Annotated in this window: 48 protein-coding genes, 2 other RNA genes, 1 pseudogene and 3 riboswitches (2 of these 54 only partly in view); of the genes and pseudogenes, 37 read left to right on the top strand and 14 right to left on the bottom strand. The window is 35.7% G+C overall.

From position 1 onward, the window contains the following. Both ypwA and A6J74_RS08970 read left to right on the top strand, forming a co-directional pair. Positions 1–1,194 carry the 3' portion of a carboxypeptidase gene (ypwA, locus tag A6J74_RS08975; protein WP_000215061.1) on the top strand. Its footprint begins 324 nt before the window's first position, so only the last 1,194 of its 1,518 coding nucleotides appear in the window; its start codon lies beyond the left edge, outside the window; the stop codon is at positions 1,192–1,194. Positions 1,195–1,240: 46 nt separating this feature from the next. Beyond that, positions 1,241–1,714 (top strand): GNAT family N-acetyltransferase, encoded by a 474-nt coding sequence (locus A6J74_RS08970; RefSeq protein WP_000386699.1) that lies wholly within the window; start codon positions 1,241–1,243, stop codon positions 1,712–1,714. Between the two features lie 54 nt (positions 1,715–1,768). Here A6J74_RS08970 and mphL read toward each other — a convergent pair whose 3' ends face one another. Further along, the gene (mphL, locus tag A6J74_RS08965) at positions 1,769–2,665 is read right to left on the bottom strand and encodes a macrolide 2'-phosphotransferase MphL (protein WP_001094127.1); all 897 of its coding nucleotides are present in this window, start codon (positions 2,663–2,665) and stop codon (positions 1,769–1,771) included. Between the two features lie 597 nt (positions 2,666–3,262). On the opposite strand from mphL, the gene A6J74_RS08960 reads away from it, so the two are divergent. From A6J74_RS08960 to pbuX, 3 genes are all read left to right on the top strand, one after another. Next, the gene (locus tag A6J74_RS08960) at positions 3,263–4,009 is read left to right on the top strand and encodes a type I methionyl aminopeptidase (RefSeq protein ID WP_000628451.1); all 747 of its coding nucleotides are present in this window, start codon (positions 3,263–3,265) and stop codon (positions 4,007–4,009) included. A gap of 116 nt (positions 4,010–4,125) precedes the next feature. Next, a riboswitch (purine riboswitch) is annotated at positions 4,126–4,227 on the top strand. Between the two features lie 107 nt (positions 4,228–4,334). After that, the gene (locus tag A6J74_RS08955) at positions 4,335–4,928 is read left to right on the top strand and encodes a xanthine phosphoribosyltransferase (RefSeq protein WP_000866477.1); all 594 of its coding nucleotides are present in this window, start codon (positions 4,335–4,337) and stop codon (positions 4,926–4,928) included. A 3-nt stretch (positions 4,929–4,931) separates the two neighbouring features. Further along, on the top strand, positions 4,932–6,254 hold the full coding sequence (gene pbuX, locus A6J74_RS08950) for a xanthine permease PbuX (RefSeq protein WP_000809217.1): 1,323 nt from the start codon (positions 4,932–4,934) through the stop codon (positions 6,252–6,254). Between the two features lie 15 nt (positions 6,255–6,269). On the opposite strand, the gene A6J74_RS08945 is transcribed toward pbuX, so the two are convergent. After that, the gene (locus A6J74_RS08945; protein WP_000193176.1) at positions 6,270–7,433 is read right to left on the bottom strand and encodes a DUF418 domain-containing protein; all 1,164 of its coding nucleotides are present in this window, start codon (positions 7,431–7,433) and stop codon (positions 6,270–6,272) included. A 553-nt stretch (positions 7,434–7,986) separates the two neighbouring features. On the opposite strand from A6J74_RS08945, the gene A6J74_RS08935 reads away from it, so the two are divergent. Then, positions 7,987–11,646 carry a dynamin family protein gene (locus A6J74_RS08935; RefSeq protein WP_000182115.1) on the top strand — a complete coding sequence of 1,220 codons (3,660 nt, stop codon included), beginning with the start codon at positions 7,987–7,989 and terminating at the stop codon, positions 11,644–11,646. Between the two features lie 3 nt (positions 11,647–11,649). On the opposite strand, the gene A6J74_RS08930 is transcribed toward A6J74_RS08935, so the two are convergent. After that, on the bottom strand, positions 11,650–11,904 hold the full coding sequence (locus A6J74_RS08930; RefSeq protein WP_000369740.1) for a DUF3931 domain-containing protein: 255 nt from the start codon (positions 11,902–11,904) through the stop codon (positions 11,650–11,652). Between the two features lie 72 nt (positions 11,905–11,976). Here A6J74_RS08930 and A6J74_RS08925 point away from each other — a divergent pair, with 72 nt between their 5' ends. From A6J74_RS08925 to ssrS (A6J74_RS08905), 5 genes are all read left to right on the top strand, one after another. Beyond that, positions 11,977–12,435, top strand: coding sequence for a GNAT family N-acetyltransferase (locus A6J74_RS08925; RefSeq protein WP_000011413.1), 459 nt, complete (start codon positions 11,977–11,979; stop codon positions 12,433–12,435). Between the two features lie 30 nt (positions 12,436–12,465). Beyond that, entirely contained in the window at positions 12,466–12,738 is a 273-nt protein-coding gene (locus tag A6J74_RS08920; protein WP_000451820.1) for a YpbS family protein, read from the top strand. Positions 12,739–12,740: 2 nt separating this feature from the next. Beyond that, entirely contained in the window at positions 12,741–13,574 is an 834-nt protein-coding gene (locus A6J74_RS08915) for a sulfurtransferase (protein WP_000637578.1), read from the top strand. A gap of 116 nt (positions 13,575–13,690) precedes the next feature. After that, a non-coding RNA gene (gene ssrS / locus A6J74_RS08910) (6S RNA) lies at positions 13,691–13,874 on the top strand. Positions 13,875–13,895: 21 nt separating this feature from the next. Continuing rightward, a non-coding RNA gene (ssrS, locus tag A6J74_RS08905) (6S RNA) lies at positions 13,896–14,079 on the top strand. 54 nt (positions 14,080–14,133) lie between these two features. Here the strand turns inward: ssrS (A6J74_RS08905) and A6J74_RS08900 are convergent. Beyond that, positions 14,134–14,583, bottom strand: coding sequence for a hypothetical protein (locus A6J74_RS08900; protein WP_001235522.1), 450 nt, complete (start codon positions 14,581–14,583; stop codon positions 14,134–14,136). Positions 14,584–14,731: 148 nt separating this feature from the next. Beyond that, positions 14,732–15,861, bottom strand: a pseudogene (locus tag A6J74_RS30390) (RNA-guided endonuclease InsQ/TnpB family protein). A gap of 753 nt (positions 15,862–16,614) precedes the next feature. Here A6J74_RS30390 and A6J74_RS08885 point away from each other — a divergent pair. The 6 genes from A6J74_RS08885 (at position 16,615) to A6J74_RS08860 (ending at position 21,414) form a co-directional block, all read left to right on the top strand. Beyond that, on the top strand, positions 16,615–16,926 hold the full coding sequence (locus A6J74_RS08885) for a hypothetical protein (RefSeq protein WP_000169030.1): 312 nt from the start codon (positions 16,615–16,617) through the stop codon (positions 16,924–16,926). A 3-nt stretch (positions 16,927–16,929) separates the two neighbouring features. Continuing rightward, entirely contained in the window at positions 16,930–18,165 is a 1,236-nt protein-coding gene (locus A6J74_RS08880; RefSeq protein WP_000084942.1) for a glutathionylspermidine synthase family protein, read from the top strand. Continuing rightward, on the top strand, positions 18,162–18,548 hold the full coding sequence (locus A6J74_RS08875) for a DUF350 domain-containing protein (RefSeq protein WP_000606849.1): 387 nt from the start codon (positions 18,162–18,164) through the stop codon (positions 18,546–18,548). The genes A6J74_RS08880 and A6J74_RS08875 overlap by 4 nt, the downstream gene beginning before the upstream one ends. Before the next feature lie 161 nt (positions 18,549–18,709). Then, positions 18,710–18,875: riboswitch (M-box (ykoK) riboswitch) on the top strand. Between the two features lie 344 nt (positions 18,876–19,219). Beyond that, positions 19,220–19,945, top strand: coding sequence for a P-type ATPase actuator domain-containing protein (locus A6J74_RS08870; RefSeq protein ID WP_000967618.1), 726 nt, complete (start codon positions 19,220–19,222; stop codon positions 19,943–19,945). Positions 19,946–20,077: 132 nt separating this feature from the next. Beyond that, positions 20,078–20,944 (top strand): 5'-3' exonuclease, encoded by an 867-nt coding sequence (locus tag A6J74_RS08865; protein ID WP_000757080.1) that lies wholly within the window; start codon positions 20,078–20,080, stop codon positions 20,942–20,944. 329 nt (positions 20,945–21,273) lie between these two features. Beyond that, a complete protein-coding gene (locus A6J74_RS08860) occupies positions 21,274–21,414 on the top strand; it encodes an FbpB family small basic protein (protein ID WP_001228051.1) in 141 nt (46 codons plus the stop codon). A gap of 67 nt (positions 21,415–21,481) precedes the next feature. On the opposite strand, the gene A6J74_RS08855 is transcribed toward A6J74_RS08860, so the two are convergent. Continuing rightward, positions 21,482–36,514 (bottom strand): DUF7507 domain-containing protein, encoded by a 15,033-nt coding sequence (locus A6J74_RS08855; RefSeq protein WP_080609474.1) that lies wholly within the window; start codon positions 36,512–36,514, stop codon positions 21,482–21,484. Between the two features lie 122 nt (positions 36,515–36,636). On the opposite strand from A6J74_RS08855, the gene A6J74_RS08850 reads away from it, so the two are divergent. Next, entirely contained in the window at positions 36,637–37,497 is an 861-nt protein-coding gene (locus A6J74_RS08850; RefSeq protein ID WP_000571006.1) for a GNAT family N-acetyltransferase, read from the top strand. A 35-nt stretch (positions 37,498–37,532) separates the two neighbouring features. On the opposite strand, the gene A6J74_RS08845 is transcribed toward A6J74_RS08850, so the two are convergent. Next, positions 37,533–38,093: a cysteine hydrolase family protein gene (locus tag A6J74_RS08845; RefSeq protein ID WP_000806314.1), complete on the bottom strand. Its 561-nt coding sequence runs from the start codon at positions 38,091–38,093 to the stop codon at positions 37,533–37,535. A 182-nt stretch (positions 38,094–38,275) separates the two neighbouring features. On the opposite strand from A6J74_RS08845, the gene A6J74_RS08840 reads away from it, so the two are divergent. After that, positions 38,276–38,536, top strand: coding sequence for a DUF6123 family protein (locus tag A6J74_RS08840; protein ID WP_001195212.1), 261 nt, complete (start codon positions 38,276–38,278; stop codon positions 38,534–38,536). A gap of 2 nt (positions 38,537–38,538) precedes the next feature. Here A6J74_RS08840 and A6J74_RS08835 read toward each other — a convergent pair whose 3' ends face one another. The 3 genes from A6J74_RS08835 to A6J74_RS08825 all read right to left on the bottom strand — a co-directional run bounded on the left by A6J74_RS08835 (position 38,539) and on the right by A6J74_RS08825 (position 40,936). Beyond that, positions 38,539–39,444, bottom strand: coding sequence for a DMT family transporter (locus tag A6J74_RS08835; RefSeq protein WP_000712625.1), 906 nt, complete (start codon positions 39,442–39,444; stop codon positions 38,539–38,541). A 13-nt stretch (positions 39,445–39,457) separates the two neighbouring features. Next, positions 39,458–39,844 (bottom strand): reverse transcriptase-like protein, encoded by a 387-nt coding sequence (locus A6J74_RS08830; RefSeq protein WP_000573867.1) that lies wholly within the window; start codon positions 39,842–39,844, stop codon positions 39,458–39,460. A 219-nt stretch (positions 39,845–40,063) separates the two neighbouring features. Continuing rightward, entirely contained in the window at positions 40,064–40,936 is an 873-nt protein-coding gene (locus A6J74_RS08825) for an aldose 1-epimerase family protein (RefSeq protein ID WP_000127406.1), read from the bottom strand. Positions 40,937–41,068: 132 nt separating this feature from the next. Next, a riboswitch (PreQ1 riboswitch) is annotated at positions 41,069–41,113 on the top strand. Between the two features lie 6 nt (positions 41,114–41,119). On the opposite strand from A6J74_RS08825, the gene A6J74_RS08820 reads away from it, so the two are divergent. The 3 genes from A6J74_RS08820 to A6J74_RS08810 all read left to right on the top strand — a co-directional run bounded on the left by A6J74_RS08820 (position 41,120) and on the right by A6J74_RS08810 (position 42,579). Then, positions 41,120–41,605, top strand: a complete 486-nt coding sequence (locus A6J74_RS08820) for a QueT transporter family protein (RefSeq protein WP_001026462.1) — start codon at positions 41,120–41,122, stop codon at positions 41,603–41,605. 125 nt (positions 41,606–41,730) lie between these two features. Beyond that, entirely contained in the window at positions 41,731–42,390 is a 660-nt protein-coding gene (locus A6J74_RS08815; protein ID WP_000875536.1) for a ribonuclease H family protein, read from the top strand. 12 nt (positions 42,391–42,402) lie between these two features. Continuing rightward, complete coding sequence (locus A6J74_RS08810) at positions 42,403–42,579, top strand: zinc-finger domain-containing protein (protein WP_000358801.1); 177 nt, start codon at positions 42,403–42,405, stop codon at positions 42,577–42,579. A 33-nt stretch (positions 42,580–42,612) separates the two neighbouring features. Here the strand turns inward: A6J74_RS08810 and A6J74_RS08805 are convergent, their stop codons facing one another. Together A6J74_RS08805 and cspB are read right to left on the bottom strand one after the other, a co-directional pair. Next, positions 42,613–42,861, bottom strand: a complete 249-nt coding sequence (locus tag A6J74_RS08805) for a DUF2564 family protein (RefSeq protein WP_000534393.1) — start codon at positions 42,859–42,861, stop codon at positions 42,613–42,615. Positions 42,862–42,980: 119 nt separating this feature from the next. Further along, positions 42,981–43,178 carry a cold shock-like protein CspB gene (gene cspB, locus A6J74_RS08800; protein WP_001161728.1) on the bottom strand — a complete coding sequence of 66 codons (198 nt, stop codon included), beginning with the start codon at positions 43,176–43,178 and terminating at the stop codon, positions 42,981–42,983. A 262-nt stretch (positions 43,179–43,440) separates the two neighbouring features. Here cspB and A6J74_RS08795 point away from each other — a divergent pair, with 262 nt between their 5' ends. The 8 genes from A6J74_RS08795 (at position 43,441) to A6J74_RS08760 (ending at position 50,119) form a co-directional block, all read left to right on the top strand. Then, positions 43,441–44,169, top strand: a complete 729-nt coding sequence (locus A6J74_RS08795) for a YqcI/YcgG family protein (RefSeq protein ID WP_001005936.1) — start codon at positions 43,441–43,443, stop codon at positions 44,167–44,169. A gap of 125 nt (positions 44,170–44,294) precedes the next feature. After that, a complete protein-coding gene (locus A6J74_RS08790) occupies positions 44,295–44,927 on the top strand; it encodes a LysE family transporter (protein WP_000466560.1) in 633 nt (210 codons plus the stop codon). Positions 44,928–44,946: 19 nt separating this feature from the next. Next, positions 44,947–45,240, top strand: coding sequence for a hypothetical protein (locus tag A6J74_RS08785; protein ID WP_000286358.1), 294 nt, complete (start codon positions 44,947–44,949; stop codon positions 45,238–45,240). Between the two features lie 67 nt (positions 45,241–45,307). Beyond that, complete coding sequence (locus A6J74_RS08780; protein WP_000832137.1) at positions 45,308–45,982, top strand: sterol desaturase family protein; 675 nt, start codon at positions 45,308–45,310, stop codon at positions 45,980–45,982. 186 nt (positions 45,983–46,168) lie between these two features. Beyond that, positions 46,169–46,510: a DUF485 domain-containing protein gene (locus A6J74_RS08775; protein WP_000817371.1), complete on the top strand. Its 342-nt coding sequence runs from the start codon at positions 46,169–46,171 to the stop codon at positions 46,508–46,510. 2 nt (positions 46,511–46,512) lie between these two features. Continuing rightward, positions 46,513–48,063 (top strand): solute symporter family protein, encoded by a 1,551-nt coding sequence (locus A6J74_RS08770; protein ID WP_001098228.1) that lies wholly within the window; start codon positions 46,513–46,515, stop codon positions 48,061–48,063. Positions 48,064–48,399: 336 nt separating this feature from the next. Then, positions 48,400–49,749 (top strand): aspartate aminotransferase family protein, encoded by a 1,350-nt coding sequence (locus A6J74_RS08765; RefSeq protein WP_000850994.1) that lies wholly within the window; start codon positions 48,400–48,402, stop codon positions 49,747–49,749. A 91-nt stretch (positions 49,750–49,840) separates the two neighbouring features. Then, positions 49,841–50,119, top strand: coding sequence for a DUF3986 family protein (locus A6J74_RS08760; RefSeq protein ID WP_000417075.1), 279 nt, complete (start codon positions 49,841–49,843; stop codon positions 50,117–50,119). Between the two features lie 63 nt (positions 50,120–50,182). Here A6J74_RS08760 and A6J74_RS08755 read toward each other — a convergent pair whose 3' ends face one another. Continuing rightward, entirely contained in the window at positions 50,183–51,346 is a 1,164-nt protein-coding gene (locus tag A6J74_RS08755; protein WP_000393881.1) for a cation:proton antiporter, read from the bottom strand. A 269-nt stretch (positions 51,347–51,615) separates the two neighbouring features. On the opposite strand from A6J74_RS08755, the gene A6J74_RS08750 reads away from it, so the two are divergent. Together A6J74_RS08750 and A6J74_RS08745 are read left to right on the top strand one after the other, a co-directional pair. Beyond that, on the top strand, positions 51,616–52,449 hold the full coding sequence (locus A6J74_RS08750; RefSeq protein WP_000906738.1) for a MerR family transcriptional regulator: 834 nt from the start codon (positions 51,616–51,618) through the stop codon (positions 52,447–52,449). A 142-nt stretch (positions 52,450–52,591) separates the two neighbouring features. Further along, entirely contained in the window at positions 52,592–53,947 is a 1,356-nt protein-coding gene (locus A6J74_RS08745; protein WP_000388385.1) for an MATE family efflux transporter, read from the top strand. Positions 53,948–53,982: 35 nt separating this feature from the next. On the opposite strand, the gene A6J74_RS08740 is transcribed toward A6J74_RS08745, so the two are convergent. Further along, positions 53,983–54,648 (bottom strand): DUF421 domain-containing protein, encoded by a 666-nt coding sequence (locus A6J74_RS08740; RefSeq protein ID WP_000923919.1) that lies wholly within the window; start codon positions 54,646–54,648, stop codon positions 53,983–53,985. 160 nt (positions 54,649–54,808) lie between these two features. On the opposite strand from A6J74_RS08740, the gene A6J74_RS08735 reads away from it, so the two are divergent. From A6J74_RS08735 to A6J74_RS08715, 5 genes are all read left to right on the top strand, one after another. After that, complete coding sequence (locus A6J74_RS08735; protein WP_001227661.1) at positions 54,809–55,387, top strand: YdcF family protein; 579 nt, start codon at positions 54,809–54,811, stop codon at positions 55,385–55,387. Positions 55,388–55,535: 148 nt separating this feature from the next. Next, a complete protein-coding gene (locus A6J74_RS08730) occupies positions 55,536–55,853 on the top strand; it encodes a magnetosome magnetite crystal formation protein family (RefSeq protein ID WP_000678050.1) in 318 nt (105 codons plus the stop codon). Positions 55,854–56,126: 273 nt separating this feature from the next. After that, positions 56,127–56,861 carry an oxygen-insensitive NADPH nitroreductase gene (gene nfsA / locus A6J74_RS08725; RefSeq protein WP_001002404.1) on the top strand — a complete coding sequence of 245 codons (735 nt, stop codon included), beginning with the start codon at positions 56,127–56,129 and terminating at the stop codon, positions 56,859–56,861. Between the two features lie 316 nt (positions 56,862–57,177). Beyond that, the gene (locus A6J74_RS08720) at positions 57,178–57,621 is read left to right on the top strand and encodes a sigma-70 family RNA polymerase sigma factor (RefSeq protein ID WP_232306334.1); all 444 of its coding nucleotides are present in this window, start codon (positions 57,178–57,180) and stop codon (positions 57,619–57,621) included. A 1-nt stretch (position 57,622) separates the two neighbouring features. Next, positions 57,623–57,671, top strand: partial view of a PH domain-containing protein gene (locus A6J74_RS08715; RefSeq protein WP_000361358.1) — the beginning only. 563 nt of this gene lie beyond the right edge of the window; the window shows 49 of its 612 coding nt (coding positions 1–49); it begins with the start codon at positions 57,623–57,625; its stop codon lies beyond the right edge, outside the window.

Below are 57,671 nucleotides of genomic sequence, written 5' to 3'. Positions count from 1 at the left end.
GCGTATGTGAAATTAGAAGCGAAAGCGGAAAGTGTGTGGGAAGAAGCACGGGAAAAATCTGATTTCGAAATGTTCCGTCCGTACTTAGAAAAAATTGTTGAATTCAAAAAGAAATTTATTACATATTGGGGTTACGAAACATATAAATATAATACATTATTAGACATGTATGAGCCTGGTATTACAGTAGAAGTGTTAGATCACGTATTTGGTCAACTTCGTGAGCGTATCGTGCCGCTTGTAAAAGAAATCTCAGAGTCTAAAAAGGGATTAAAAACAAGTGCTTTATCGGAACACTTTTCGAAAGAAAAACAAAAGAACTTTACATTAGAGTTATTAAAGCAATTGAATTATGACTTTGAAGCAGGGCGTCTTGATGAAACGGTACATCCTTTCGAAATTACATTAAATAGAGGGGATGTTCGTATTACAACACGCTATGATGAGAAAGATTTCCGTATGGCTGTGTTTGGAACAATTCATGAATGTGGTCATGCTGTATATGAACAAAATATTGCAGAAAAGTTTGAGGGTACACCGCTATGTAGTGGAACATCTATGGGTATTCATGAATCGCAATCATTATTCTTTGAAAACTTTATCGGTCGTAATAAATCATTCTGGAAGAAAAATTATGATTTATTAAAAGAGTATAGTGACGGTCAATTTAACGATATATCAGTCGATGAGTTTTATGATGCGATTAACGAATCGAAGCCTTCATTCATTCGTATAGAAGCAGATGAGCTTACATATCCGCTTCATGTTATGGTTCGTTATGAGCTTGAGAAAGAATTATTTGATGGTACACTACAAGTGAAGGACTTACCAGCGGCTTGGAATGATAAGATGGAAGCATATTTAGGAATTCGTCCAGAAAATGATGCACAAGGTGTATTACAAGATGTTCACTGGGCTGGTGGCTCATTTGGATACTTCCCATCTTATGCGCTTGGTTACATGTATGCAGCGCAATTTCAGCAAAGAATGCTAAAAGATATTCCAAACTTTGATGCATTATTAGAAGAAGGTAACGTGACGCCAATTCGTGAGTGGTTAACAGAAAACATTCATCAATATGGCAAAACGAAAAAGCCACTTGAAATTTTAGAAGATGTAACAGGTGAAGGGCTAAATGCAAACTACTTAGCTGATTATTTAGAAGCGAAGTATAGAGAGATTTACGAGTTATAAAAAAGAGCTGCTTAATTGCAGCTCTTTTTTTAAAGGGGATGGGAGAATGGATTATACATTTACAGTAATGAACCAAAAGGAAGCAGAGGAAATTGCATACAACTGGCATTATGAAGGGAAATATTCCTTTTATGATATAGAGGCAGATCAAGAAGATTTAGCAGAGTTTTTAAGTACTGAAATGAGAGGAGACGATACGTTTGCTGTGAAGGAAAATGGTACTCTCATTGGTTACTTGAGTTTTTCTAAAATGAATAATCAAACGGTTGATATAGGACTTGGAATGAGACCTGATATAGCTGGCAATGGATTAGGGTTAAAGTTCGTGAAGGCTGGACTAGATTTTAGTGAAGAAAAATACGGCTGCAACTATATAACACTATCAGTAGCGACATTTAATGAGAGAGCGATTAAAGTATATAAAAGGGCAGGATTTGAAGCAGTTGGAACGTTTATCCAGGAGACGAACGGTAGTTGTTTTGAGTTTTTGAAAATGAATTATATATGTAAAAATGACTAAAAAACAGAAGAGAGTTCTTCTGTTTTTTAGTTTAAAGTTTTTTTTGTAACTACATTAACTTTCAGTTGCTAGCATGTGTACAGCTGCTTCATGCATCTCTTTCAAACCTGACACTTGAGCATATTCAGCAACAGTGATACTACTTGTTGTTAGAAGTTCGATAATATGTTCATCCATTCTTGGCCAAGTTTTACCACCAGCATTGTCATAAGAGCTGATTAACTTTGTTAGTCCATCTTTCCCAAAGAGCAGATAATGTGATGTGAAATCTATAGAAACATCAGCTATCCCTACTTCTGTCCAATCGATTAAGCCAGTTACATTATTTTTCTTATCAATCAGGATATGACCTGGATGTATATCCCCATGCGTTACTCCTACATGAGATGGCCAAAAAGAATCTTCAGTTAGCCATGCTTGCCAACGATCCCATAATTTTTGATTGACATAGTATTGTTCCTTCACTCGATTCATCCTTTGTTCCATAGAAGCTCTTAATTCATTAGCAGTAAGAATTTCAATACCGATATTATTAAATCCTTGTTGAGGTAATGAGTGTAAATTCGCTAGAACTTTTCCTAATGAAATATGGTATTCAGATGGTGCGTTTTTTTCATTAAAGCTCCATATATATCCTTGTTGTTCTATATCAATAGTGGCGGCAGGAACGCCACTTAGTTGCTTATAGGCAATTAAGTCTTCAGTGAATATAGACCAATCAGGAACTTGGAATCCTGCATGGTTTTTTATGATTTCCAATGCCTTTTTTTCTTGTAGGACATGTCTCATAGATTCTGGTCTACGAGGAATTCTTAGTATCCATTTATCTCCGTTTTGTTCTTTAGCGTGTGCTACTTGAAAGTCAACACCAGATTCATTGATTTTTATTGAATCTTCTAAGATATTTAGGCCTTCCTTAGTTGCTAATTGTTTAATTTTAAGTGTGTTCATTTTTATTTCCTCCAAATGCTTATTTTAATCTTAATGCTTGAGTACGTTTTCTGTTACCATTTTCCCCTAACTACACCAATAGGATCAAATTAGTGAGATATAAGAAGATGTAATCATAAAAAAACCACAGACGGGCTTCTGTCTGTGGTTAAGAGTAAACGAGGATATAAGAAATAGAGGTCTCTCTTTGTATGAAAAAACATACGACAAAAAGACAGATGTATATCTGCCTTTCTCCATGTAGAAAGTGTACTTTTCCGTTGAAGATTATTAAAAATGTGCAGACTAATCCCGTTTACTCTGCTTTATGAAAACAGAGCCTTTGAACATATTAAGTTACTTAGTGTTCAAAGTTTGCTGACGTAGTCTTCCTGCATGTATCATTTTTAAAAACCCTCCTTTTAATAGTATAGTAACACTATACGTTGTTTATAAGTGAATATCAATAAAAAACACTAAATGAACATCCGAAAAAATGCATATTAAAAAATAAAAATAAAAATAAATGATGTTTGCTTTTGTAATTGGAATTTTTGCTAGAGGGTGTGTATGATTGAACTTTAGTAGCAAATAGCAAGCTTAGCAAGGAGAGGTAGAATGATTACAATTAAAACGAAAAGTGAAATAGATTTGATGCATGAATCTGGGAAATTACTTGCTTCATGTCATAGAGAAATTGGAAAAATGATAAAACCGGGAATAACAACACAAGAAATTGAGACGTTTGTTGAAGTGTATTTAGAAAAGCATGGCGCAACATCTGAGCAGAAAGGTTATAACGGGTATCCATATGCGATATGTGCGTCTGTAAACGATGAAATGTGTCATGGGTTTCCGGCCGATGTTCCTTTAAATGAGGGAGATGTTGTCACAATTGATATGGTAGTAAACTTAAATGGTGCGCTATCAGATTCTGCATGGACATATATAGTAGGGGATGTTTCTGACGAAACAAAAAGGTTATTGCTAGTGGCTGAGAGTGCTTTATATAAAGGAATTGATCAGGCGATAATCGGTAATCATGTAGGGGATATTGGTTTTGCAATTGAAAGTTATGCAAATGCTGAAGGTTTTTCTGTTGCAAGAGATTTTACGGGGCATGGGATTGGTAAAGAGATTCATGAAGAACCAGCAATTTTTCATTTTGGTAAACAGGGACAAGGACCTAAGCTGCAAGAAGGCATGGTAATTACAATTGAGCCGATTGTAAATGTAGGTATGCGCTATTCTAAAGTTGATTTAAATGGATGGACTGCAAGAACGATGGATGGGAAATTATCTGCTCAATACGAGCATACAATTGCGATTACAAAAGATGGGCCAGTCATTTTAACGAAGTTGTAATAGTGAATGTAAGAGTTTGCAAAAATCGAACGAAAATAGTGTTTTTATAAAATTTGTACGTGTTTTATTAATAAATACTTTTCAAAGTATAAAAATTGCGTTATAATCCTTCTATAAAATAAATAGTTAGCTACACTCATATAATCGCGGGGATATGGCCTGCAAGTTTCTACCGAAGTACCGTAAATACTTTGACTATGAGTGAGGACGAATATATTTGCTTGTTAAGCATTCTTTTTTGCGAAACTCCAAAAGCACGTCTCTCACTTGTAACGAGTGGTGGCGGCTTTTGGAGTTTTTTTATTGCATAAGAGGAGGAACAAACATGAAAGTATTACAAGAAAAGATTCTGAACGAAGGAAAGGTTTTATCTGGTGACGTATTAAAGGTAGATGCATTTTTAAATCACCAAATTGATCCGGTACTTATGCAAGAGATTGGAAAAGAATTTGCTAAATGTTTTAAAGAAGAGAACATTACAAAAATCGTGACGATTGAATCTTCTGGCATTGCACCAGCGGTTATGGCTGCATTAGAGCTTGGTGTAAAAGTAATTTTTGCAAGAAAACGTAAATCGTTAACGTTACAAGATAATATGTATGTTGCAAACGTATATTCATTTACAAAACAAGAAACAAATGAAATTTCACTATCTCGCACTCATATTGATGAAAATGATCGTGTATTGATCATTGATGACTTTTTAGCAAACGGTCAGGCTGCTTTGGGTTTAATGAGTTTAGTAGAGCAAGCTGGAGCAAGCATTGCGGGAATTGGAATTGTTATTGAAAAAGCATTTCAAGATGGAGGAAAGAAGCTTCGTGAACAAGGCGTTCGTGTTGAGTCACTAGCAGAAATTGCATCACTTGATAACGGCACAGTTACATTTGTACAGCAAGAAACTGCGGAGGTGAAATAAGCGATGAAGCAACATCCATTTAAAATCGCATCGCTAGGTATGCAGCATATGCTTGCTATGTATGCCGGTGCAATTATCGTTCCACTTATTGTGGGAGGCGGACTTGGCTTAAATCAAAAAGAGTTAACATATTTAGTCTCAATTGATTTATTAATGTGCGGCGTTGCAACAATTTTACAAGCATTATCAAATCGCTTTTTCGGTATTGGACTTCCAGTTGTACTAGGTTGTACATTTACAGCGGTTGGACCGATGATTGCAATTGGGAAACAATACGGCGTGTCTTCTATTTATGGAGCAATTATTGCTGCCGGTTTGTTTGTTGTTATTTTTGCGAAATTATTTGGAAAGCTTGTAAAATTATTTCCCCCTGTCGTAACAGGGTCCGTTGTTACTGTAATTGGAGTTACACTTGTTCCAGCAGCGATTAATGATATGGCTGGCGGAGTAGGAAGCAAAGATTTCGGAAGTCTTGAAAACTTAGCGTTAGCATTTGGCGTATTATTATTTATCATCATTATGTATCGTTTCTTTGATGGATTTATCCGTTCTATTTCTATTTTATTAGGTCTTTTGTTCGGTACAATCGTTGCAGCGTTTATGGGGAAAGTAAGCTTGCAAGCTGTTGGAGAAGCAGATTGGTTCCACGGTATTCAGCCGTTTTACTTCGGTACACCGACATTTGAATTAACGCCAATTATTACGATGATTCTCGTTGCTTGTGTAGGGATTGTAGAAGCAACAGGTGTATACTTTGCGTTATCTGATATTTGTAATAAAAAGATCGGTGAAAAAGAATTAACAAAAGGCTATCGCGCAGAAGGGTTAGCGATGGTGTTAGGTGGTATTTTTAACGCATTTCCATATACAACTTACTCTCAAAACGTAGGACTTGTTCAATTAACAGGAGTAAGAAATCGCGTTATTATTTATACTTGTGGTGGTATGTTAATCGTTCTTGGGTTCATTCCAAAAATCGCAGCTATTACAACAATCATTCCGAAATCAGTACTTGGTGGTGCGATGTTAGCGATGTTCGGTATGGTTATGGCATATGGTATTAAAATGTTAAGTAGCGTTGATTTTGGAAAGCAAGAAAACTTATTAATTGTTGCATGCTCTGTCGGAATTGGGCTTGGGGTTACAGTCGTTCCTACATTATTCTCACAACTTCCAGAAAATATTCGTATTTTAACAGATAACGGAATTGTGCTAGGAAGTGCATCAGCAGTACTTTTAAATATTGTATTTAATATGGTGCCGCAGCGAAAAGGGAAAGTAAAAGAAGAGCCAGTTTCGATGCAAAATGCAGTAAGAGAAGCATAGAAAAGCAAGGTCTCATTATGAGACCTTGCTTTTCTTTTTAAGTGGCATCATTTTCCCATACGTACCAAGCCGCCAAATGTACTCAAGTGGCCCGTATTGATAATGTGAAAGCCACCAGCGGCTAATAAAGATTTGTAACGTATAAAAACTGATGCAAAATAGAGGTCCTACCCATAATGGAGCAAGATAATCGTTTTTGAACAATAGTCCGAATACAAGTAATGTAACAATTGTATGTGAGATGTAATTTGTTAACGCCATTCGTCCAACGTATTGGAATGGGCGTAATAATGTTTGCCATTTTTCTTTTTGTAATAAACGCATTAGCGTGAAAATGTAGAAGATGAATAATGTTTTTCCACTGAACATTGTAAAGGCCTGCATATAAATTGGTTCATAAAATGGTTTTGATAAGAAGTAACGAACCATGAAGAACCACATTGGTAATGTTAAAATGAACGTAATAATTTGCCATTTTTTAAGTTTTGTATCTAACTCTTTCGTGCGGCGGAAAATATCCTTTTTACCGGCGTATAAACCAAGTAAAAATAGCCCAACTGTTTCTGGGAGCATTGTAATATTTAATACTATTCCATCAGCATAAAATGCATGGAAACGATTTTGTATTTGTGACACCCAGTCTTCAAGTGGCATGACTGGTAAGGAGAATCCAAGTTCAGCCTTTGACATTAAGGCAACACTAATACTAGCAATTAGTATAAGAAATTGAAAAATACTTAATAAAGCAATTGCCCATATTAAAATGGTACGAGGTTCTCTCTTATAAAATAAAAATAAGAAAAATCCAGCGATTGCATAAGTATGTAAAATGTCTCCGTCCCATAAAAGCACATAATGTAAGAAACCAAATAATAATAAAATAAGTAAGCGACGAACAAATAAAGTTTTTGGTCGATCTGTTTTCGCTTCAGCACGAGTCATAAAAATATAAAAGCCTAGTCCGAATAAAAACGAAAAGATAGTATAAAACTTTGTTTGAATAAACATATCGTAAATTAGACGGATATAACTATCTAGTCCCTCATAAACTCCTGAAAGATCACGTGAGTCAATTCCAGCAATAATAGGCCAGTTAACAAGAAAAATACCTAGTACAGCTATTCCCCTAATGATATCAATTGAGTGTATCCTCTCGCCTTGCGTGAGATTTTGTGTCATTATTTTCCTCCTTAATAAGTAATTCCCTTTTATTATACAAAATGTAAGGGGGAGGGGATAGAGGGGATTTCCAATTTTTAAAACTGTTAAGATGTGTATTATGAGATATAATAAGAGTGCACAGCAAGTTTTAAACTTCTTTAAAACAGGCAGTAAAGCTCCTTTTCCCGAAGGAGCTTTCTTTTTTAGAAATTTGTTGATAATGATTCTCTTTAATGATAAAATGTATTCAAAAGTGATAATCATTATCAAAAAAAGGTTGGTGCGCGAGTATGGTATATGCATTAGTAGCAGGTACAGTCGCTGTATATGCAGTTATTGCGAAATATGTTTTAAATGGAGTAGGAACAGCAAAATGAATAAAATGACATAAAATCCCTTTCATTTGTAAAAAGAATGAAAGGGATTTTTTATTTTTAATGAGAATATGCTGAAAATTTAGTATGATAGTAAAGTGAAACTGTAATCAATGGGGAGATGCATCTCTCACTGATTAAGAGCTCGCAAATAGCGGGAAAAAGTATATACATCTTGGATAAAGGGGAACAAGGGGATGACAAACATAGTACAGACAAACGGTATGAAAAAACTTGTTTGTTTTTATGAAGAGTGGCAAAAACACGGCGATGCAGAGAATAGCTTAAAGTTGTTTGAAGTGATTCAAAAATATAAACAAGAGCAGCTTATGATAGCATTCTGCGGACACTTTTCGGCAGGGAAATCAACGATGATGAATCATCTATATAAAGCGCAGTTGTTACCAACAAGTCCGATTCCGACAAGCGCTAACGTCGTCAAAATTGAAAAGGGATTAGATCGTGTTGTTGTAACGGTCAAATCTGGAGAACAGTACGAATATGACGGTGCATATTCAGCAGAAGAATTAAAACAGATTTGTAAAGATGGCGATGAGGTAATTGGTGTTCATATTTATCGAAATGATGCGCCAATTCCTGAGGGAGTTATGTTAGTTGATACACCAGGAATTGATTCGACAGATGATGCCCATCAACTAGCGACAGAATCGACACTTCATCTAGCAGACGTAATTTTTTATATGATGGATTATAATCACGTCCAATCGGAAGTGAATTTGCAATTTGTTAAAGAATTGAAACAACGTAATAAAACGGTTTATCTCGTTGTAAATCAAATAGATAAACATAAAGAAAATGAATTATCATTTGAGGATTATAAAGATAGTGTGAAACAATCGTTTTCTAACTGGGATATTGAAGTAGATGGAGTTTATTATACGTCATTACGAATGATGAACCATCAACATAATGAAATTGGAAGTTTAGAAACATTAATTACTTCTATTATGAAAGAAAAAGAGCAGTATGTAAGAGAGGGAATGGAGCGAGAAACAGAATATTTAATGGGAGAACATTTCTCGTTTATTGTTTCTGAAAATGAAAAAGCTCTTTTGACATATGAGGAAGAGTTAGCATCACCGCTTTCGATTTCAGAAATAGTTGAAAAGAAAGAAGAGCTAACGGAAACTAAACATCGCGAGGCTAGTAAAGAATCTCATGTGAGAAACGAATTTATAAAAGGTTTACAAGCTATATTAGATAACGCGTATTTAATGCCATTTGAAATGAGAGAATTGGCAAATGCATATTTAGAAACGAAATTAACAAAGTTTAAAGTTGGTTTGCTATTTGCGAAAGGAAAGACGGAGCAAGAAAAACAAAGACGTGTAGAGGCGTTTTATTCTGCCCTTCAAAAGACTGTTGAAACGCAACTTGATTTTCATGTGAAAGAATTTATTGTAGCCTTCTTAAAAGAAGAAGGATTGTTCACGGAGGAAATTGGGAAAGACATATATGCTTTAGAAATTGCTTTTGGACCAGAAATGTTAGCTGAAGTCATTAAACAAGGTGCAGGTTTCACAGGTGATTACTTACTTCTTTATACAGCGGATGTAGCGAATGAACTGAAGAAACGTTATTTTACAAAAGCACAGCAAATTTTTGATAAAAGTGCAGTCGTTTTAAAGCAAAAAGTGAAGGAAGCAGTTGCTCGTATGGAAGAAGAGATTGAAAAATATACGATGTTGCAAACGGCAAAAGAGACGGAATTACAATACAGTAACAGTTTAGAGACATATGAAAGTTATTTACAAAATGTTTGGCACGAGCGTGTGGCTACACCAGAAGGATTGCAAATAGAGGAGATATTGCAACGTGAAAAACAAATTGTTAGTGAGAAATTCACACTACAAGAGCAGGAAATTGTAAATGATAATGTAGCGGCTCATGAAGAAGAGATAAAAGGAACGGCAGCTTTAAATATTCAGCGTATATTAGAGAAAGTGAAGAAAGCTGAAATGATATTAGAGCCATTGCCAGCGCTGAAACATGTACAGCAAGAGGTGATAGAAAAAAGGCGTCGTGTGGAAACGAAACAATTTACAGTAGCGTTATTCGGAGCTTTTAGTGCTGGGAAATCATCATTTGCCAATGCCTTACTTGGTGAGAAGGTACTTCCTGTATCACCAAATCCGACGACGGCAACGATTAATCAAATTTTGCCGGTTACAGAGGAAAAACCACACGGAACAGTAATGGTTCAATTCAAATCAAAGCAAGCTCTATTAGAAGATATGAAAGCTGTTTATAAGCTGTTTCATTATGAGTTTACTACGTTAGATGAGGCGTTAGCACAAATTGATAAAGTTATGAAATATCCTTCACCGACTGGGAAGCAAAAAACAACATTTAGCTTTTTACGAGCGGTACAAAAAGGGTATGATGCAGTTTCTACTTATTTAGGAGAACAAGTACAAGTCACATTAGAAGAGTTCTCTGATTATGTAGCGAATGAAGAAAAATCATGCTTCGTTGAGTATATGGAGCTTTATTATGATTGTGCTTTAACAAGGCAGGGAGTAGCGCTTGTAGACACACCTGGAGCGGATTCTATTAATGCTCGCCATACTGATGTTGCATTCCAGTATATTAAAAACGCAGATGCTATTTTATTTGTAACATATTATAACCATGTATTCTCTCGTGCTGATCGTGAATTTTTAATTCAGCTTGGTCGTGTAAAGGATACTTTTGCTCTTGATAAAATGTTCTTCTTAATTAATGCGGCGGATTTAGCAGAGTCTGAAGAAGAACTTGAAATGGTAAAAGGTTATATCGCAGATCAGCTACTGCAATACGGTATTAGAAATCCGCGTTTATTTGCAATTTCAAGTTTATGTGCGCTTGAAGAGAAACAAGGAAAGAATGTTAAAAAAGAGAAGTATGGTATTTTACAAAACTCTGGAATTACTAAGTTTGAGGAATCATTTACGTCCTTTATGATGAGAGATTTAATGCTTGTTTCTGTGCATGCTCTATATGGTGCGTTGAAAGGGGCAGATCAGCTTTTAGTAAACATGATAAATGGTGCAAAGCAGGGGAATGAAGAGAAAGAGAAGCAAACGAAAAAATATGAAGCAGAGCGTGATCAACTACTTCATATCATTTCATCATATAGTGTACTTGCTGAAGAACAGGCGATGCAAAATGAAGTGAAAGAGTTGCTTTATTACGTGCAACAGCGTCTATTCCTACGTTATAACGATGTGTTTACTGAATTTATTAATCCGGCGTCACTTCGAACGGATGGAAATGTGAAAACACAATTGCAACAGTGTGTTATGGAATTAGTAGCATTTATTCAGCATGATTTATTACAAGAAATGCGTGCGACATCATTACGTCTTGAAAAATGGATAGACGAAGCGATGAAGCGTGCAAAGGACGAAATTGTAGTGAACTGTAAAGTAGAAAATCAATCAATTTCTATGAATGGAACAGTGGAGTATGAATATAAAGATATTACACATAAAGAACCGTTCCCTTCAGTTGAAATAAAAGATTTCAAAAAAGCACTGGCACATTTTAAAAATGAGAAAAGCTTTTTTGAAAAGAATGACAAAGCTTTTATGCAAGAAGACGCTAAATCTGTATTAGAACCGCTTGTATCAAACTATGTAGCCGATGAAAAAGATTTATTTGTTCATCATTATAAGCAAGAATGGGATATGAAGTGGAACTTATTCCAAAAATTGATGCAACAAGATGTGATGAACTATTATGAAAGTATATTGTTTGCATTGGCTGAAACGATCGATGTATTTCTATATGAACAAAGTAAAGAACAATTGCACAAGCAGTTAGTAGAGATTGAAAAAGAAATTTATGTTATATAGTCGTTATGAGAAAAAGATTCGTTCAATTTTCTTTTGCAGTACAGTATCTAAAGATTTGACAAATCCAGCAAATTCATCGGTAGAAATCATATGAGTAAGAACGAGTCGTCTGCCATCTGGTGTTTCACCGCATAAGACGAATGAAGAAAATTCGTATGTTTTATTTTCAACTACTAATTTTGGATAGGAATACGTGTCGCTTTTCTTCTTCTTTCCATCAATAGAGATGACGTTGCATTTTTTCTCATTGTTGTCCATGGTGAATCCCTCCTTTCTATTATTTATGGTAGACAAGGAGGGTTTAGAACAATAGAGATGGGGGGATTTTTTATGTCTTTTGTAATAGAACGTATTTTAAAAGAGGCTATACCGAAGTCTTTATTGCTACTTGCTGATCCAAGTGAACGGCAAATAGCTATATATGTACAAAGAGGGTTAACATACGTAGCAAAGCAAGGGGGCAGCGTCATCGGTGTGTATGTTCTTTTGGAAACAAGGCCGAAGACGATGGAAATCATGAATATTGCGGTTGCAGAGCATTTGCAAGGAAAAGGGATTGGGAAGAAGCTATTAAGGCATGCCGTAGAAACTGCTAAAGGATATGGTATGTCAAAACTTGAAATTGGTACAGGCAATTCTAGTGTTTCACAACTTGCTTTATATCAAAAATGTGGATTTCGTATTTTTTCTATTGATTTTGATTACTTTTCGAAGCATTATGAAGAAGAGATTATTGAAAATGGCATTGTATGCTGTGATATGATTCGGCTTGCAATGGAATTGAATTAGAACGTATAACTTATTTAGGGGGAAGAGAAGATGGAAGTACATAAAGCAATTACAGCACATTCTCGTAAACAAAATGAAAGTGTAAAAGCATGTTTACAATTAGATGCGCAGCGTGAAGCAGCTATTGAAGCAGCCGTATCTCTTGCGTCAAATGGGAAAGAATTTTCGGTTGATGTCATTAATGTTGTAACAAAGCAAATTAATGATCTTGCAAAAAATGGTGTTACCTTACAGCGTAAATATGTTACAGAAGAAATGGTTATGGAGTATGTAAGTCGTTTACAAGAGAAAGAAGGTCGTTAAAGATGATAGTTACAGTCGAATGGTTACGTGAGCATATAGAAGATGAGAACGTCCGTGTAATCGATTGTCGTTTTGATTTAGCGAATCCTAATTGGGGTAGAGAAAAGTATGAAGAAGAACATATTCCTCATGCGTTATATTTTGATTTGAATTTAGATTTATCAAGTCCTATAGCAGAACATGGTGGCCGCCATCCGTTGCCAAGCATTGAAGAGTTTGCGGACAAGCTTTCGGAGGTTGGTATTGATGAACATACGACAGTAATTGCGTATGACAGTCAAGCTGGTGCAAATGCTGCTCGTTTATGGTGGCTATGTAACTATGTAGGACATGAGAAAGTATATATATTAGATGGTGGTTTCCCGGTTTGGAAAGAGAATGGACTACTGACAACAACGGAAATTCCTGTTGTTATACGAAAAACATTCAAAACAAACATACAAGATCATATGCTTGTATCGATGGAAACAGTAAGAGAGAATATCCAGGCAGGTGCAGATGTTACGTTAATTGATTCAAGAGAGCCGAAACGTTATGCTGGTGTAGAGGAACTTGTCGATCATAAAGCAGGACATATTCCGACAGCAGCAAACTATTTTTGGAAGGATGGAATGTTGCAATCAGGACAATTTAAGAATGAAGCTGAGCAACAAGAACGATTCCAAAATCTGTCGAAAGATAAGGAAACCATTGTATATTGTGGTTCTGGTGTTACGGCATGTCCAAATATCATTACGTTAAAATTGGCTGGATTCCAAAATGTTAAATTGTATGCAGGTAGCTGGAGTGATTGGATTTCTTATCCAGAAAATCAAATTGCAAAAGAAGAAGATTAATCACTTGCATGCAAAAATAATTTGTATTAAAATAAGGTCACAAGCAAGAGGTTGCTCGAAAAACTTTGTATTTTACACATTGGAAACAATGTGATAATATAACGACAAGTAAATAATACATCCTGCGGTGTACGTAACTTATTTATGTCTAAAACCGATGTTAGTTATACGGAAGCTCAATATTTAGCGACCATCATCAAGCCTTCCTTGTGGAGGAAGATGTACGGTAACTGTGAGGGCATCCACCTGCGAGTAGCGGGTTTTTGGACATTTACGAGGAGCGGCACGTGCGGGGGGTCTTATTTCAACTAACCTTATATAAAATTCCTACGGTGTACGTAGCTTATGCATGTCTTAAACCAATAAGTTTAATATGGAAGTTCAATATTTAAATGTAGCTAACATGCCATCTTTTTAAGAAGGAAGTTACAAACATTTGTGAGAGCATCCACCTGTGAGAGCAGGTTTATGGACATCTAGAGAGAACGGCATATGTGGGGCTATATAAAAACCTTACGTTTTATACGTAAGGTTTTTTTGTTGCATAGATATATCAATATTATCTTGATTCACCTGTGAAGTTTCCGTAATAAATGTAGCACTTTCTGTCTTCATCAATCTCTCTTGAATCCAAGGAGAATTCCATAGACATGCCGTCTCGCTGAATATATATAATATCTGAATGAAGAGATGGTAAAATTTCTTCGTAGTTCCATACATCTTGACTATCTACTAAGCTTGAACTCGTTTCACTTAGTTCTCTAATTTCAAAACCGATGTGGGAGTATGTAGGGTCTGAAGGGTCATTGGCGAAAACTTCTTTTTGAATATAAATAACTGCTGTTCCGTCTGGATCAACCGAAGTTGCAGTAACAACATAAGTATTTTTCTCTTTAATAAAATATTCACAAGTCATGCGTGCGATAATTTCAGAATTAGAAATATTGGCGTAGTTCCATAAAGCAGGATACCCCTTCGTTTCATCATTAAGTCGATATTCTAAGCGCATTTTATCCGATACGATAAACTTAACTAAATCTATATAATTCAATCAAATTTACACAAGTTAGTGCTTCATCGTGTTCTCGCAACCCCGAAGGGACGAGGGGTGTAACACTCCACACGAGGCAGTATCGTTACCTCCTATTATCAAGCATTTATTTTACCCATCTTGATAAATTTATCGAAGCATTTACATCCCTATCGTGATGGCTATTGCATGGAACACAACGCCACTCACGAATCTTTAAACTCCACTGTCCTTCTGGTTGAACTGAATGGTCGTATTTAACTCCGCAACATGAGCAAATCTTGCTTGAAGCGAACCATTTATCAGCTTTTACATACTCAATGCCATACTTCTCGCACTTGTATGACAAACATTGAAAGAAGAAGTTTAATTTTTGAAAGGAAAGTGCCTTCGATAGTTTTTTGTTTTTTAACAGGTTTGAGATAGATAAGTCTTCCACAACAATCCTCATTGGTTTGGTTTTCACCAATGTAGCTGTTGCTTGATGGATATGGTTATTTCGGATATTCGTAATTTTCCTAGATAACCGCAGGTGCTCAGCTTTCGCTTTTTCATATCCGGCAGACTGAATTTTTACACCATTTTTAAATCTCCTAGACATATCTCTTTGTGCTGACTTTTTCCTTTTCAAAAGTTTTTTAACCTTAGCATCTTTGTTTATATTTCGTTCTTTCATACCATTAGAAGCTACAAAAAGCTCTTTTAAACCAACATCCACACCAATCGACTCATGGGTTAGTTCTTGGAATTCAAAGGATTCTTCAAACCCTACACAAATCCACCAGTGACGACCATCAAAGGTAACTCTTGGATTTGATGTTTTTTTGTTCCTTGGTAGTTGTTGGCTTGTTTTCACTTCTCCAATAGACTGAATATGAACTACTTTTTTTCCTATAATCAGTCTTTCATAATTGGCATAAAATCCCTGGATTAAATCTTTTTAGATTTATAAGAAGTGTGAAAACCATTTTTGTACTTTTTGAACGAATTTTTCCTCGCCGTATCAAAATCTTTTGAAGCCTGTTTAGGAACTTGTGCGTTGATGTCATTTAACCACTCATATCTCTTTCACTTCTTGATCTTTGTAAATCGTTTCTGTAAAGCTAACTGTGAAACAGATTTTCCAAATAGCTTATAGTATCTATCACTCATTCTTTTACAATAGTTATAAGCGAATCTTGCAGCGCCAGCATGGTTTCTAAGCACTTTTTCTTGTTCAGGCGTTGGAATTAGTCTGACTTTCTTCGCCAATATCATCAGAAGCCTATTCCTTTACTGTGCGATTATTCGGACACTCATCTTTTAGATAATGAAAGATGGATTCCTCTGAATAGTAGCGTGTTCCACCAGCATTCTCGTAAGACTACTCGGATGCAAACCTGTTAATTCTGATACTTGACTAACTCGTAAAAATTTCATTATTATTCTTATCTCATTGAACCTACAATAGTACGTATGTTCGATATATTCAATGAGGTTTGATAGATTTAATTAAATTTATCTCGTTCAACTAAGGGCGCAATTCCTTAGCCAGTTCTCTTATGAACTTCTCATGTTTTCACATGAGCGCAGACTATATGTTTATCTCTTTAGGGATAGAGGATTTTTCCAGCACCATAGGCTTGTGATGTACTCTCGTCAGTTATACGAGATAGTCGTTGAACGTTCATCTTATCACTTTTGACTTAGATGATTCGAGGCGGAAGACCCATTGTTCTAATGTTTAGGATTTAACCTTGCATCATCTGATTGATTTTTTCTGCTTTCGCGACATTCACGCTCGCTATTTCTAGCCACGTTGTAGTTCAATCAGCTTTAGGGATTGCCCGCAGTTAACCCTCACTACTAGCCAATCACTTGACTAGCAGGGCTTACTGATATATTTAATTAACATTGGTTATAATCGGTTAAATAAATCGTAACAGTTAGTTACCCTCTTCTTCCTTTTTCTTCTACTTTATCATGCCATCCTATATAATAGGAATAGAATTTAAAAAGGGGAGTGCGAAGGTGACAAAAACGAAATGGCTAGTAGGTGGTGTCGTAACGTCTTTAATGACTGGCACTTTATTTGGTTGCGCACAAGATCTTCCCCCAAAACCGAATGATAATAGTTGTTCTGATTGGGATTGGGATGATGAACTTGGGGTATGGCAGTGTGATGATAGTAGTTCAGGTTATCGTGGGCATTATTTCTATGGTGGGCGATACTATCAAAATAAATCCACTTTTAAAAATTCATCGGCGTTTAAATCGTATCAATCGTCTGCTGAATTTAAAGGTGGAATTGGAAGCGGTTCAAAGGGAGGATTTGGAGGCTAAAATATGTCGCAATACATAAGGGATCGAAAAGAATTTTATTTAAAATATCCGAATTTTTGGTCGGATTTATATGAATGTGAATATAGTTTGTTTCATGTTTTTTCTATAACAAATCAGACTTTGGAACAATTACACTTAGCGACTGAACGAATGGGTAAAATATTTTTTAAGACTGCTAGACTTTTGCGAAATTTAAGTGACGAACAGCTTCTTGAGCTTGGTTTTCCTCCTGCGAGCTTATCATTCATTAGAATGATAGGATTATTTCCTGAATCTGTTATTTCACGATTTGATTTCGTTATAACGGTTGATAACCAAATTAAAATGCTTGAGTTTAATAGTGATACACCAACTTTTATTATGGAATGCTTTCAAATGAATGGAAAAGTTTGTGAAAACCTAGGTTATGATGATCCAAACTCGGATCAAGAACGATTACTATCTTCTGGTGTTACGAAAGCTGTAATGGAAGCGACAAAGGGATTAGACAATCCAAATGTTGTTTTTACAGCACATCATGAACATATTGAGGATTGGAATACGACTATGTATTTAAGTCAGTTATGCCATGTTGAAAATAAAGTAGTGCCAATGTCAGAACTTAGAATTACGAAAGATGCTCTAGTTGATAAAGATGGGGCGAAGATTGATGTTTTATATCGCCAAACGTATCCGATAGAAGATTTAATTGAGGATCAAGATCCTGAAACAGGAGATTTGGTAGGTGTGGAACTGCTGCAACTTGTAAAAGACGGAAATCTCTTTATTATAAATCCTTTGTCTGCCTTTTTACTTCAGCCAAAATCAATTCAGTGTCTTATTTGGGGATTAGCAGAAGAAGGGGCTTTTTATACAAATGAGGAACAACAGTGGGTTAAAGAATATATGCTACCTACATATTTAGAACCAGATTTATTTTTAGGAAAAGGTTCTTTCGTTCAAAAACCTTCGTTTGGTAGGGAAGGTGACACAATTACAATTCGCGATAAAGACACGAATATTATGATTCGAAATGCACATGAAACATATAAAACGTCATTGCCGATATTTCAAAAGTATATAGAGCTTCCAGTTGTATGTTTGGAAACTGAAAAAGGAGTGGAGAAACTATCGTATGTGTTTGGGGCGTTTTTAATCGCTGGAAAAGCGAGCAGTATCGGTATACGTGCTGGGGAAAAGATTACAGGAAATGAATCTTATTATTTACCAGTAGGTATTAAGAAGGGGGAAAATAAATGATTAATTTTTTACTATATTTAGCAGTATCACTCGCACTTTTATGTATAGGTTTGTTCCTTATGGAAGTGACAACGAAAGTGAAAGAATTTAAGTTAATGGCTCAGGGTAACAAAGCGGTCAGTTATGTACTTGGAGGAAGGGTACTCGGGCTAGCTATCGTTTTATATTCAACGGCCGCTAATTCCATTTCACTTTTGGATATGGTTTCGTGGGGAGCGGTTGGTATTTTGGCCCAAATTATTGTTTATTATTTAGCTGAGTGGCTTACACCACGCTTTAATATAAATAAAAGCCTTGAAGAAGATAATCAAGCAGTCGGCCTGTTTCTTATGTTTTTATCACTTTCAATTGGTATTGTAATTGCTGGTTGTGTAACTTACTAAAAACTTACGTTTTATACGTAAGTTTTTTTCGTTCGCTAACTTGTACTATATATGAGAAAATAGGCTAACAACAGAGAGGGCTTTTCTGTAATAAGGAAAAGTTTCCATACAAAGTGTTGACATCTATTTTAAATAAGAGTAACATTTTCTATGTAATTAAAATAAGTCTCTGTTAGGTGAGGCTCCTGTATAGAGAAATGCTACTGCCCAAAAATGTCGAGAGACGCCAATGGGTCAACAGGAATGATCGAATTAAGGTTTTTCTTAACGTAGCTGGTAATGAACCTATGCTATACAGTGCTAAAACTCGGCGAGGGAGAGGTCCGTAGATTTCTAATTATATTAGGAATCGTTTATTTGTGTATGCAATGACCTTTGCTCTCTTATGAGTAAGGGTCTTTTTTGTTACCAATCTATGAGTCATTTCATAATATAAACTATAAAAATAAACGAGGAGGTGAGGAGCATGTCAAATTCTGACTCGGTTCCGTTACCCATATACTTCAAATCAAAAATATATGATGTAGGCAGGAAACGACTTGTTCCTCCCTCTATATTTATCATAATGTAGCGTTTATATACATAATTAAGCGCTAGACACTTTCACGGTAAAGTGGATAAATTGAGAAACAAAGCGTTTCTTCCTATGTTGTAAAGGAGGAGACGATAATATGTTATATGTAAACAAAACTGTGGGTAACACGTCATATAAACAAAGTAAAAAATCAATGAAAGAACAAACAATGCTTCAAAAAAATAAAGATTTATTAATTGAAATTGCAACAAGAGATGTAAAATCTGTATTTGCGTATTTTAAAACAACAAGAGACGGATTATCTATGAAAGAGGCGCAAAAACGTATTCAAGTATACGGTCGAAATGAATTGACTTCAAAAAGAGCGCGTATTGCAGAAGTAATAATGAAGTTAAGTGGAATGATTCCAGGTTTTTCAAAACAACATGTGCGTGATCAATTGCAATGTGAAACAATTACTGTGTCTAGAGTAGAATGTGCTAGTAGTACAGGGCTAAATAACGAACTGAAAATGATGAAGTTACCAGTACAAGAACTTGTACCAGGAGATATGATTTTTCTTTCAGAAGGTGATATAGTACCGGCAGATGTACGTATCATTTATGCAAATGATTTATTGGTAAATGAATCTGTGTTGACAGGGAACGATGCAAATGTTGAGAAATTTGAAAGTTGCTACCACCTTGAACGTAAAAGATTTATTCCATTAAAACGGATGAAAGACTATAATCCACTTGAACTTGAAAATGTATGTTTTAAAGGTACTAATATTATTGGTGGAAATGCAAAGGCTGTAGTTGTTTCAACAGGTAAAAATACGTATTCAGGAATACTTCATACTTGTTGCAGTAGAACGTCTTAATGTGTTAATGATGCTAAATATATAAAAACAATGTATAATAGACAAAGTTGAAAAAACGTAGAATGGTAATCTATTTATATAACCTTACGTGATAACGTGAGGTTATTATTTTTTGTTAGTAGGAGAGGAATTATGAAAAAAGTATTATTAGTTGATGGTATGGCACTATTATTTCGTGCTTTTTACGCAACAAGTGTCTACGGACAATTTATGAAACGACAAGATGGTACCCCGACGAACGGGATTCATGGTTATATGAAGCATTTATTAACAGCAACACAAGCAATCGAACCAACGCACATTGTAACGTGCTGGGATATGGGAAGTACGACATTTAGAACGGAATCTTTCTCGAATTATAAAGCAAATCGTGCAGCACCGCCAGAAGAATTAATTCCGCAATTTGATTTAGTGCAAGAAATGACTGCGAAATTATCTATGCCTGTAATAGGCATGAAAGGTTATGAAGCGGATGATTGTATTGGTACGCTTGCAAAACAATATTGCAATGAAGCAGAAGTTTATGTTTTGACAGGTGATACAGATTTACTTCAACTTGTTGATACGAATGTTACAGTTATGCTTCTTCGTAAAGGAATTGGAAATTACGAGTATTACACACCGGAAAAAATCATGGAAGAGAAAGGTGTAGAACCTTGGCAAATTGTCCATGCGAAAGCTTTCATGGGAGATACGAGTGATAACTATCCAGGCGTAAAAGGTATTGGTGAAAAAACAGCGTATAAGCTTATTCAAGAATACGGCACAGTATCGGCAGTACTAGAAAATATAGCATCATTAACGAAAGCGCAGCGTACAAAAATTGAAAGTGATTTAGAGAATTTAAATATCTCTTTACAATTAGCGCAAATTCATTGTGAAGTTCCAATTTCATGTTCGTTAGAAGAAGGGTTACACACAATGGACGAAGAAAAACTACGCTTTGTATGTAACGAAATGAATTGGGGAAGACCTGAAATGTTAATAAACATGTTATAAATACTAGAAAGACCGATTTAGAATGAATCGGTCTTTCTTTTTTTGTTCACAAAGTTGTCAGAAAATAAACGGAATTTTCATGTGAAGTTCAAATGGATTTCACAACAATCAATTATTATAAGTCTACACAGATAAATCCTTATCCCGCATTAACGGGCGGTGGGACTTCTATATCAATATTATCGCTGAATAAAGAGTGATGATGGAAGAGTAACTCCCTGTAAAGGCCCGATTGATGTAGGCTAATAATTAGTGAGGGTACATCCTTTCATTGATTAAAGTTTCAAGTTATCTTTTATATAAACCATCCCCCAAGGAGGAAAATAAACATGCGAAAAAAAGTGAGAAAATCCTTTAAACAATTATTAATAGAAAATAAACAATCCCTACTAACTAATAAAGAGAATATGAAAGAAATTGAAGAACGGATTGAGAAACGACATGTAGCATATAGTGCTGCTAGCAATTGATAATTTTGTTTATGAAAAAAGCTTGTAGTTTGGATATTATCCGAACTACAAGCTTTTTCTTTTTTGATTAACGCCACCAAATCCAAGTCCAAAAGTAATTTCGTATATTTCGAGGAGTAATGCGTATGAAACGTTCACCGTCAAAGAAACAATTAAAATTTGGTAGTGTGTCATCTGGATTTTCTGGAATAAAGGTGACGATGTTTTCGTTACTTGTAACGGTTACTGTAATTGGTGGATCGGTAGGCGAGATTTGAAGTTGTAAAGAAACGTTTGCTGTGTTTTTAAATTCATTATGAATAGGTGGACTTATCACTTGTACTGTGAATAACACGATAATTGTTTCGTTCGGTTCCAAATTAGTAGCGACTAGGAAACCGATATTCGGGTTCGCTAATGGCGAGCGTTCCCCATTAATGAAGACAGTGCCGTTTATAAATTGTAAACCTGCTGGAATGGTGTCTTGTAACGAGATATTTGAAAGTGAAATCTCGGAAGTGTTCGTAATACGCACCGTGTAATCAAAATATTGATTTAAATAAGCTGAGCTGACGGAAGCATTTTTCGTGACTGTTGCAGTTGCAAATTGAACTGGTATACGAACAATATTTGAATTAACAATGAAAGTAATAATTGGATCCTGTGGTGTCAATTGAAAAGCAGCGGTAACTATTGCAGAATTTATAATTGTACTGTTTGAAGGAATAGAAGTTACGAGAACTTGAAATGTTATAGTTGCTACTGTATCTGCAGATAAAGAACCAATATTAATACCAGTGTCTGGACGAACATTTGGAACTGGAGTACCGTTAATTGTTACACTGTTTTCTATAAATGTTGTACCAGCTGGAATACTGTCTATAACAGAAGTACTGATTGTCGGGATTGGGGAGTGATTAAATACCGCTAATGTGAATGTAATGATATCTCCTATAACGGCGATAGATTTGTCTGCTGTTTTTTCAATGCGAACCATCGGATCAATGACTGTCGTTGTAACGGTATTTGTTTGTTTTGTAATTGTAATAGGTGGTTTTGTTGGATCGATGATAACGGTATAGGAAACAGAAGCATTATTATTAATTGTAGATTGAAGAGTAGAAGAAGATATTGTCACTTGGAACGTAATAATAACAGATTCATTAGGAGCAAGATTACCTAATGTAATACCATTTTCAGGATTCTCATTAGGCTGATTGATTCCGTTAATCGTAACACTACCAACAACAAAAGTCGTATCTATTGGTAAGGTGTCTCTGACAAGAAGGTCTTCAATCGTTACATTACCGCTATTCGTAATCGTAATTGTATACGTTAAAGTTTGACCAGGTAAGGCATTTGTTACACCAACAGATTTTATGGCAATGACATTATCATTTTGGACAGTAGTGGTGACGGTATTTGTTGTAGTCGTATTTGTAACAGGGATGTTATTTGGGTTGACTATATAGTTAAAAGTAGTAATTGCGTTGTTGTGTAGTTCGTTTGGTGTTGGAATAGAAGTTACAGTTACTTGGAAGGAAGCGATAGCATTTCCACCTACCATTATAGTGCCAATTGGTATGCCGCTTACTGGATTCACTCCTGGAAGAGTTTCTCCGTTTACAATGACGCTATTTTCAATAAACGTAGTACCTTGAGGAATAATATCTTGAATAACTACATCATTTGCTGCAACATTACCAGTTTGATTTAGGGTAATCGTATACGTTAACGTATCACCGACCGTTGCAAATGCAAGGTCAACAGCTTTATTACTATTTAAATTCGCGTGATGAATTTCTGTTACGGCAGCTGATGAAATAATAGTTTCGGTAATAGGTGGTTGATCTGGTACTGTGTATTCATATTGAATTGTACTCGTGTTAGAGATTGGGTTTGTTTGCGGAATGGAAGTAACCCGTACTTGGAATAGAATAGTTGCTGTCGTATTAGGCGGAATGCTATCAATTTGTATACCGTTAAGTGGGTTGTCATTTGGACGAGCGTTGCCATTCACAATAACACTATTCTCTATAAAGCTCGTATTTGCTGGAATGATATCTGTAACGATAATGTTTTCCACTTGTATATTTCCGTTATTTATGATGGAAATTGTATAAGGAATGATAGTTTGTAGGTCAGCATATTGGATAGGTGTTGTTTTTGTCGCAATTACATTAGCAGAAATAACTTCAGTGAAGGTAATGTTACTATTCGATATTTGTTCTTCCCCGTTTATCGTATAACGAGAAGTTGATTGATTTTGAACATGGCCGCTAGCTGGAAGAGCTACGACTGTAACAGAAAATGTGACTGGGATAGAAATGTTAGGAGCAATCGTTCCTACGAGTATACCGGTACTTGGATTGGCGTTAAGCTGTGGAATGTTATTTACTAAAACGCTACCGTCTATAAAGGTTGTTCCATCAGGAATGTTGTCTGTAAATACAACAGCAGTAGCATCCGTATTTCCTGTATTCGTTAAAGTTGTTGTATAAGTTAAAATGCCACCAATCGTTACAGAAGTCAAATCAACAGTTTTAAGTGAAACGATATCAGCATCATTAATTTGAACGAAAGTAGTGTTGGAAATAGTAGATTTTTGAATTGGTGCAAAGTCAGGGTTGAAAATAAAGTCGTAGACGATGTTTGCAGTATTAGGTGTTGGATTTACAGCTGGTAAATTCGTAACGGAAACTTGGAATGTTATTGTAGCCATTTGACCTGATGCGATATTAGGAATGGAAAAGCCGATATTCGGGTCTGCTGCAGGAAGTACAGTATTGTTAACTATGACACTTTCTGGAATAAATACTGTTCCATCCTCTATAGTATCTGTAAAAAAGATGGAGTTAGTTGTAGTGGATCCGTTATTTTGAATGAGTACTGTATATTCAATGGTTTCATCAATATTAGCTAATACTGTATTAGCGGATTTTGTAGCGATAAGAATAGCATCAATAAATTGTATATTTGTAGTATTGGAGGAGGTCGTTTCTGAAATTGGTGGTAAGCTTGGGTCTGGTTGATACTCATAGTGGATGACGGCGATATTATTAATGTTATTTTGAGAAGGTGTAGAGACTACATTTACCTGGAATGTAACGATAATCGTATTATTTGGAAGGATAATATTAAGGGTGATTCCAGTAATTGGATTTTCATTAGGCCTTGATATGCCATCTACAAGGATGCTATTTGGAACGAATGTGGTGCCAGCTGCAATCGCGTCAATTAGGAGAGTATTTGTAATAGGTACTGTACCAGCGTTTGTAACTGCGACTGTATATGTGATGATTTGACCGATGCGTGTAATGGATCTATTGGCGGATTTAATTGCACGAACATTAGCCGTCCGCACTTCCGTGTTTACTGCATTTGATAACGATCTACGCTGAATAATTGGAGAACTAGGGTCAATTTGGTATTCATATGAAGTGTCTGAAATGTTAATGACTGTATTGTTCTCTGGTATATTTGTAAGTTGTACTTGGAATGAAATAGTGACTGTTTCATTTGGTTGTATCGTGCCAAGAATTACTCCGTTTTCAGGATTTGCTCCAGGCTGAATCACATTATTTATTGATAAGCTATCTTCGACGAATATAGTACCTTCTGGAATGTTATCAATGAACACGGTATTGTTAGCTGGAACGGTTCCTATGTTTTGTAGTGTATTTGTGTAGGTAATAGTTTGCCCAATTGCTACGAAAGTTACATCCGCGCTTTTGACAGAAATAATATTTGCATTTTGAAGTGATGTTGTAACAACGTTAGAATTTGCAGAGCGATTCACCGGTGGAGCTGTAGGAATACTTACATATTGGTAAGTTGCTGAAGATTGATTTACAATTTCAGTTTCAGTAGGTGGATTATTTGTTTGCACTTGAAATAGTATCGTTTTGGAACTGTTTGCTGGAATTGTTCCAATCGGTATTCCGTTTTCTGGATTTACACCTGGCTGCAGGACACCGTTAATTGTGACACTATCGGGAACGAATGTAGTCCCAGCTGGAATAGAATCTGTGAAAATAATATTTATTGCATCAACATTACCGATGTTTTTCACTTCAGAAATATAAAGTATAGTTCCACCAATATCTACAGTTGTTGGATTGGATGTTTTTGTAATTGTCAATTGTGCTTGCACGAAATTTGTAATGACGATATTACTTGTAGATGTTTCAGTAATAGGCGGTTGCCCTGGATCTGGTTGAATTGTATACGTTGTATTGGATTGATTTGTAATTGATTCTTGCGAGAATGAATCGTTAATAAGAATTTGGAACGAAATAAGGTGAGTAGCGTTTGCTGCTAGGTTAGGCAAAGTAACACCTACATTTGGATTTGCACCAAGTATAGCTGTTCCGTTAAGTGTAAAACTATTTTCTACGAATGTAGTCCCTTGGAGGATAGTATCCGAAAATATGAGATTAGTAGTTGGAATATTTCCGGTATTTTCTAGTGTTATCGTATAAGTCAAAATATCACCTGTGGTTGCTTGTTGTGCATTGACTGCTTTTAAAGAAAGAACAGTCGCGTCCGAAATTTGTGTGAAAGCTGGATTAGACGTAATTGTTCGAGAGATGATAGGAGCGGTCGGATCAGAGATAAAAGTATAGTCAATACGGGCTGTATTAGAAATTGGATTCACGCTTGGAATGGATTGGACGATAACTTGGAATGTGACGGTGACGATTTCTGACGGCGCGATGGAGTTTAATGGTATTCCTACGTTTGGATCGGCACCTGGAACTGAGATGTTATTAATGGTCACGCTATTCTGGATAAATGCAGTTCCTTCTGGGACTAAATCTGTTAAAGTAACTGTATTTGCAGTTGTATTTCCGTTATTTTGAACGACTACTGTGTAAGTGATTGTACCGTCAGTAGATTGTACGAGAGAATCTGTATTTTTAATTGCAGATAACGATGCATCAACGACAGCTGTAGTCACCGTATTAGATGAGGATGTTGCTGTAACTGGAGGTTGACTCGGATCGACGATATACGTGTAACTTGTAATGGCTTGATTTATGATTGCCCCTTGAGGTGGAATAGAAGTTGCAAGAAATTGGAACGTAATAGTAGCAGAATTACCTGGTGCGATAATACCAACTGGAATACCGAGTGTTGGACTTGCATCTGGGAGTGAAATCCCGTTAAGCGTAACACTATTTGGAACAAATAATGCCCCTTCAGGAATCCCATTAATGAGTAATACAGAATTTGCAGGAAAGTTTCCAGTGTTTGTTAATGTTGCTGTATACGTAATTACATCTCCGATAGATACGATTGTTCGATTTGCTTCTAAAACCGTTGTAACAGTAGCGTTATTAATTTGTGTTGAAGCGCTATTAGAATTTATTGTGCCTGTAACAGGAGGGGCTGCCGGGTCAACAATAAATGCGTATTGAATAGATGCTACGTTTGTAATTGGGTTTGAAGGTGGAGTAGATGTAACTATGACTTGGAAAGTAACAGTTAAGGAACTACTCGCGCTAACGGTTCCGATATTAACTCCATTATTTGGATTTGCCCCTGGAATGATACTGCCATTTACAGCAAAACTATTTTCAACAAAGATCGTTCCTGCTGGAATCAGGTCTGAGAAGTTTAGATTCGTAGCGTTTGTATTGCCGTTATTTTGAATCAAAACCGTATAAGTGATCGTTTCTCCGATATTCGCAAAGGCTGTACTAGCAGTTTTTACAGCTGAAAGTATTGCTGAGTTAATAGAAGTAACGAAGACGTTCGTTTCCACGTTGCCAGGCTGAGCCTGTAATGCATTGCCTACGTTATATTGGAAGTTAACAAACCCTAAGTTTTGGAGTTCAGGTGTGAACGTTGTTGGATTGCTTACGATTTGCACTTGGAATATGATTGTTACAGTTTGATTTGGATTGATTGTATTTATACCAACACCGTCAATAATGGAAGCAGATGGTAATGGAGTGCCATCAACAACAACGGATCCTGCAACAAATTGTGTCCATGTCGGTAAAGGGTCTGAGAAAACAACGTTGTTAGCTGGAATATTTCCTGTGTTCGTAATAGTCGTTGTATACGTAATCGTATCACCAATCGTTGCAAATGCTTTATCTCCTATTTTCATAGTGTTTAAAATAGCACTTTCAATTTTTGTTGTAACACTATTGGAAGTAATGTTTTTTGAAACTGGAGGATTGGCTGGATTAACGATATGTTGAAAGCTAACGCTAGCTTGATTGGTAATAGGATTTATAGGCGGAATTTCATTGGCATTAATATGAAATGCTACAACGGCAGATTCGTTTGGCGCGATATCACCAATTGGAACGCCTGTAACTATATCCGCATTTGGGATGCTAGTTCCGTTAAGTGTAAGACTATTCGGTTCAAAGGAAGTTCCGTCTGGAATAAGGTCGGTAAAAATAACATTCGTTGCACTAACATTTCCGCTATTTGTAATTGTAACGGTGTAGGTAATATCCTGCCCGATATCTACCGTAGATACATTTGAATTTTTTTGTGCAGTAAGGATAGCACTATTAATTTGTGTTGTCGTTGTATTAGATTGATTGGAAGTTGTAATAGATGGCTGGCTAGGGTCAACGACGTAATGATATGTGGTAGAAGCAGAATTAGAAATGGGATTGAGTGTTGGAAGTGTAGTAACAGTTGCTTGGAATGTGACGATTGCCGCATTACTACCATTAATGGAGCCTATATTTACACCAGTGGATAAATCAGCGTTTGGAATGGTTTGCCCATTAACTGTGAAACTGTTTAGAACGAAACTTAAATTGCTATCAAGAATATCGATAATCGTTACATCAGTTGCAGCCACATTCCCTGTATTAGGAAGGTTAAGTGTAAACGTTATTATATTACCAATATCCGCAAAAGTAAGATTCGCTGTTTTTGTACTAATAATAGTCGCGTTGTTTATTTGAAGAAGCGTAGTGTTAGAATTAGCTGTACTTGAAACAGGAGGATTATTTGGATCAACAGTAAACTCATAATTAGTAGATGCTGTATTGGGTGTCGGATTACTAGGTGGAATACTGTTCACTGTAACTTGAAAAACAATACTATATATTTCATTTGGTGGAAGTGTTGCAAGTAATACACCTGTATTTGGGTTTGCATCAGGTTGTAAAATACCATCGACAGTTAATGTGTTAGGAACAAACGTGAGTCCACTTGGTAATACATCTGTGAATACAATATTCGTTGCATCCGTATTGCCTACATTCGAAATAGAAGTGGTATAAAAAGCAGTTTGCCCGATATCTGCAAAGGATACACTTTCATTTTTCGTCATGGATAATATGGCTTCTTTAATTTGCGTTGAAACAGGATTACTAATTGAAGTTTCCGCATCAGGTGGTGAGACTAATTGATACGATGTCGATGAGAAATTTACAATTGGGTTTTCGGTTGGTAATGAGATTACGTTTACTTGGAAGGAAACATTTACTGTAGTCCCGGCTGTTATAGGACCAATATTTACACCGTTCGATGGATCCGCACCACTTTGAGGAATTCCATTAATAGAAAATGTGTTTGCAATAAATGTAGTTCCGCTCGGTATTGTATCTGTGAAAATAACATTTTGTGCGGATGAGTTTCCGTTGTTTGTTAAAGTGACAGTATAGGTGAGTGTGTCTCCAATACGACTAAAGGACTTATCGACTTGTTTTAGTGAAAGAATGGTAGCTGTATTAATTGTAGTCAACGTTGTATTTGAAGTAACATTTCTTGAAACAATCGGTGCATTTGGATCAGCGATGAATGTGTACGAAGCAGTAGCGGAATTTGCAATAGGATTTTGAACTGGTGTAGAAGTAGCGGTCACTTGAAATGCTATAGATATTGAGCTGCTAGGAGCAATTGCTCCAATCGTAATACCTGTATTAGGATTAAGACCAATTTGCGTGATGCCATCTATTGTAACGCTATCAGTAATAAACGTTGTACCATCTGGTATAAGGTCAGTGAAAGTAATATTCGTTGCATTTGTATTTCCGTTATTCGTTAAAATGGTCGTATAGGTAATGGTATCACCTAGCGTTACAAGTGTTTGATCGACTGATTTAATCATCGTTATCATTGCATCTAGTACTGGGGTTGTAACGATATTCGTTGAAGTAGAAGTAGTAGCAGGAGTGCTGTTTGGATCAACAGTATAAGAATATAAAATTGTGTCATTACCCATAATTGAACCTGAAGGTGGAAAAGAAATAACATTTACTTGGAAAGTAACAGTTACTGTCTCACCAGGAGCGATATTTGGTATATTTACTCCAAGTGCCGGTTGTGCGCCAGACTGCTGAACGCCATTTATTGTGACTGAATTTGATATGAATGTAGTACTAGCTGGAATAGCGCTTGTGAATGTTATATTCGTTGCTGCTGTATTCCCTGTATTTGTAATAGTAGTGGTATACGTAATTGTATCTCCAACTGAAACTATAGATTTATCAGCACTTTTTTGGGTTGTTAAAATTGCACTATTAATAGTTGTCGAAACCGTATTAGATACATTCGTTTGTGATACGGCAGGTTGGCTAGGATCAATCACATGTGCAAATTGTACCGAACTAAAATTAGAAATTGGATTTATACTTGGAATGTTTGTAACAAGTACGTTGAGAGTAATAATGGCCGTTCCGCTTGGATTTATGTTTTCAATCTGAATCCCGCTAGCTGGATTTCCAATTTGCTGTGTACCAGAGTCATTTGTAAGAGTGCCAGATATAAATGTCGTTCCATCAGGCAAAATATCCGTGAAGATAATATTTTGTGAAGTGACATTTCCAGGGTTACTTAATGTAATTGTATAAGAGATTGTATCGCCGATCGTTGCGAAAGTTTTATCTACAGATTTAACAAGTGCAATTTCCCCGGAATTTATTTGTGTCGAAACAGGATTGGATGTCGTATTTCTTGAAACGAGTGGTAAATTGGGTCCTGTCATAAATTGATAATCAATGGAAGCCCCGTTTACAACCGGTGAGTTTGGTCCCCCAGGTCCAATTGTGAAAATCGGATTTGGAATGCTAACTACTTGCACGCGGAAGGTGACGTTTATAAAATCCTCTGCGATAATATCCTCAATTGGTATCCCGTTTGCTGGATTTACTCCAGGTAATAAAAAGCCACCTACTCGAACGCTATCTTCTATAAAGACTGTATTATTCGGAATTGGATCTGTAAAAATGATATTCGTAGCAGTTGAGTTACCTATATTTTCCAATAAAACAGTGTACGTTAAAAATGAATTTCCAGGTGCTACGTCAGAAAATATTCGATCCACACTTTTCGTTGCTTGAATAATCGCTTCGTTAATTTGAACTAAAGTTGGATTACTTGTAGCTGTTTCTGTCACCGGCGGCTGGGTAGGATCCACAATGATAGAGTATGTTGTGCTAGATTGGTTCAATGTTGGATTTGTAGCTGGAATTGAGCCAACGATAGCTTGAAAGCTAATTGTTGTCGTTCCTCCAACTGGAATTGAGTCTAAAGGAACCCCGTTATCTGGCCTAAATCCAAGTTGTGGGACGGTATTAATTTGTACGCTATCAGGAGCGAATGAAAGTTCAGGTGGTAATATATCGATAAAAATAGGTGTGTTTGCGGTAGTATTTCCGCTATTAGTGAGAGTAGTTGTATACGTAATTGTATCTCCGACAGCAGCAAATGCACTGCTTGCAGTTTTTGTTGCGATAACGGAAGCTGTATTTACTTGTGTAAAAGTTTTATTAGATTGAACTGTTCGTGAAACAGGTGGTTCATTTATATCAACAATAAAACTATATTGAAGCGATGATTTGTTCGGAATTGGATTAGGGTTTGGAAGCGTTGTAATGTTTACTTGAAAACTGAGTGTAATCGATGCATTTGAATTCAAGTTACCAATATTGATACCGTTTTGTGGATTTGCATTCGGGATAGTTACGCCGTTTATTTTAAAGCTATTTGGGACAAAGGCAGTACCGTTTGGAATTGTATCTGTAAAAACAATGTTGTTCGCAGTAGTATTTCCTGTGTTTGTAACAAATGAAGTGAATGTAATCGTATCACCAATCGTAGCGAAATTTGTACTCGCATTTTTAATTAAAACTAAAGTAGCGTCAACAATTGGGGTAGCAGTCGTGTTTGTTACAGTGCTTCCAACAGCAGGTGTTTGGTTTGGATTCACTGTATATTCATAATTTACAAGGGCGTTATTCGTTAAAGTACCGCTAGGAGGAATCTCAAGAATTTTTACTTGGAATGTAATAAAAGTAGTTCCTCCTGGTGAAATATCGTCTAAATGAATACCTAATGAAGGATCTAATCCAGGTTGGGATACGTTATTTATCGTAACAGAATTTGGGATGAAGGATGCACCTGGTCCAAGTCCGTCTGTTAAAACGGTTGCACTAGCAGGGATATTCCCCGTATTTGCCATTGCAATCGTATAGGTTACGATATCTCCAATTGCAGCTGTCGGTGTATTCACTGATTTAGTAGCGACGATTGTAGCGTTATTAATTTGAGTTGTTATTACGTTACTTACCGCATTGGCGGATGCTGGAGGTAAGCTAGGATTTACGACATATTGGTACGCTGTATTACTTTGATTCGGGATTGGATTCGGATTCGGGATGGTATTTACTTGCACTTGGAACGAGATGATTGTATTTGTATTCGGGTTTATTGGATCAATTGCAATTCCGCTTGCTGGACTTACATTAGGGAGTGTCGTACCATTTACTGTTACACTATTTGGAATAAATGACGTCCCACTTGGAATGGCATCTGTAAATACGATATTTGATGCAAGTGTGTTCCCGCTATTCGTTAAAGTAGTCGTGTACGTAATAATATCATTTACGTTAGCAAATTGTTTATCTGCAGATTTAGTAGCGGCAATTGAGGCGTTATTAATAGTTGTCTGTACCGTGTTAGAAGCAACCATCTGCATTACAGCTGGTTTGGATGGATCGTACGTATATTGGAATGTAGTGCCTGATTGATTTGTAATCGGATTTACAGCAGGGATACTTGGTACGAAAATCTGAAATGAAACGATACGTGATGCATTCGCACCTATCGTACCGATAAAAATGCCGTTAGCAGGATTTGCATTGGCTATAGGGACATTGTTAATCGTCACAGTATTAGGGATGAAGAGGGTACCCGCTGGAATGATATCTGTAAATGTTACATTAGAAGCAGGGATATTTCCGTTATTCGTTAAAATAGTTGCATATAATATGACATCACCAACATCAGCGAAATTTGTGCTTGTTAGCTTCGTAGCAACAATATTAGCAGTATTAATTTGTGTAGTTACTATATTACTAGTAGCGTTTCTCACAACAGCAGGTAAATTTGGATCGGCGATAAAGCTATATTGAAGTGCAGCGCTGTTTTGAACTGGATTTGGTAAAGGTAAACTATTTGCACTAATTTGGAAGACAATTGTTGTAATACCACCTGCTGGAATAGTACCAACTTGAAGACCAACGCTTGGATCCGCACCTAACTGTAAAGCTCCACCTATAAAAATACTATTTGGTACGAGAGTCGTACCAGTAGGAAGTATATCGGTAACAACTACATTATTTGCTGGAGTATTTCCAGGGTTAGCTAAGGCAATTGTATATGTGATTGGTTGCCCAACATCTGCGATAGTTAAGTCTACATCTTTGAAAACAATTACATTTGCTACATTAATTTGTGTACTTACAGTATTGCTTAAAGATGTTTCTATAGTTGGTGGATCGCCCGGATTTAGAATAAAGCTATATTGTGTACTAGATGAATTTACTGTTGGATTTTGTGTTGGTAAAGAGGTGACAGTTACTTGATAAGAGACGGTAAGTGAGCCGTTAGCAGGAATGCCAGGTAACGGAACGCCTATATTTGGATCTGCGTTATTTTGGAGTACACCGTTAATAAGGAAAGTGTTTGGAATAAAGGTAGTGCCATCTGGATTTGTATCTACGAAAGTTGGACTATCAGCAGAAACACTTCCTGCATTTGTCAAAATAACGGTATAAGTTAATATATCCCCTACGGTAGCAAACTCTCGATCTACTGTTTTTGCAGAAATGACATTTGCATCGTTTACTTGAGTAAATGTAGTAGTTGAAGTTGTATTTTTACTTACAGGTGAAGCGTTTGGATCAACGATAAAGTTATAGGAAATGGAGGCACTATTTGAAATAGGATTTGGGTTTGGAATGCTAGTTATTAATACTTGGAATGAAGCTGTAATTGTAGCATTAGCATTGATGCTACCAATATTGATGCTAGCTGGTGTTGCGCCCGGTTGAGAAACACCGTTAACTATAACACTGTTCGGTACAAAGGCAGTACCATTCGCAATTGAATCGGATAGTAATACATTATTCGCGGCAACATTTCCATCGTTTGTAAGAGAAAAGGTATAAGTTAATACATCTCCAACTTCCGCAAACGTTTGACTTACAGATTTATTAGCATGAAGGTTTGCTAGTCTAATTGTTGATGTAACAGAATTAGAATTTGCTGTTTTTGAAGTTGGTGGTAGGCTTGGATTTACAGTGTAAATATAAGAGGCGAAAGCATTATTAATGATAGGGTTTTGTGCAGTAATGTTAATGACTGTTACTTGGAAGGATAAGGTGAAAGTAGCACCGCCAGGAATTGTGCCGATAGGTAAAGCAACGAGAGAATCTACATTTTGTAAAACGCCATTGAGCGTTACAGAACCTAATGTTAAAATCGTTCCATTTGGAAGTGGATCTGTTAGTTGAACGTTATTAGCCGCCGTATTTCCACTGTTTGTAATAAGGATTGTATAACTTATCGTTTCGCCAATTGTAGCAAATTGTTTGTTTGTTGATTTTGTTAATGTTACATTCGCATTGTTAATTTGAGTGGAAACAAGATTAGAGGAAATATTTTTTGTAACGGGTGATTGGCTAGGGGTGACGGTGTACTGATAAGAAGCGCTTGATCCGTTAGATACGACATTTGATGCGGGTATTGCACTTACTACTACTTGAAATGAAACATTTTTGGTTGTACCAGTTGGGATGGATCCTATATTCACACCGTTAGCCGGATTTGCTCCAACTTGTGTCGTGCCATCTATTGTTAAACTGTTTAGGACAAAAGTTGTTCCTGTAGGAATGACATCTGTAAAAATAACATTGTTCGCATTCGTATTACCTGTACCTGTAAAGGAAACGGTGTACGTTAGTGTATCACCAATATCTGCAAAATTTTTATCTACTGCTTTTGCCATAGTTACAGTAGCGTTATTCACTTGAGTAGATACGATATTGGTCGTATCAGTTCCGCTTACTGCCGGCTGATTTGGTACAGGAATGTATTGATATGTTGTTGTACCACTATTTAATATTGGGTTTGTTTGAGGGATAGACGGAACGAATACTTGAAATGAAATAGTAGTAGTGGAATTTGCGGCAATCGATCCAATTGATATACCAGTAGCGGGATTCGCTCCTGCTTGAGTAACTCCGTTAACAGTTACACTTCCTGGAATGAAAGTAGTCCCGCTAGGAATCGGATCCGTATATATAACGTTCGTTGCGGCGATATTTCCTATATTAGCTAAGGAAATACTGTATGTTAACGTTTCACCAATATCGGTAAAAAGTTTGTTAACTGATTTTGTACCATTAATATCTGCGAGGTTAATTTGTGTTCCAGCAGAGTTACTTGTTGCAAGACCGTTAAAAGTCGTTCCTCCAGCAATTGGTGTATATTGAAATGTAATATTAGCAGTGTTAGAGATAGGGTTTTGACTTGGAAGAGAAACGACAGTAGCTTGGAAAGTTACTGTACGAGAAGCACCATTATTAATTGTTCCAAGAGATATACCAGCGGCCGGATTTGCGTTTGTTTGCGGGACATTATCAATTGTTACAGTGCCAGGTATAAAGGAAGTACCGTTAGGGAGAATGTCTGTAAAAATAACGTTATTGGCCGGAAGAAGCCCGGTGTTAGGGATAGTAACTGTATAAGTGAGAACGTCTCCAATTGCTGCAACACTTTTATTCACGCTTTTCGTTGCTTGTATGTTAGGTGAATTTATGTTGATTTGTAAACCGACTGTATTCAACATATACGCGTCTCCGTTAGTTGTTAAACGGATTGCGGCGGACACTTGAGAATTTGTTAAATAAGGAGAAATATCAATGGAAGTAATGTCCCAGCCCTGTCTTCCAGCGGAGATGTTTGTGCCTGTAGAAGCGCTTTGATTTCGCGTTCCAAATGTCCCCGTTGTATCTAAGTTCCCTGCGGCATTATTAATTTGAGAACCGAAGAAATTATTTACAGCATTATTTGGCCCAGATAAAGCATTTAATGAACTGAAATTTGGTCCAAATAATGCTTGATCCCCTGTTAAATCTGCATCTCCTTCAGTAGAACTTAAAAATAATCTCCCGCTTACTGGTCCTCCTGCAGGTGTTAAAAATCCTGAAACAGCTACATCTGCACTACCAGTATCAGCAGAAACGCGGTTACCAGCTACGTAAATTGTTAAGTTTCTTGCAGGTAATGTCCCGTTTTGATAAGCGACGATAAGTGTCCATCCAGCCGAATTAATTGTTCCATTAGAAGCATCAATAGGATCTACAAGTCCAGGGACAGCCCCCGTAGTATAGGAACCAGAGCCTCCAGCTTGAATAAGAGTTGTTACGTCTGCTGAACGAGTGTAAAAGCCAAATGTAATAGAGTTTGAAACGAATGTTTGATTTGAAGCTGTAACAGCTGAAGGAGTAATCGAGTATGTTGAAACAGGTGTTGTAAAAGAAACTGGATTTCCTAATACATTCGTAATGTTTTGATCACGAGATAAATAGTTTCCACCCCAAACGAGTTCTGCGTAAAGAATCGTACTACCAGCAGGGATATTTAAAATAGCGGTAGAACTATTTTGTGTATAGTTTAACGTTGTACCAGCAGGAAAAGTAGGTACTTGTAAAGCAGTATTCGTAGTTACGAATGCACCAATTGCCCCGATTGTACCAGCACGGTTTTGATTACTAATTTTACTTAAGCCTAAAGTATTTCCTGTAATAGCGAGTGCGCCGTTAGTGGTGGTAGAAAATCGATTCGTAATGGGCATGTTGTCACCTCATTTACAATATAGTCTTGGTCAAAATAAGATATGTGTGTGATAGATAAAGGGAAACATGTACAAGTTGATTTAGTAATAATGATTTAAATGTCTAGATAAGGGGATGGAGTATGATTGAATTGGAAATTAGGGTGGATCGTCTTAGGGAAGAAGAAATAGGCGATATTGTAGCATTATCTTCTTATATTGGTTGGGATTATAGCAGAGAAGAAATTGAAACGATTTTTAACGCAGGCATTGTATACGGCGTGTGGAATGAGAGAAAGAAACTTATTGCTAGCGCGGCAATAATATTATATGGGGAGAACGTAGCGTCTATCGGAATGGTGATTGTACATTCAGATTATAAGGGAAGAGGAATTGGAAAGGCGATAACGAATTCATGCATGAATAGCGTATCAGCTCGAACACCAATTATGCTTATTGCTACAGATGAAGGGAAGTATTTATACGAAAAGCTAGGATTTAGGGTGGTAAGCTATGTTTCTAAATACATATGTAACTCGTACAATACGAATTATAAATGTGCAAGAAATGAAGAATATATGATGGATTATGAAGAGGGTGATTTAGAAGAAATAATAAAAATAGATGAATATGCGTTTGGAACAAATAGAAAAGAGTTTTTAAAGAAAAGAATGATGCAAAGTGAACAGTGCACTGTTGTGAAGGATAAGGAACAAAATATACTAGGATATGGTTTGAGTATACAAACGCCGGAAAATAAAATATTAGGACCGGTAGTTGCTAAAAATGATGAGATGGCAATAAATATTGTTCATTATTTAGCAAAAGGGCATAATGGGAAATTAAGAATAGATGTACCAGAAGGAAAGAAAGATTTTATGAAAGAATTAGAGGTTACTGGTTTTAAAAAGGTGAATACACCACCAATTATGATGAAAAATAGTGATCAATTTTTGAAAAGAAATGGAGAACTATATAGTATTGCAGCGCAAATTTTTGGGTAAAAAAGAATCCTTCTGAATGAAGGATTCTTTTTTTATTAATCACGATATTGGTCGTGAGTTGGTTGGAAGAGGTCTTCCTCGATATCTCTCACCATAGAAAAATGATCAACGTTATAATGACCGTGTAAAATTTTATTGTGATGACCAATAATTTGCTCTGCAGACAATACGTTAGAATCAGTTGTGGAATGACCGTTTTTAATTAATGTAACGTCAAATCCTTGTACAGTTGCTGTCCTAACAGCTGTGTCAATACAATGTTCAGTTTTACATCCACCTATCACAATATGATTAATTTTTTCTTCTTTTAAAAGTTCAAGTAAAGAAGTGCCATAGAATGAATTCGTTGCTGCTTTATTAATAAGGATTGCAGACTGAGGTACTTGAATTTGATTATGTACTTCAAATCCCACGCCGCTACCAGAAGCAACATCGATATCTCTCACGAAAACAATAAGGGCATTTGAATCAATTGCTTTCTGTACAGCTGTATTTAGTGTAGCTAATAACTCAGTTTTACGAAAAACTTCATTTTCTTGCTCATTTCCATCAATTAATTCTTGTTGAGCATCGATAATTAATAGTGCTTGTTTCATCGTGTCTCCCCTTTAATATGAAATAAGTTCCACTGTACATATTCCTTCAGATTGTTAGGAAATCCTCCATTGCAAGCGAAGTAAACGATTGATTTACAAAGTTGTCAAAGAAATTTCATTCTCATAGTGTGTAAAAACATGTATGATAGGAAGTGGAGAATTTTTGAGTAGGTGGGAATATCATGCAAACAGTAGAAGATTATCTTTCATTCTTACATACGAAAGGATTTAAATTATCAGAGGAAGCACAAGGGTTTATTATGTTCGGGCAAGGATATACTGGTGCATCTGATGGAATTGTGAACGCAGCAATAGAAGCGACAATTAAACATCAATTACAGTTTGATGGCAGTTATTTTGTTGCGTTATTAGAACGATTGAAAGAAGAAGAAATTACAGATAAAAAAAGCGCTAAGGCTTTTATGCGGAAGTTACAAGCGTAACTTCACGCGGCCTGCGCTTCTTTTTTTATTTTGGAAGGTAGTTCAACAAAAATCATGCCTAGAAAAATACATAGACATCCGAAAATAGCAGACATAGAAAGTTGTTCGTTAGCAACGAGAACGCCTGTTAATGCAGCAAAAACGGGCTCCATTGCGAAAATAATTGCTACTCTCGTTGGGGAAGTATGTTTCTGAGCTGATGTTTGAATGAAAAAAGCAATGGATGTCGCAAATAAGGAAGTTAGAAATAGGGCGAATAAAAAGGAATGATTTGTCCATAGCGATACTGAAAATAATTTTTCCCAATCTTCAAACAAAAAAGCGCAAATAGAAGAAAATATACCTACAGCTAATACTTGAGATGTGCTTAGTAATAAAGGTGATATTTTCTTAGAAAAGAAACCGTTAATGAGAATATGGGCAGCGAATGCGATTGCGCAACCGAGAACAAGTATATCTCCTATATTTAATTGAAAAGAATCAGCAGCTGTTAATAAATATAAACCGGCTGTTGCCACAGTGATACCGAGTACGACGAAAATGGTAGCCTTTTGTTTTAAAAAGATAAAAGATAAGATTGGAACCATAACAATGCTTAGTCCTGTTAAGAAACCTGCTTTTGAAGAAGTTGTATAGAGTAAGCCGAATGTTTGTAATAAATAGCCAACGCATAAAAAGAATCCAACAATTAATCCGGCAAAACTACTCTGCTTTATATCTTGTTTCGAAGTTTTTTGTGAGAAAATCATTTGAACAAATAATAAAATAATTCCGGCGAATAAAAAGCGAAGGCCATTAAAAGTAAATGGACCAACGAAAGACATAGCATTTTGAACGACAACAAACGTAGCTCCCCAAATAAAAGAGACAAATAATAAAGCGAGAGGAGCAAGCCACTCTTTTTTCACACTCATACCCCCGTTAATTTTGTAAGATAGCTTTTCTAGCTAATTCATCAGCGACTTTATTTTGACTACTTGGAATCCACTTAATAAAAAAGAGATCGAAACTTTTTATGTACTGTAGTGCTTCCTCTAATAGTGGTGCAAACATTTTATTTTTTGCGTATTCTTTTTCAACAGCTCGCTCGACAAGTTGCGAATCTGTACGAAAAGAGACAATGTTATAATTATGCTCCGTGCAATACTTTAATGCTGCAAGTAAAGCATGATATTCCGCTTCATGATTGGACATTGTTCCAAGTGGTAATGATAATTGTACAGGTGGCTGTATGCCTTTAATAAATACTCCCGCACCAGAAGGACCAGGATTTCCTTTTGATGCACCATCAATATACACTTCAATCAAAATGAGAAACCTCCAAATTATAAGATTATCCCCTACTTAAATGTTTTTTTGAAGTAGGGGATAGAGTACTTATCCCGCGTTAACGGGCAGTAAGACACCCACCTCAAAACTCGGCTGAAACAATGAAGTTAGGTGGGTGATCAACTGCCCGTAAATGCCCGATTGGTGAAGGCTAATAATCAGTGGGGATGAATATCCCCCACTGATTAAAGTTTCACTTTATCCGATTGTGATGCTGTAACGGCATGTAAATGTTTCATTCGCTTGTAAAGATTGAATTCCTTTTTTTTCCTTGAAATCTTTTGCTGGATTTATTTCATCAGCGATTCCATACCAAGGTTCAATACATAAGAAAGGTGCGTTATCTCCTGGTGTCCATACGCCGACAAATGGAAATCCTGCAAATTCTACTTTTACAAATTTATTATGTTTATGAGAACGAATAGAAATTTCATTCGTATTCATATTTTCAAAAATAAGTGCATCATTTTTGAATAAATCGTATGTAAGTGGCAATTCATTCGTATTTTCAGCGATTAATTGTTTTTTACTTGAAAGATAAGGTCCTTCTAATACACTTGTTTCTAAGTGTTCAGAACCGTTAAATGATAGATGATAATCTGTAAATGATTCGCCGTCTAATAGTGGGAAGTTGAATCCAGGGTGCGCTCCGATTGAGAAGAACATCTCTTTTGAAGCAGGATTGTTTACTTCATATGTAACATGTATATTTTGTTCTTCTACCTCATAAGAAATGAGTAGTTCAAATTCGTAAGGATATTTTTTTAATGTTTCTTCATTACTAGTAACGATATAAGTGATTTTTGTTTCACTTTGTTCTTTTACAGAGAACGTAAGATCACGAGCGAAACCGTGTTGAGTTAAAGAATATGGTTTACCATCTACGTAGTATGTATTATCTACTAATCGGCCGACAATTGGGAATAAAATTGGTGCGCGACGTCCCCAATAAGTAGAATCACCTTGCCATAAATATTCTGTGTTATCTTCTTTTAAGCGAACGCTTTGCAATTCTGCACCTTTGTCAGAAATGGAAACGATTACTTTTTCATTTTGTATTGTTGCTGTCATGAAGTGAAACCTCCTAAATCTTTCATATGTTTCATTATACGTTGTCTAAAAGAAAAAAGGTAGTTGATGATAGGAATCTATTGACGAAAGAGTGTCTAATGCGTAGAATATAATCTTGTTGCTTAAAAAACGAATAACGTGGTTCGAAACCATCCCACGTAAAAAAACTAAGGAGATTTTGTCATGAATATAAGAACAATAGTCGGTAATGGTATTATAGCGGCATTATATATTGCTGTTTCTATACTTATTCAGCCATTTGGCTTTACAGGTGTACAGTTTCGTATTTCAGAGATGTTTAATCATCTCGTTGTATTTAATAAGAAAGCAAGTTACGGAATTGTATTAGGTGTATTTTTAACGAATCTCTTTTTCTCACCTATGGTCGCTTATGATTTAGTATTTGGAGTAGGGCAATCTATTCTTGCATTAGTTGCAACGATTATTTCTATGCGATTCATTAAAGGTGTTTGGGCTCGTATGATTTTTAATACAGTTATCTTTACGATTACAATGTTTATGATTGCAATTGAACTTCATCTTGCATTTGATTTACCATTTATGTGGACTTGGTTAACATGTGCAGCAGGTGAATTCGTAGTAATGGCGATTGGTATGCCTGTAATGTACTGGATTAATAAGCGAGTACAATTTGAAAGATTTATGTAATAGATGAAAGAGCTATTCCAATGGGATAGCTCTTTTTGTATGTGATTATATTGAATATAATACTGTGACTCTTGATAAAATATAATAAAATATAAATAAGAATTCTTATATAAGGGGAATTTAGCATGAAATATAAAATTCATTGGTTATATAAAACAAAACGCGGATTGCAGACGGAATTAACGACAGATTATATGAACATAGAAGAAGTACTTCAATTTGCGGAGGATTTTGAGAAAACAGGAAGAGCGAAAGAACTTTTATTTTACGATGAAATGGATGCAGAATGGTCATTAAAAGAAATGAAGAAGCTGAGTAAACAAGTGGAGGAAGAGATTCAAGAAATACATGTTTATTTTGATGGTGGGTATGATCTTCAGACGAAAGAAGCTGGAGTAGGTATATGTGTGTATTATAAAAAAGGAAATATAAACTACCGAATTCGCCGCAACGCATATATAGAAGGTATATATGATAATAATGAAGCCGAATATGCATCATTATTATACGGTATAAATATACTCGAAGAATTAGGGATTAAGTATGAAGCAGTTACGCTTCGTGGAGACTCTCAAGTTGTACTGCAGCAATTGGCTGGAGAATGGCCTTGCTATGATGAGCATTTAAATCATTACTTAGATCAAATTGAACGAAAGGCGAAGCAAATGAAATTAAAGCTTGTATGTGAGCCAATATCTAGAAAACAAAATAAAGAAGCACATCAATTAGCAACGCAAGCATTAGAAGGGACAGTCATTGATAGTCATAAAGAAATAACCGAATAGAGAGGTGCAAAGGTGGATAAAAAGCAACTCATTACAGAGGTAAATGACTTATTAGAAACGTATTGTGAAGGATGTTTTTTACGAGAACATAATCGGAAAACGAATAGTAAATATTATGCCCATTCATTTTGTATTAGGCAATGTACAGTTGGAGAAACGTTGAAAAAATATGGAGAACAGTTGTCATAAAAAACATCCAGAGAAAACTCTCTGGATGTTTTTTTAGTGCTTCGCTTCATGTAATTGATGCTCGCACTTACTTAATTTTTTTTCCTCATTCATTAAAAATGGCTCATCTAAATCTGTTGCAACAGATTTCATAATCTCAAGTTGAGAGCGAGCTGCTTCTACTGCAGTAGTGGCATGCTCCAGTGTGTCTGGATCCATTGAAATTGTTGCAGAACCTACCATTTTTTGTGCTGTTTCTACACGGAATTTCACTTCTTCAAAATCATTTACTTCTGAACCCATTGTAATTGCCTCCTTTGTGAATTGCGCATTTCACATAGTTTTCGCTCTGTAAAACGGAAATATACAAAGGAATAACAAAGGAGGTTACCAAGTAAGGTAACCTCCTGTCATATGTTGGATTAAAGTTTTACTACGTTAGCAGCTTGAGGTCCACGGTTTCCTTCAGTGATATCGAAAGATACTTCTTGACCTTCTTCTAAAGCTTTGTAGCCGTCACCTTGAATAGCAGAGAAATGTACGAATACATCGTCAGCGCCGTCCATTTCGATAAATCCAAAACCTTTTTCGTTGTTAAACCATTTTACTTTTCCTTGCATGTTACAATTCCTCCTAAAAACATTTGCTTTTTTCATTTAGTGAAATTCATTTGAAAAGATAATATAAACTAAAAATGCTATAATCTTGAATATTCTGCTAAATGATTAATTTAAATATACACGAATTGGTAGAAATTAGTCAAGTAAGCGATTTTATTTTTTGTATTTTTAAATAATTTTCTGGTCAAATGTTCAAAAAGGTATAGGACAGGCTGGTTATGTAATATTCTTTATTGAATGCTATACATAATGAGGTGAAAGAATGAACGAGTCGTACTTATTAGATAATGAAGGAATGAGAATGAGAACGGATATACCGAATTGGGTTGCAAAAGAATTTCAAAATTTTTCAAGCGTCGTGTTAGATGCAACTTTCCCATGTTATTTCGGTTTAACAGCGTTGAAAAAGAATGAACTTCGTTATTCATTTCTTTCTCATAATGATTGGAGTCATTTGCCACATACAATGTTATCTTTTTTAGAGTTAATGAAAGAGCGACCGATTGTAAGAAGAGGCTTTTTTCTTTTTGTGGAACCGGAATGTGAAGAACAATCACTTGAATATTATCGTGATTACTTTTGGAAAGTACTACAGTATTTACATGAACACGATAATCAAACATGGCCGCAGCAAGTTCCTGAAGATCCAAATCATTATTTATGGGAATTTTCATTCGGTGGTGAACCGATATTTGCATTTGGGAATGCACCGGCTTATAAACAGAGAAAGACTAGGCATTTAGGAAATTCACTCGTTATTGGATTTCAGCCACGTACCATTTTCGATGGATTAGAAGGTGATCGTCCTAAAGGGGCGTATTCAAGACAAATGGTTCGTGAACGAGTTGAAAAGTGGGATCAGCTGCCGAAACATCCTAACATTAGTCATTACGGTGATCCTGACCATCGAGAATGGAAACAATATTTTATTGGAGACGATATTGAGCCAATAAAAGGGAAATGTCCTTTTCATCATAAGGTAGAGAAATAAGAGCCATCATCTAGATGGCTCTTTTGTATATTTTGGATAAAAAAGGGTATTTTATTATGAAAGCTAGTCTATTTTTAAAGGTTACATCATTACTTAATAGTAAAGGAAGTAGAAAGGATAGAGCGATGTTTGGAGCAATTATACAGCAAATTGTATTAGGTATTTCATTAGCGGCACCAGTAGGTCCAATTAATATTGAAATGTTAAAACGAGGAATTGAACGCGGGTTTTGGCATGCGTGGGTTGTTGGAATTGGTGGAATGACTGCAGATATTTTGTTTATGCTTCTCATTTATTTCGGTTTATCTTCTGTGTTTATGTATACATACGTACAAGCTTTTATGTACTGCACGGGGTTTTTCTTATTATTTTATTTAGGATTTCAAAGTGTAAAACAAGGAATTTCCCACTCGAATATGGAATATAAAAAAGAAGAGGTAGGTGGCCTTAAACAATCGTTTATGGCAGGATTTTTAATTGCTATATCCAATCCATTAAATCTTGTTTTTTGGTTTGGTATATATGGAAGCACACTTAGCTCATTGCTTACGAAGGTAACGAAACAAGAAGCTTTCTTGTACAGTCTATGCATTATTGTTGGTATTATTTTATGGAATTTAAATATTGCTTTTTCTGTACATTTTGGAAGGACTTTATTAAAACAGAAAGCACTTGGCTACATAACAGCCGGAGCAGGTATTATTTTAGTAGGATATTCTATCCATTTTGCATACAAAGCTTTACAGTTGTTCACATAAGATTGAAGGGGAGATTTTTATGTATCGAACCACTATTGACGGAAAAGAAATTATTATTACGTTAGCACCAAAAATCCGAAAAGAAATTACTGATAGGGATCCATTATATGAAGCGGTATTTAATACTGCAGCCAGATTGCTACAAACGAAACAACCAACGTTTGCAGTAAATCATGAAGTATTTGGACTCATTATTGGAGAGGTACAAAGGGGAGAAGTAACAGTGTTTGCAGTAGAACACATTATTCCGAAGCAAAATATATTTGGAACAAACAATTTTTTCTCGACAATAGAACAGCGGGCAAATTTGTAAAGTGAATAGAAAAGAAATAGTCGTAACGATACGTTGCGGCTGTTTTTTTTGAAAAAGGGGAAGTAAGATGAAGAGAGTAGGGAAAGAGTTCTTTTTACAGCATGATATTGTTATTATGTATAGTATTTTATTTATTTTCATCATTATTTTAAAAATGCAATTTTTCAAATGGATCGGTATGTTAGCGTGTCTGTTTGGTATTGTTTTTTATACGCTTAACGAATATATGACCCATCGTTTTTTATTCCATTTAAAGCCGCCTAAAAACGTATTTTTATTAAAAATGTTAAGAAGATTACATTATGATCATCACGTATACCCAGATGATTTGAAACTTTTATTTTTGCCTGTATGGTTTAGTGTACCTAGCTTTACTATATATTTACTTATATCATATGGTATTACAAAAAGTGTTACCGTTACACTTTCATTTGGAATCGGAATGATTATCATGCTCCTTGTTTATGAATGGAAACGTTATATTGCACATAAGCCGATTCGTCCCGTCACTAAGTTTGGAAGGTGGCTAAAAAAACAGCATATATTACACCATTATAAAAACGAAAAGTTTTGGTTTGGTGTTTCAAATCCAGTATTCGATTTTATATTTGGAACGCTTAAAGATGGAAAAGACGTTGAATTAAGCATCACTTCTTTCTTAACGAGGAAAAAATGTGTACGGGTATTTGTTAGAATCGGGCTAATAATCGGTGTGGGGTGTACGAAACCCATACGGATTTAAGTTGCACTTTATTGTGAAAAAGTATATTAAAAATTTAGAGAAAATTGACGAAAAATGTCTACCGAAAAATCTTTGCAGGAATGTATGGATTGTCTAAAATGAAATTAAGTTTCTGAATATTTATAAAATTTAGTCTTTGTGTATACGAAGGGGAAGTGTATTTCGAGTTGGAGAGGGGAGTAGAGGATGAAACGAGATGATACGTCAGCACGTAAGTTGCAAAATGAAGTGAATTATACAGAGGTTGTTCAGTCAGAAGAATTTCAATTGTTATTAAATACGAAGAAGAAGTTTATCGTTCCAATGAGTATTTTCTTTTTCAGTTTTTTTATTGCGCTACCTATTTTAACATCGTATTCGAAAGTGCTTAATACACCAGCATTCGGTGATGTGACATGGGCATGGGTATTTGCTTTTGCGCAATTTATTATGACATGGTCATTATGTATGATTTATAGTAAGAAAGCTCAATCCTTTGATGAAATTTCGCGGAAAATTCTACAAGATATGCAAAAAGGGAGGAGTTGAATTTGAATACTACTGCGTTTGCACTATTTTTAATTATTGTTCTTGGTACGCTCGTCATAACCTATTTTGCATCGAAAAAAACGAAAAATGCGAGTGAGTTTTATACGGCTGGAGGGGGATTAACGGGTTGGCAAAATGGTCTGGCCATTGCTGGGGATTATATGTCTGCTGCGTCATTCCTCGGTATTGCTGGAGCGATAGCGTTAACTGGATTTGATGGATTTTTTTATAGTATTGGATTTTTAGTTGCGTATTTAGTTGTATTATACCTAGTTGCAGAACCGCTTAGAAATTTAGGGAAGTACACATTGGCAGATATGATTGCAGCGCGTTTTGATGCGAAAAAAGTTCGCGGTATTGCTGCCCTGAATACGATGACAATTTCAATTTTTTATATGATTGCCCAATTAGTCGGTGCGGGTGCACTTATTAAATTATTATTAGGAATAGAATATACGACAGCAGTTTTAATCGTTGGCACATTAATGACAGTGTACGTTATTTTTGGTGGTATGACTGCTACGAGTTGGGTACAAATTGTTAAGGCTGTATTACTAATGGCTGGTACATTTATTATTTCTGTTATCGTTTTTGCAAAATTTAATTTTAGTGTGACTGAAATGTTTGCTCAAATGAAAACAGCTACACCATTAAAAGATTCGTTTTTAAATCCAGGAGTAAAGTATAAAGATGGTCTTGATACACTGTCTTTAAATTTAGGACTAGTCCTTGGTACAGCTGGATTACCACATATTCTTGTGCGCTTTTTTACAGTGCGAGATGCAAAAACGGCACGTCAATCTGTTGTGTATGCGACATGGTTAATTGGCGCATTTTATATTATGACAATTTTCTTAGGGTTTGGAGCAGCAGCGTTTGTAGGAAATGAGGCAATTATTAAAGCAAATCCAGCTGGTAATATGGCAGCACCTTTATTAGCTAAAGCATTAGGCGGGGACTTCTTATTTGCATTCGTATCAGCCATTGCCTTTGCAACCATTTTAGCTGTAGTAGCAGGACTTGTATTAACAGCAGCATCAGCATTTGCGCATGATTTTTATAACGAGATTATCCGTAAAGGAAAGTCTACGGAAAAAGAGCAAGTGTCCATGGCTCGTTATGCTTCGATTGGAGTAGCTGTAGTATCTATTATACTTGCGTTATTTGCGCAAACCTTAAACGTAGCATTTTTAGTTTCATTAGCATTTGCAGTCGCGGCTAGTGCAAACTTACCAGTTATATTATTTACAATCTATTGGAAGCGTTTTAATACAACGGGTGCCATTTCTGGTATGGTCGTTGGACTCGTATCATCAATTGTTCTTGTAGCGTTAAGTCCAAACGTCTGGAACCCTGTAGCTGGAAAAGCTATTTTTGTTGGAGAAGCCTTATTCCCATATACGACACCTGGCATTATTTCGATTCCGCTTGGTTTCCTAGCAGCATATTTAGGAACTATTTTCTCTAGTAAGAAAGAAGATGTAGCGAAGTTTGATGAAATTCTTGTGAAATCGAATACTGGTCATGGTATTAGCGACGCATCTTTACATTAAAAAAGAGGAGCTTTTCGTATTAAAAGAAAAGCTCTTTTTCTTTTGTCATTTTCTTATAAAGTGAAACTTTAATCAGTGGGGGGCATGCTCACTGATTATTAGCCCGCACCAATCGGGCTTTTACGGGCAGTTAATCTCCCACCTAACTTCTTTGCTCCAGCTGAATTTTGGGGTGGGGTGTGTTACTGCCCGTTAATGCGGGATAAATATTACTGTGTTGTAAGTAGGATTTGTCATAATTTTGTGGAATGAAAATAAGCAGGGAGAAATTTAAATCATCATGGCACCAGCGCAGCTTTTGTGAAAAATAAGTTGTTATGGAAGGTGGAAGAAATGATGAAAACGAAACAAACTGACGAATTATTAGCAAAAGATGAGCAATATGTTTGGCACGGCATGCGTCCCTTTAGTCCAAGTAGTACAATGGTAGGGGCAAAAGCAGAAGGGTGCTGGGTTGAAGATATACATGGAAAAAGATATTTAGATGGTATGAGTGGTCTTTGGTGTGTGAATAGTGGGTACGGAAGAAAAGAACTCGCAGAAGCGGCTTATGAACAATTACAAACATTATCGTACTTTCCGATGTCGCAATCACATGAGCCAGCAATAAAGCTTGCTGAAAAGTTAAATGAGTGGCTTGGAGGAGAATATGTTATTTTCTTCTCAAATAGTGGGTCAGAAGCGAATGAAACAGCTTTTAAAATAGCAAGGCAATACTATGCACATAAAGGTGAACCACATCGTTATAAATTTATGTCACGTTACCGAGGATATCATGGAAATACAATGGCGACAATGGCAGCGACGGGACAAGCGCAGCGTAGATATCAATATGAGCCTTTTGCCTCAGGATTTTTACACGTAACACCGCCAGATTGTTATCGTATGCCAGAAATGGAATCACAAAATATTTATGATGTAGAGTGTGTGAAAGAAGTAGATCGTGTTATGACATGGGAATTAAGTGAAACGATAGCCGCATTTATTATGGAGCCGCTCATTACAGGCGGAGGTATTTTAATGCCACCACAAGACTATATGAAAGCTGTTCATGAAACATGTCAAAAACACGGTGCGCTACTCATTAGTGATGAAGTGATTTGTGGTTTCGGGCGTACAGGAAAAGCATTTGGATTTATGAACTATGATGTTAAGCCTGATATCGTTACGATGGCGAAAGGTATTACGAGTGCATACTTACCATTATCAGCAACAGCTGTGAAAAAAGAAATTTATGAAGCATTTAAAGGAACTGGGGAATATGAATTTTTCCGCCATATTAATACATTTGGTGGAAACCCGGCGGCTTGTGCATTAGCACTTAAAAACTTAGAGATTATGGAAAATGAAGATTTAATTGGACGCTCTGCACAAATGGGCTCACTTTTATTAGAGCAATTAAAAGAAGAAATCGGGGAACATCCGCTAGTTGGAAATATTAGAGGGAAAGGTCTATTAGTAGGAATTGAACTAGTAAATGATAAAGAGACGAAAGAACCAATTGATAACGACAAAATCGCGACTGTTGTAAATGCTTGTAAAGAAAAAGGTTTAATTATAGGACGAAACGGTATGACAACAGCAGGGTATAATAATGTTTTAACATTAGCGCCGCCTCTTGTTATTTCAAGTGAAGAAATTGCTTTCGTTGTTGGTACGTTGAAGACAGCGATGGAGCGTATTTAATCAAATAAAAGAACAAAAGTGAGCTGTAATATAAGGCTCGCTTTTGTTTATTACGTGAAATATGGTAGTTTTTTAAAGGGAGGGGATATGAATGGAGAAATATGATCCTAGTCAACATTATCACATCGGATATTATGAAGATGGATATGATTTAGAAGTGACAGCGTACAAAAGAATAAAGGAACCAGTTTGGGATGCTTATATTCCGCACTATGAGGTAGACGATTTTTATAAGAAAGTGGAGGAAATGAAGCTAGGTGAATATATCGATGACTATGGCATTAAAGTATATTCATTTCGTGATAATATTGATGATGAAGAAGCAAGGACTATTTTTGAAAAATGGTTAAAGACGAATGAGATTGTTTAAAGAGAAAATGAAAAAGGAGATTACTATTTTATAAAATAGTAATCTCCTTTTATTATAGTAAACTTATTTACTTGCTTTCATTGCTTTATCTTTGGCACCAAAAGTGTATTTTAACATTGGTGGTGTAATCATTGTAGTTAAAATAACGACAATAACGATAGCTGTAAAGTAATCTTGTGCTAATAGTCCAGAAGAAAGACCTGTTCCTGCGATGATAAGTGCAACTTCACCACGTGAAACCATTCCAGCACCGATAATTGCAGAAGACTTTGCATCAAATCCAGTCATGCGTGCACCAAATCCACAACCGATTAGTTTTGTGAAGACAGCGATAACTGTTAATGCTAAGATGAACCAAATTTGATTACCAATACCATCAAATGTAATATTCATACCGATACTAACAAAGAATACTGGAACGAACATTGCGTAAGCAATCGGTTCTACTTTCTTTTCTACTTCATGTTTGTAGTTCGTTTGAGAAATTGCGATACCAGCTGCGAAAGCACCGATAATACCAGCAATTCCTAATAATTCGCCGAAATATGCGAATGAGAAACAGATAATAAGAGCCGCGCTCACGATAGACTCAGATACGCGTAGTGGTGATAACCAACGCATAATCGCTGGAACACCTTTCCATCCGATTAAAATAATAGAAGCGAAGAATACGACCTTCTTCAAGATAACCATTGTTAAGTTAACATCGTCTGTACCTAAGAAGCTCATTGCGAATGCTAATAAAATAACAACAAGAATGTCATCAAATACAGCTGCTCCAAGCATCGTTGTACTTTCACGTGTTTTCATCTTACCTAAATCGCGAAGTGTTTGAACGGAAATACTAACACTTGTCGCACATAGAAGTAATCCTAAAAATACAGCGTTCCCTTGTTCCATTCCCATAACAAGACCGGAAATATAACCACCTACGAATGGAAGAATGATACCTCCGAGTGCAACTGCTAAAGAAGAGTTACGATTTGCATTTAATTCTTCTAAGTCTGTTTCAAGTCCAGCCATAAACATTAAAAGAATAACACCAACATTACTTAATTGTGTTAGAAGTTCTGAGTTTTCAATCCAACCAAATACGGCTGGACCGATAACGATACCGACAATTAATTTACCGAGTACAGAAGGTTGACCTAATCTAACACTAAGGTCACCAGCAAGCTTTGTACTTAATAAAATAAGTGCAATTTGAAAGAAAAATTCGAATTCCATTTGATCCTCTCCTTATCACTTTGTATTTTTATTAAACGATTTCTCGGAATTTGCCTAATGAAAATATGTAAAAACCATTAAACAAAGGGTCTGATTACAAGTTCTTTTGAACTTGTAATTTGAACCTGTAATCAATATATAATAAAATTTATAAAAAATCAATGAAAAAATAGCAGATTTTCATGATGAGATTCGATTTAGGTATAGAGGGAATCAATATATAATAAGAAGAAATAAGGAAACATTTTTAATGAATTGGAGAATGGAATATGTTAATAAACAAACGCTTTACAATTGGAGAAATGGCAAAAATGCATAATATCGCAGAATCTACATTAAGGTATTATGATGAAAAAGGAATTTTTCACCCGTCTATTGTCGATCCGCAAACGAATTATCGTTATTACACAATTGATCAGTTTTCACTGTTAGATACGATTAAATTTTTACGACAGTTAAATATTCCGTTAAAGGAAATTAAGAAATATATTGATGAGCGGAACCCATCTTATGCGCTTAATTTACTTGAAAAGCAACAAGAAATGATGTTAAAGAAGCAAAGAGAAATTGAGTATGCTTTAGCAAAAATGGAACATAGAATTTATGTAATTAAGGAAGCGACGAAAGTAAAAGCTGAAAAAATCATAGTTAAAGAAATCCCGCAGCGAAAGATTACAGCGATTGCGGTTGCACCAAATACAACAGATGATATGTTTGAGTATTATATCCATTCGTTGCAGAAGAATATGAAACAAATAGATAATAGCTTATTCTCTGGAGATATCGGTGTAACGGTTGCCAAAAAAGCATTAATTCAAAATGAATTTCAATCATACAATAGTGTTTTTATTCTTTTGGATTATATGCCTTTTCAAGTACATAGTTCAGATGAAATTAAAGCAGGTATATTTGCGTGTGCTTATCATCATGGACCATATGAAGAAACAGATGAAACATACAAGGAGTTAATGAAATACATCTCTCAAGAGGGATATGAAGTGAGCGGAGATTCGATTGAGATTGCATTAATTGATTGGTCTGTAACAGAAAATCCAGAGGAGCAAGTAACGGAAATTCAAATCCCTATAATGAAAAAACAATGAAATAAGGTGTAAGACTCGTACTAATTACAAATCGGCATCAATGACGATAATTAAGTTACCTATTTTTAAATTCTCTCTTGACCTTCAAGTTACTTGAAGGTTTAAACTGTGAACAGAGCGTTGAAAAAAGGAGCATATTAGTATGGAAGCAACAGAAAAATTAAGAGAAAAACCGATAAAAAGTTTATTTATTTCATATTTAATACCAGCAGTTCTCGGAATGGTATTAATGTCAGTTAATATTGTGATTGACGCGGTCATGATTAGTAGGGGAGTTGGAGCGAACGGTTTAGCGGGAGTAAACGTCGCTATTCCAGCATTTTCGATTTTCTTCTCCATTTCATTATGGATTGGAATGGGCGGAGCAACATTATATTCGATTGCACTAGGCGAAAATAAACTTGAAAGAGCAAGGTCTATTTTTACGCAATCTATGACTGTAGCAGTTATTATCGTAGGCGTTTTAGCGGCTATTTGCGTATGGAGAATAGAAGATTTAGCATACTTATTCGGTGCAAATGAAGTGATTTTACCGTATGCGTTAGACTATTTACACGTGTTATTAACATTTGGAATGATATACGTGTTAGAAAATATTTTAAGTACATTTATACGAAATGATGGAAATCCTAATTTAGCAATGGCAGGTCTTGTTGTAACGGCTGTATTAAACATAGTGTTTGACTATATCTTTATTTTCATCTTTGGATGGGGTGTAACAGGTGCTGCTTCAGCGACTATTCTTTCGGCAGCAATTGGTTTCCTTGTATTATTAACTCACTTCTTTAGAAAGAGTAGTATTTTAAAGTGGACGAAATTCCATTTTGAATGGGATACAGTTAAACAAATAATGGTGATTGGTTTCCCAAGTTTTACAGCAGAAAGTACAGTAGCAATCGTAACGATTGGTTTTAACATCGCATTCGTTCAATATGCAGGAGAAGTAGGAGTCGCTTCCTATGCAATGGTGAATAGCATTCATGCGATGGCATTACTATTATTCTTTGGTGTTGGAGCAGCATTACAACCAATCGCAAGTTTTCATTACGGTGCAAATTTATCAGAAAGATTGCGTGAAGGATTACAGTTTGCTGTGAAGATTGCGGTTGTACTCGGAGGCATTGCGATAATTGTCGGATTATTCTTCGGGAAATATATCATTGGTCTATTTGATGTCCAATCGCCAGAACTATTGAAGTTAACGTTAACAGGTATTAGCTTGTTCTTTATCCAATACGTATTTTTAGGCTACAACATTGTGTATGGAGAGTACTTCCAATCAGTGCGACAAACGAAGAAATCAGTACTTATTATAATGAGCCGAGGGTTACTATTTATTATTCCGTTGTTATGGATTATGCCAAAGTTATTTGGAATAAACGGAATTTGGCTCGTTATGCCGGTTGCGGAAGTATTGACAGCAATTATCGTATTTACGATGAATCGTATGAAACATCCTGTTCCGTTACATATAGCAGGAAAGAAAGAAGCAATATAATGAAGAAAATCCCCTTGAGCAAGTAAGGGGATTTTTCATTCTTTTAAACTAATTGCAAAAGACCCATCCGTTTCTTGAACAGACGCAAAGGCCACATTTTTAATATTTGTGATGCCTTTTTCTTTTAACTCTTTATATAACCACTTTTCGTCTTTATGGATCAACTTTAAGTTATCGTATTGAATTTGAGAATCGACAATAAGGGCGATTGGTAATCCAGCATACTTAACATGTATATTCATATCCTTTGGAGTCAATGGTACAAGTTCTCGCTTTGGTAAAATGCTAATGGCTCCATTCGCTTCTAAAATAGCGTATTCAATTTCATGAACACTTGGATATCCGGCGACGCGAAGGTTAGAAAGCAATTCGGGTATGGGATATCTACTTTTTTGTAAGTTCTCAAAAACAATATCACCATGTTTAATTAAAATAATGGGGTGTCCGAGAATGAAACGATTTAGTTTGTTGAGTAAGCTTAATTTTGTAAGAAGTAAGTGCAAACATGTAATAACGACCATACCGAGAAATGCTTGTAAAGCACCAGCGACTGGTATGGCTTGAAAAGCTAAATAAGATAAAAAAATAATAGCCCCAAAATCATGAGGAGTTAGTTGTGCTAATGCAGATTTACCGAGTAACTTAAGCGATAGTAAAAATAAAATAAAAAAGAATGATACGTTACATAAAAAGAGAAGCAATAGGGACACTCCTTCGTGCGAAGTTGTACTTACTATTCCCAAAAATAATAGAAATATTACCTTTTAGAGGATAAATAAGGGTTATTTGGAATTTGTCTGTATACAAACGAATAAATGGATATTATGATGAAAGAAGCAAAGAACATAGGAGTATATGGATATGAGAAAGAAGAAAATAATTAAGTATATTATAGCAATTATAACGGTTTGCGCCGTGTACGCGGTTTTTTTACAATATAACATTTATAAGCATGGGCATATGAAAGCTACCGACGATGCTGATTATATCATTGTATTAGGCTCGAAAGTAAATGGTACGAAACCATCGTACTCATTACAATATCGTATTGATAAAGCAGCTGAATATTTAAAATCACATGAGAAAACAATCGCTATCGTATCTGGCGGACAAGGAAAAGGTGAAGATATTTCAGAAGCATTAGCGATGAAACAAGGATTAATGAAACAAAATATTGCAGAAGACCGTATTATAATGGAGGATAAATCAACGAGTACAGATGAGAATATTACATTCTCAAAACCGTTAATTCCAGCCAATATGAAAAAAGGTATGATCGTAACAAACGATTTCCATATGTTTAGAGCGAAAAAAATAGCAGCAAAACAAGGTTTGCAATTAGAAGGGCTTCCTGCCAAAACACCGAAGCCAATTATCATCCCATCGAATGTCCGAGAATATTTAGCCATTACGCAATATTGGTTTATGAATCGAATATAGTGAAAGTAATCCCGCCCGAAATTCGAGGCGGGATTTATTTTGAGGAAAATCTTACAAAACTGTCATCTTAATGAAAGGTAAAGCGATAGTTTCTAGAATGGATTCCTGACATAATAAAGATAACAAAAACTATTTAGAGGTGAATCGGATGAAAGGAAATAATATTCTATCTTCACTATGTTACTTTAGTATCTTTTTTGCACCATTTTTACTGCCAATTATCGTGTACTTCGTTGCGGAAGATGAAGTGAAATATCACGCGAAAAAAGCATTTTGGTCACATGTTTTTCCGTACGCAATCTTATTTGCTGGATTAGCAGTATCAGGCGTATACGGTTTAGGCTTCGATCAATCTGATGGCGCGGGAATTGGGATGGCTATCACATATGCAGTATTCATTCTTGTAGGAATTTACTACTTCATTTGGAATATCGTAAAAGGTATTAAAGTTTTGAAAGCAGCGTAATAAGACAAGAAATAAATTGGTGTAATCCTGTCGTTATTTGTCGATAAATCAATATTTCTTGTCGAATCGTCGATATATTCGAAAAATCGTTGATATAGTGCAAGGAATCGTTGATATATTTAAATTATCGTTGATATAATTTCATTTACCGTATTGATAGACATTTTAAAAAGAGCAATTCAAAAAGAATTGCTCTTTTTGTGCTTATAAGTTGTGAATATTGAAAAAGATATGTTAATTTTTCATTATGAAGAGAAAAAAGGAGTGTTTTTCATGAATGAGATCATACATAAAATGGAGCAACACGTTTCAGTTCGTAAATATAAAGAAGAATCCATTCCGAAAGATGTAGTAGAAAGAATGGTTCAAGCTGCGCAGCATGCCGCTTCCTCGCATTTTGTACAGGCCTATTCTGTTGTATATGTAACCGATCAAGACCTAAAGGCTAAACTAGCAGAACTATCCGGAAATCGTCACGTGAAAGAGTGTGCAGCATTCTTTGTTTGTTGTGCAGACTTAAAGCGACTTGAAATGGCGTGTGAAAAGCATTGTACAGAGATAAAGCATGAAGGGGTGGAAGATTTTATCGTTGCGACGGTAGATGCTTCACTTTTTGCGCAAAACTTAGCACTAGCAGCGGAATCATTAGGATACGGTATTTGTTATATTGGTGGTATTCGTAATAACCCGAAAGAAGTGAGTGAATTGCTTCATTTACCGGATAAAGTATATCCTGTGTTTGGAATGACAGTCGGTGTGCCAGATGAAGAACATGGAGTTAAACCACGTTTACCGGTAGCAGCAATTCTTCATGAAAATGGATATGATGAAAAGAAATATGATGAATTATTAAACGAATATGATGAAACGATGAGCGCATATTACAAAGAAAGATCATCAAATCAAAAAAACATAACATGGACGGAATCAATGAGCTCATTTATGTCCAAAGAGAAAAGAATGCATTTGAAAGAGTTTTTAAGTGAGAAAGGGTTAAATAAAAAATGAGTAAAAAGACAAACCTGAGACGTTAGTTTAAGTTATAACATTACTTGTAAAACCGAAGCTGAGAAAGTGGGATTCACTTTTTTAACTTCGGTTTTTTATTTGTTATTATATAAAGTGAAAATAAAAATTAATAAATTTTTACAAAAGTGATAGAAAATGAGAATGAAATGCCAATAGTAAGTAAAGGCAGCTGCTAAAGGGGAACTGAGGAAGGAAGATGCTTATGATTTTCGATTCTGAAGAGGATTTAATTATAGCAATGAAAAAACGTGATCAAGATGCTTTGAAAGAAGTGATTGATTAATATGGAAAATTAATTCTGTACATTATTCATAAATCATTAAGTACCCCTATTGAAAAACAATATGTGGATGATTGTTATAATGATGTATTTACTATCATTTGGTTTCAAATCGAACAATTTGATATAGAAAAGGGCAACTTAAAATCTTGGATGATTGGTATTACTAAATTAAAGGCATTGGAATATAAAAAGAAAGTATATAAAGAGAATAAAATTGATAAAGACGTAGAAATAGATGCAGGTATCCATAATAAGTATGAAATAGAACAAGAAGAGATTATGGAAATCGTACAAGATTTAAATACAAAGGAACGATATATCTTTTTAAAGAGGTATATTGATGGATATTCCATTGACGATATTGCAAAAGAATTAAAAGTAACGGCTGACTATATATACAATCGAATCTCTCGTGGAAAGAAAAAACTTCAAAAACTGTGGAAAGGGAGTGTGTAATATGGATAAAAGATTATTATCGATGTTAAATGAGCTCCAATATTCAGAAG

This window comes from Bacillus sp. FDAARGOS_235 (assembly GCF_002073415.2).
Classification (GTDB): Bacteria; Bacillota; Bacilli; order Bacillales; family Bacillaceae_G; genus Bacillus_A; species Bacillus_A toyonensis.
Note: the sequence above shows the minus strand (reverse complement) of the source record. Positions and strands in the feature narration are given on the sequence as shown.

Bases quoted from the DNA above. Each gene is read 5' to 3' on its own strand.
- A6J74_RS08970 (WP_000386699.1), top strand. From the start codon at position 1,241: ATGGATTATACATTTACAGTAATGAACCAAAAGGAAGCAGAGGAAATT.
- mphL (WP_001094127.1), bottom strand. From the start codon at position 2,665: ATGAACACACTTAAAATTAAACAATTAGCAACTAAGGAAGGCCTAAAT.
- A6J74_RS08960 (WP_000628451.1), top strand. From the start codon at position 3,263: ATGATTACAATTAAAACGAAAAGTGAAATAGATTTGATGCATGAATCT.
- A6J74_RS08955 (WP_000866477.1), top strand. From the start codon at position 4,335: ATGAAAGTATTACAAGAAAAGATTCTGAACGAAGGAAAGGTTTTATCT.
- pbuX (WP_000809217.1), top strand. From the start codon at position 4,932: ATGAAGCAACATCCATTTAAAATCGCATCGCTAGGTATGCAGCATATG.
- A6J74_RS08945 (WP_000193176.1), bottom strand. From the start codon at position 7,433: ATGACACAAAATCTCACGCAAGGCGAGAGGATACACTCAATTGATATC.
- A6J74_RS08935 (WP_000182115.1), top strand. From the start codon at position 7,987: ATGACAAACATAGTACAGACAAACGGTATGAAAAAACTTGTTTGTTTT.
- A6J74_RS08930 (WP_000369740.1), bottom strand. From the start codon at position 11,904: ATGGACAACAATGAGAAAAAATGCAACGTCATCTCTATTGATGGAAAG.
- A6J74_RS08925 (WP_000011413.1), top strand. From the start codon at position 11,977: ATGTCTTTTGTAATAGAACGTATTTTAAAAGAGGCTATACCGAAGTCT.
- A6J74_RS08920 (WP_000451820.1), top strand. From the start codon at position 12,466: ATGGAAGTACATAAAGCAATTACAGCACATTCTCGTAAACAAAATGAA.
- A6J74_RS08915 (WP_000637578.1), top strand. From the start codon at position 12,741: ATGATAGTTACAGTCGAATGGTTACGTGAGCATATAGAAGATGAGAAC.
- A6J74_RS08900 (WP_001235522.1), bottom strand. From the start codon at position 14,583: ATGCGCTTAGAATATCGACTTAATGATGAAACGAAGGGGTATCCTGCT.
- A6J74_RS08880 (WP_000084942.1), top strand. From the start codon at position 16,930: ATGTCGCAATACATAAGGGATCGAAAAGAATTTTATTTAAAATATCCG.
- A6J74_RS08875 (WP_000606849.1), top strand. From the start codon at position 18,162: ATGATTAATTTTTTACTATATTTAGCAGTATCACTCGCACTTTTATGT.
- A6J74_RS08870 (WP_000967618.1), top strand. From the start codon at position 19,220: ATGTTATATGTAAACAAAACTGTGGGTAACACGTCATATAAACAAAGT.
- A6J74_RS08865 (WP_000757080.1), top strand. From the start codon at position 20,078: ATGAAAAAAGTATTATTAGTTGATGGTATGGCACTATTATTTCGTGCT.
- A6J74_RS08860 (WP_001228051.1), top strand. From the start codon at position 21,274: ATGCGAAAAAAAGTGAGAAAATCCTTTAAACAATTATTAATAGAAAAT.
- A6J74_RS08855 (WP_080609474.1), bottom strand. From the start codon at position 36,514: ATGCCCATTACGAATCGATTTTCTACCACCACTAACGGCGCACTCGCT.
- A6J74_RS08850 (WP_000571006.1), top strand. From the start codon at position 36,637: ATGATTGAATTGGAAATTAGGGTGGATCGTCTTAGGGAAGAAGAAATA.
- A6J74_RS08845 (WP_000806314.1), bottom strand. From the start codon at position 38,093: ATGAAACAAGCACTATTAATTATCGATGCTCAACAAGAATTAATTGAT.
- A6J74_RS08840 (WP_001195212.1), top strand. From the start codon at position 38,276: ATGCAAACAGTAGAAGATTATCTTTCATTCTTACATACGAAAGGATTT.
- A6J74_RS08825 (WP_000127406.1), bottom strand. From the start codon at position 40,936: ATGACAGCAACAATACAAAATGAAAAAGTAATCGTTTCCATTTCTGAC.
- A6J74_RS08820 (WP_001026462.1), top strand. From the start codon at position 41,120: ATGAATATAAGAACAATAGTCGGTAATGGTATTATAGCGGCATTATAT.
- A6J74_RS08815 (WP_000875536.1), top strand. From the start codon at position 41,731: ATGAAATATAAAATTCATTGGTTATATAAAACAAAACGCGGATTGCAG.
- A6J74_RS08805 (WP_000534393.1), bottom strand. From the start codon at position 42,861: ATGGGTTCAGAAGTAAATGATTTTGAAGAAGTGAAATTCCGTGTAGAA.
- cspB (WP_001161728.1), bottom strand. From the start codon at position 43,178: ATGCAAGGAAAAGTAAAATGGTTTAACAACGAAAAAGGTTTTGGATTT.
- A6J74_RS08795 (WP_001005936.1), top strand. From the start codon at position 43,441: ATGAACGAGTCGTACTTATTAGATAATGAAGGAATGAGAATGAGAACG.
- A6J74_RS08790 (WP_000466560.1), top strand. From the start codon at position 44,295: ATGTTTGGAGCAATTATACAGCAAATTGTATTAGGTATTTCATTAGCG.
- A6J74_RS08785 (WP_000286358.1), top strand. From the start codon at position 44,947: ATGTATCGAACCACTATTGACGGAAAAGAAATTATTATTACGTTAGCA.
- A6J74_RS08780 (WP_000832137.1), top strand. From the start codon at position 45,308: ATGAAGAGAGTAGGGAAAGAGTTCTTTTTACAGCATGATATTGTTATT.
- A6J74_RS08775 (WP_000817371.1), top strand. From the start codon at position 46,169: ATGAAACGAGATGATACGTCAGCACGTAAGTTGCAAAATGAAGTGAAT.
- A6J74_RS08765 (WP_000850994.1), top strand. From the start codon at position 48,400: ATGAAAACGAAACAAACTGACGAATTATTAGCAAAAGATGAGCAATAT.
- A6J74_RS08760 (WP_000417075.1), top strand. From the start codon at position 49,841: ATGGAGAAATATGATCCTAGTCAACATTATCACATCGGATATTATGAA.
- A6J74_RS08755 (WP_000393881.1), bottom strand. From the start codon at position 51,346: ATGGAATTCGAATTTTTCTTTCAAATTGCACTTATTTTATTAAGTACA.
- A6J74_RS08750 (WP_000906738.1), top strand. From the start codon at position 51,616: ATGTTAATAAACAAACGCTTTACAATTGGAGAAATGGCAAAAATGCAT.
- A6J74_RS08745 (WP_000388385.1), top strand. From the start codon at position 52,592: ATGGAAGCAACAGAAAAATTAAGAGAAAAACCGATAAAAAGTTTATTT.
- A6J74_RS08735 (WP_001227661.1), top strand. From the start codon at position 54,809: ATGAGAAAGAAGAAAATAATTAAGTATATTATAGCAATTATAACGGTT.
- A6J74_RS08730 (WP_000678050.1), top strand. From the start codon at position 55,536: ATGAAAGGAAATAATATTCTATCTTCACTATGTTACTTTAGTATCTTT.
- nfsA (WP_001002404.1), top strand. From the start codon at position 56,127: ATGAATGAGATCATACATAAAATGGAGCAACACGTTTCAGTTCGTAAA.